General features: G+C 41.3%; 46 protein-coding genes, 1 tRNA gene, 3 rRNA genes and 1 other annotated feature (2 of these 51 cut by a window edge). Of the genes, 19 read left to right on the top strand and 31 right to left on the bottom strand.

What is annotated here, in order from left to right:
- The 7 genes from ffh to tyrA all read left to right on the top strand — a co-directional run.
- Nucleotides 1-1,234 carry the 3' portion of a signal recognition particle protein gene (ffh, locus tag MNY66_RS03435; protein WP_241501443.1) on the top strand. 128 nt of this gene lie to the left of the window's left edge, so 1,234 of the gene's 1,362 nt are visible here — the last part of the coding sequence; its start codon lies beyond the left edge, outside the window; the stop codon is at nt 1,232-1,234.
- 136 nt (nt 1,235-1,370) lie between these two features.
- A complete protein-coding gene (rpsP, locus tag MNY66_RS03440) occupies nt 1,371-1,619 on the top strand; it encodes a 30S ribosomal protein S16 (RefSeq protein WP_047255021.1) in 249 nt (82 codons plus the stop codon).
- An 18-nt stretch (nt 1,620-1,637) separates the two neighbouring features.
- Nucleotides 1,638-2,183, top strand: coding sequence for a ribosome maturation factor RimM (gene rimM, locus MNY66_RS03445; RefSeq protein ID WP_047255022.1), 546 nt, complete (start codon nt 1,638-1,640; stop codon nt 2,181-2,183).
- 36 nt (nt 2,184-2,219) lie between these two features.
- On the top strand, nt 2,220-2,981 hold the full coding sequence (trmD, locus tag MNY66_RS03450) for a tRNA (guanosine(37)-N1)-methyltransferase TrmD (protein WP_047255023.1): 762 nt from the start codon (nt 2,220-2,222) through the stop codon (nt 2,979-2,981).
- 54 nt (nt 2,982-3,035) lie between these two features.
- Nucleotides 3,036-3,395: a 50S ribosomal protein L19 gene (gene rplS / locus MNY66_RS03455; protein ID WP_047255024.1), complete on the top strand. Its 360-nt coding sequence runs from the start codon at nt 3,036-3,038 to the stop codon at nt 3,393-3,395.
- Nucleotides 3,396-3,859: 464 nt separating this feature from the next.
- On the top strand, nt 3,860-4,954 hold the full coding sequence (locus tag MNY66_RS03460; RefSeq protein ID WP_047255025.1) for a 3-deoxy-7-phosphoheptulonate synthase: 1,095 nt from the start codon (nt 3,860-3,862) through the stop codon (nt 4,952-4,954).
- A gap of 14 nt (nt 4,955-4,968) precedes the next feature.
- A complete protein-coding gene (gene tyrA / locus MNY66_RS03465; RefSeq protein WP_047255026.1) occupies nt 4,969-6,090 on the top strand; it encodes a bifunctional chorismate mutase/prephenate dehydrogenase in 1,122 nt (373 codons plus the stop codon).
- Nucleotides 6,091-6,178: 88 nt separating this feature from the next.
- Here the strand turns inward: tyrA and pheA are convergent, their stop codons facing one another.
- From pheA to bamD, 3 genes are all read right to left on the bottom strand, one after another.
- Nucleotides 6,179-7,348: a bifunctional chorismate mutase/prephenate dehydratase gene (gene pheA, locus MNY66_RS03470; RefSeq protein ID WP_241501444.1), complete on the bottom strand. Its 1,170-nt coding sequence runs from the start codon at nt 7,346-7,348 to the stop codon at nt 6,179-6,181.
- A 27-nt stretch (nt 7,349-7,375) separates the two neighbouring features.
- Nucleotides 7,376-7,497, bottom strand: a sequence feature (Phe leader region).
- Nucleotides 7,498-7,721: 224 nt separating this feature from the next.
- Entirely contained in the window at nt 7,722-8,063 is a 342-nt protein-coding gene (raiA, locus tag MNY66_RS03475) for a ribosome-associated translation inhibitor RaiA (RefSeq protein WP_047255028.1), read from the bottom strand.
- 359 nt (nt 8,064-8,422) lie between these two features.
- Nucleotides 8,423-9,154 carry an outer membrane protein assembly factor BamD gene (gene bamD, locus MNY66_RS03480; protein WP_047255033.1) on the bottom strand — a complete coding sequence of 244 codons (732 nt, stop codon included), beginning with the start codon at nt 9,152-9,154 and terminating at the stop codon, nt 8,423-8,425.
- Nucleotides 9,155-9,291: 137 nt separating this feature from the next.
- Between bamD and rluD the strand changes: the two genes are divergently transcribed.
- The 8 genes from rluD (at nt 9,292) to MNY66_RS03525 (ending at nt 20,901) form a co-directional block, all read left to right on the top strand.
- Entirely contained in the window at nt 9,292-10,269 is a 978-nt protein-coding gene (gene rluD / locus MNY66_RS03485) for a 23S rRNA pseudouridine(1911/1915/1917) synthase RluD (RefSeq protein WP_047255029.1), read from the top strand.
- The gene (yfiH, locus tag MNY66_RS03490) at nt 10,269-11,000 is read left to right on the top strand and encodes a purine nucleoside phosphorylase YfiH (protein WP_241501445.1); all 732 of its coding nucleotides are present in this window, start codon (nt 10,269-10,271) and stop codon (nt 10,998-11,000) included. The genes rluD and yfiH overlap by 1 nt, the downstream gene beginning before the upstream one ends.
- Nucleotides 11,001-11,125: 125 nt before the next feature.
- The gene (gene clpB, locus MNY66_RS03495; protein ID WP_047255031.1) at nt 11,126-13,699 is read left to right on the top strand and encodes an ATP-dependent chaperone ClpB; all 2,574 of its coding nucleotides are present in this window, start codon (nt 11,126-11,128) and stop codon (nt 13,697-13,699) included.
- 653 nt (nt 13,700-14,352) lie between these two features.
- Nucleotides 14,353-15,895, top strand: a 16S ribosomal RNA gene (locus MNY66_RS03500).
- Between the two features lie 88 nt (nt 15,896-15,983).
- Nucleotides 15,984-16,059 (top strand) — tRNA-Glu (locus tag MNY66_RS03505).
- A 330-nt stretch (nt 16,060-16,389) separates the two neighbouring features.
- Nucleotides 16,390-19,297, top strand: a 23S ribosomal RNA gene (locus MNY66_RS03510).
- 175 nt (nt 19,298-19,472) lie between these two features.
- A 5S ribosomal RNA gene (rrf, locus tag MNY66_RS03515) occupies nt 19,473-19,588 on the top strand.
- The 16S, 23S and 5S rRNA genes sit together here with 1 tRNA gene alongside, the layout of an rRNA operon.
- 782 nt (nt 19,589-20,370) lie before the next feature.
- Nucleotides 20,371-20,901, top strand: a complete 531-nt coding sequence (locus MNY66_RS03525; protein WP_241501446.1) for a GNAT family N-acetyltransferase — start codon at nt 20,371-20,373, stop codon at nt 20,899-20,901.
- A gap of 117 nt (nt 20,902-21,018) precedes the next feature.
- Here the strand turns inward: MNY66_RS03525 and MNY66_RS03530 are convergent, their stop codons facing one another.
- The 4 genes from MNY66_RS03530 to MNY66_RS03545 all read right to left on the bottom strand — a co-directional run bounded on the left by MNY66_RS03530 (nt 21,019) and on the right by MNY66_RS03545 (nt 26,416).
- Complete coding sequence (locus MNY66_RS03530; protein WP_047255790.1) at nt 21,019-21,369, bottom strand: YfiM family lipoprotein; 351 nt, start codon at nt 21,367-21,369, stop codon at nt 21,019-21,021.
- Between the two features lie 111 nt (nt 21,370-21,480).
- The gene (gene pssA, locus MNY66_RS03535) at nt 21,481-22,839 is read right to left on the bottom strand and encodes a CDP-diacylglycerol--serine O-phosphatidyltransferase (RefSeq protein ID WP_047255789.1); all 1,359 of its coding nucleotides are present in this window, start codon (nt 22,837-22,839) and stop codon (nt 21,481-21,483) included.
- 175 nt (nt 22,840-23,014) lie between these two features.
- The gene (locus MNY66_RS03540) at nt 23,015-25,675 is read right to left on the bottom strand and encodes a bifunctional acetate--CoA ligase family protein/GNAT family N-acetyltransferase (RefSeq protein WP_241501447.1); all 2,661 of its coding nucleotides are present in this window, start codon (nt 25,673-25,675) and stop codon (nt 23,015-23,017) included.
- Nucleotides 25,676-25,711: 36 nt separating this feature from the next.
- A complete protein-coding gene (locus tag MNY66_RS03545; RefSeq protein WP_047255787.1) occupies nt 25,712-26,416 on the bottom strand; it encodes a tRNA-uridine aminocarboxypropyltransferase in 705 nt (234 codons plus the stop codon).
- A 311-nt stretch (nt 26,417-26,727) separates the two neighbouring features.
- Between MNY66_RS03545 and MNY66_RS03550 the strand changes: the two genes are divergently transcribed.
- On the top strand, nt 26,728-27,786 hold the full coding sequence (locus MNY66_RS03550) for a tRNA/rRNA methyltransferase (RefSeq protein ID WP_241501448.1): 1,059 nt from the start codon (nt 26,728-26,730) through the stop codon (nt 27,784-27,786).
- Nucleotides 27,787-28,025: 239 nt separating this feature from the next.
- On the opposite strand, the gene emrB is transcribed toward MNY66_RS03550, so the two are convergent.
- The 11 genes from emrB to nrdH form a co-directional block, all read right to left on the bottom strand.
- Entirely contained in the window at nt 28,026-29,528 is a 1,503-nt protein-coding gene (gene emrB / locus MNY66_RS03555; RefSeq protein ID WP_414738779.1) for a multidrug efflux MFS transporter permease subunit EmrB, read from the bottom strand.
- A 54-nt stretch (nt 29,529-29,582) separates the two neighbouring features.
- Nucleotides 29,583-30,758 carry a multidrug efflux MFS transporter periplasmic adaptor subunit EmrA gene (emrA, locus tag MNY66_RS03560; protein WP_241501449.1) on the bottom strand — a complete coding sequence of 392 codons (1,176 nt, stop codon included), beginning with the start codon at nt 30,756-30,758 and terminating at the stop codon, nt 29,583-29,585.
- Nucleotides 30,759-31,001: 243 nt separating this feature from the next.
- Nucleotides 31,002-31,529 carry a transcriptional repressor MprA gene (gene mprA / locus MNY66_RS03565; protein ID WP_047255783.1) on the bottom strand — a complete coding sequence of 176 codons (528 nt, stop codon included), beginning with the start codon at nt 31,527-31,529 and terminating at the stop codon, nt 31,002-31,004.
- 945 nt (nt 31,530-32,474) lie between these two features.
- Entirely contained in the window at nt 32,475-33,674 is a 1,200-nt protein-coding gene (locus MNY66_RS03570) for an MFS transporter (protein ID WP_047255782.1), read from the bottom strand.
- Nucleotides 33,675-33,900: 226 nt separating this feature from the next.
- Entirely contained in the window at nt 33,901-34,896 is a 996-nt protein-coding gene (proX, locus tag MNY66_RS03575) for a glycine betaine/L-proline ABC transporter substrate-binding protein ProX (protein ID WP_047255781.1), read from the bottom strand.
- Between the two features lie 120 nt (nt 34,897-35,016).
- Nucleotides 35,017-36,180 carry a glycine betaine/L-proline ABC transporter permease ProW gene (gene proW, locus MNY66_RS03580; RefSeq protein ID WP_241501450.1) on the bottom strand — a complete coding sequence of 388 codons (1,164 nt, stop codon included), beginning with the start codon at nt 36,178-36,180 and terminating at the stop codon, nt 35,017-35,019.
- Entirely contained in the window at nt 36,173-37,372 is a 1,200-nt protein-coding gene (gene proV / locus MNY66_RS03585; protein WP_047255779.1) for a glycine betaine/L-proline ABC transporter ATP-binding protein ProV, read from the bottom strand. The genes proW and proV overlap by 8 nt, the downstream gene beginning before the upstream one ends.
- Before the next feature lie 784 nt (nt 37,373-38,156).
- Complete coding sequence (gene nrdF, locus MNY66_RS03590) at nt 38,157-39,128, bottom strand: class 1b ribonucleoside-diphosphate reductase subunit beta (protein WP_241501451.1); 972 nt, start codon at nt 39,126-39,128, stop codon at nt 38,157-38,159.
- Nucleotides 39,129-39,142: 14 nt separating this feature from the next.
- Entirely contained in the window at nt 39,143-41,275 is a 2,133-nt protein-coding gene (gene nrdE / locus MNY66_RS03595) for a class 1b ribonucleoside-diphosphate reductase subunit alpha (RefSeq protein ID WP_072057346.1), read from the bottom strand.
- Between the two features lie 23 nt (nt 41,276-41,298).
- Nucleotides 41,299-41,733 (bottom strand): class Ib ribonucleoside-diphosphate reductase assembly flavoprotein NrdI, encoded by a 435-nt coding sequence (gene nrdI, locus MNY66_RS03600; protein WP_047255778.1) that lies wholly within the window; start codon nt 41,731-41,733, stop codon nt 41,299-41,301.
- Between the two features lie 92 nt (nt 41,734-41,825).
- The gene (gene nrdH, locus MNY66_RS03605) at nt 41,826-42,047 is read right to left on the bottom strand and encodes a glutaredoxin-like protein NrdH (protein ID WP_047255777.1); all 222 of its coding nucleotides are present in this window, start codon (nt 42,045-42,047) and stop codon (nt 41,826-41,828) included.
- A gap of 307 nt (nt 42,048-42,354) precedes the next feature.
- Here nrdH and MNY66_RS03610 point away from each other — a divergent pair, with 307 nt between their 5' ends.
- Both MNY66_RS03610 and cspE read left to right on the top strand, forming a co-directional pair.
- The gene (locus MNY66_RS03610; protein WP_047255776.1) at nt 42,355-42,828 is read left to right on the top strand and encodes a methylated-DNA--[protein]-cysteine S-methyltransferase; all 474 of its coding nucleotides are present in this window, start codon (nt 42,355-42,357) and stop codon (nt 42,826-42,828) included.
- 241 nt (nt 42,829-43,069) lie between these two features.
- Nucleotides 43,070-43,279 (top strand): transcription antiterminator/RNA stability regulator CspE, encoded by a 210-nt coding sequence (gene cspE, locus MNY66_RS03615; RefSeq protein ID WP_047255775.1) that lies wholly within the window; start codon nt 43,070-43,072, stop codon nt 43,277-43,279.
- 317 nt (nt 43,280-43,596) lie between these two features.
- Here cspE and lipA read toward each other — a convergent pair whose 3' ends face one another.
- The 9 genes from lipA to rsfS all read right to left on the bottom strand — a co-directional run bounded on the left by lipA (nt 43,597) and on the right by rsfS (nt 52,436).
- On the bottom strand, nt 43,597-44,562 hold the full coding sequence (gene lipA, locus MNY66_RS03620; protein WP_047255774.1) for a lipoyl synthase: 966 nt from the start codon (nt 44,560-44,562) through the stop codon (nt 43,597-43,599).
- Between the two features lie 222 nt (nt 44,563-44,784).
- Entirely contained in the window at nt 44,785-45,414 is a 630-nt protein-coding gene (gene lipB, locus MNY66_RS03625) for a lipoyl(octanoyl) transferase LipB (RefSeq protein ID WP_134473808.1), read from the bottom strand.
- 222 nt (nt 45,415-45,636) lie between these two features.
- Nucleotides 45,637-45,900, bottom strand: a complete 264-nt coding sequence (ybeD, locus tag MNY66_RS03630) for a DUF493 family protein YbeD (RefSeq protein ID WP_047255773.1) — start codon at nt 45,898-45,900, stop codon at nt 45,637-45,639.
- Nucleotides 45,901-46,123: 223 nt separating this feature from the next.
- Nucleotides 46,124-47,335 carry a D-alanyl-D-alanine carboxypeptidase DacA gene (gene dacA / locus MNY66_RS03635; protein WP_047255772.1) on the bottom strand — a complete coding sequence of 404 codons (1,212 nt, stop codon included), beginning with the start codon at nt 47,333-47,335 and terminating at the stop codon, nt 46,124-46,126.
- 252 nt (nt 47,336-47,587) lie between these two features.
- Entirely contained in the window at nt 47,588-48,577 is a 990-nt protein-coding gene (rlpA, locus tag MNY66_RS03640; protein WP_241501452.1) for an endolytic peptidoglycan transglycosylase RlpA, read from the bottom strand.
- Between the two features lie 13 nt (nt 48,578-48,590).
- Nucleotides 48,591-49,703, bottom strand: coding sequence for a peptidoglycan glycosyltransferase MrdB (gene mrdB, locus MNY66_RS03645; protein WP_047255770.1), 1,113 nt, complete (start codon nt 49,701-49,703; stop codon nt 48,591-48,593).
- Between the two features lie 4 nt (nt 49,704-49,707).
- On the bottom strand, nt 49,708-51,600 hold the full coding sequence (mrdA, locus tag MNY66_RS03650; RefSeq protein WP_241501453.1) for a peptidoglycan DD-transpeptidase MrdA: 1,893 nt from the start codon (nt 51,598-51,600) through the stop codon (nt 49,708-49,710).
- Nucleotides 51,601-51,636: 36 nt separating this feature from the next.
- A complete protein-coding gene (gene rlmH, locus MNY66_RS03655) occupies nt 51,637-52,107 on the bottom strand; it encodes a 23S rRNA (pseudouridine(1915)-N(3))-methyltransferase RlmH (RefSeq protein ID WP_047255768.1) in 471 nt (156 codons plus the stop codon).
- Nucleotides 52,108-52,109: 2 nt separating this feature from the next.
- Nucleotides 52,110-52,436, bottom strand: coding sequence for a ribosome silencing factor (gene rsfS, locus MNY66_RS03660; RefSeq protein ID WP_072165968.1), 327 nt, complete (start codon nt 52,434-52,436; stop codon nt 52,110-52,112).
- A 750-nt stretch (nt 52,437-53,186) separates the two neighbouring features.
- Here rsfS and MNY66_RS03665 point away from each other — a divergent pair.
- Nucleotides 53,187-53,909 carry a YbgA family protein gene (locus tag MNY66_RS03665; RefSeq protein WP_241501454.1) on the top strand — a complete coding sequence of 241 codons (723 nt, stop codon included), beginning with the start codon at nt 53,187-53,189 and terminating at the stop codon, nt 53,907-53,909.
- 45 nt (nt 53,910-53,954) lie between these two features.
- Here MNY66_RS03665 and nadD read toward each other — a convergent pair whose 3' ends face one another.
- The 4 genes in view from nadD to leuS are tightly spaced (at most 43 nt apart) and all read right to left on the bottom strand, a layout consistent with a single transcriptional unit that may run on beyond the window.
- On the bottom strand, nt 53,955-54,626 hold the full coding sequence (nadD, locus tag MNY66_RS03670) for a nicotinate-nucleotide adenylyltransferase (protein WP_047255766.1): 672 nt from the start codon (nt 54,624-54,626) through the stop codon (nt 53,955-53,957).
- Nucleotides 54,613-55,650 carry a DNA polymerase III subunit delta gene (holA, locus tag MNY66_RS03675; protein ID WP_241501455.1) on the bottom strand — a complete coding sequence of 346 codons (1,038 nt, stop codon included), beginning with the start codon at nt 55,648-55,650 and terminating at the stop codon, nt 54,613-54,615. The genes nadD and holA overlap by 14 nt, the downstream gene beginning before the upstream one ends.
- On the bottom strand, nt 55,647-56,168 hold the full coding sequence (gene lptE, locus MNY66_RS03680; protein WP_420915520.1) for an LPS assembly lipoprotein LptE: 522 nt from the start codon (nt 56,166-56,168) through the stop codon (nt 55,647-55,649). The genes holA and lptE overlap by 4 nt, the downstream gene beginning before the upstream one ends.
- Nucleotides 56,169-56,211: 43 nt before the next feature.
- Nucleotides 56,212-57,671, bottom strand: the 3' portion of a protein-coding gene (leuS, locus tag MNY66_RS03685) for a leucine--tRNA ligase (RefSeq protein ID WP_241501456.1). 1,123 nt of this gene lie beyond the right edge of the window; only the last 1,460 of its 2,583 coding nucleotides appear in the window; its start codon lies beyond the right edge, outside the window; the stop codon is at nt 56,212-56,214.

A 57,671-nucleotide genomic window follows, 5' to 3' on the forward strand; every position in this document is an offset into this window, starting at 1 on the left:
TGCACTTCCTGTTGTACGCGATTTTATTCAACGCGTTAAAGAAAGTGCGGTCGGTCAGGATGTGAATAAAAGCCTGACGCCAGGGCAAGAATTTGTCAAAATTGTTCAGAATGAACTCGTCAATGCGATGGGTGAAGAGAACAATCAACTCAACCTTTCTGCTCAACCGCCAGCCGTGGTGTTAATGGCGGGTCTACAAGGTGCGGGTAAAACAACCAGCGTTGCAAAACTTGGTAAGCATCTAAAAGAAAAGCAGAAAAAGAAAGTATTAGTCGTATCAGCTGACGTTTATCGCCCCGCGGCGATTAAACAATTAGAAACGCTAGCTGAAACAGTAGGGATTGACTTCTTCCCGTCAACAGCCAATGAAAAACCTGTTGATATCGTCAATCAAGCATTAAAACATGCCAAACTGAAGTTTTATGACGTCTTGCTGGTTGATACCGCAGGTCGTTTGCATGTTGATGAAGCGATGATGGATGAGATTAAAGCCGTCCACAAAGCTATCAACCCAGTTGAAACGCTGTTTGTTGTGGATGCGATGACTGGGCAAGATGCTGCCAATACGGCAAAAGCCTTTAACGAAGCATTACCGTTGACGGGGGTAGTACTGACCAAAGTTGATGGTGATGCGCGTGGTGGTGCAGCGCTCTCTATTCGCCATATCACGGGTAAACCGATTAAATTCTTAGGGGTCGGTGAAAAAACTGATGCTCTAGAGCCGTTCTATCCAGACCGTATCGCTTCGCGTATTTTAGGTATGGGCGATGTGCTGTCATTGATTGAAGAAATCGAGCACAAAGTTGATAGAGATCAAGCCGAAAAATTAGCTAAAAAGCTCAAAACTGGTGATGGTTTTGATTTAAATGACTTTTTAGAGCAGTTAAAACAGATGCGTAACATGGGTGGTATGGCCAGCATGTTAAGCAAAATGCCCGGTATGTCTCAGGTGCCTGATGCAGTAAAATCGCAGATGGATGATAAAGTCACGGTGAAAATGGAAGCGATTATTTGCTCTATGACCCGTAAAGAGCGTCAAAAACCAGAGATTATTAAAGGCTCACGTAAGCGTCGTATTGCCGCAGGTTCAGGGACTCAGGTTCAAGACGTCAACCGTTTATTGAAGCAGTTTGATGAAATGCAGCGTATGATGAAGAAAATGAAAAAAGGTGGTCTCGCGAAGATGATGCGAGGCATGAAAGGTATGATGCCACCGGGGTTTCCGGGGCGTTAAACAATAAAGACTCAAAGATTATTCGGTTTTGATTGCTTTTTGCGTCAAACTGAGTAAAATTTCGGGGCTTTTTATACAACAACCGGACTCTATCCCTCGATGGAGTCTGGTTGTTTTGTTAACTAATGAGGATGTTATGGTAACAATTCGTTTAGCTCGTGGCGGCGCAAAAAAGCGTCCGTTCTACCAAGTCGTTGTAACAGATAGCCGTAATGCACGTGACGGTCGTTTCATCGAACGTATTGGTTTCTTCAACCCGATCGCTTCTGGTCAGGCTGAATCTCTGCGTTTAGACTTAGACCGTGTTGAGCATTGGGTCGGTCTTGGCGCAACTATCTCTGATCGTGTTGCTGCACTGATCAAAGAAGCAAAAAAAGCAGCTTAATCTGTCACGGTGGTAGCGATGAGCAAGCAAACAAATCCGCAGCCTTCTAATCCTATTGTTGTAGGCAAATTAGGCTCTGCATATGGTATTCGTGGTTGGCTCAGAGTTTTTTCGTCCACCGAATATGCCGAAAACATTTTTGAGTATCAGCCTTGGTTTATTAACCGCTCAGGTCAATGGCAACACATTGAAATTGAAGCGTGGAAAAATCATAACCAAGATGTCATTGTAAAATTGATTGGTTTCGATGATCGGGATGCAGCTAATGTGCTGACAAACTGTGAAATTTATGTCGATACAACTCAATTACCAGTTCTTGATGGTGATGAATTCTATTGGAAAGACCTTATTGGTTGCCATGTTATCACCGTTGAAGGATATGATCTTGGCATCGTCGACGATATGATGGAAACCGGTTCTAATGATGTGCTGGTTATCAAGGCGAATTTAAAAGATGCATTTGGCATCAAAGAGCGGTTAGTTCCGTATCTTGATGGGCAGGTTATCAAGAAAGTCGATCTCAACACTAAAATTATTGAAGTGGATTGGGATCCTGGTTTTTAAATCTCCGGTTGACGGTTTTTATGAGTGGGACAAAGTATGTGGATTGGGGTAATTAGCCTGTTTCCTGATATGTTCCGCGCAATAACCGAGTACGGGGTGACTGGTCGGGCAGTTAAAAATGGCCTGCTTTCTGTAGAGTGTTGGAATCCAAGGGATTTTACCTATGACCGACACCATACAGTTGATGACCGTCCTTATGGCGGTGGTCCGGGCATGTTGATGATGGTGCAACCGTTAAAGGATGCTATTCACGCAGCAAAAACTGAGGCAGGTGAAGGTGCAAAGGTGATTTATCTTTCACCTCAGGGGCGCAAACTTAGCCAACAAGGGGTTTGCGAACTGGCAACAAATGAGAAGTTGATTCTAGTTTGTGGTCGGTATGAAGGCATTGATGAACGCATCATTCAAGCCGAAATTGATGAAGAATGGTCAATCGGTGATTATGTTCTCAGTGGTGGGGAGCTCCCCGCAATGGTGATGATAGATTCAGTATCTCGGTTTATACCAGGGGTACTTGGGCATCAAGCGTCAGCTAAAGAAGATTCTTTTGCCGACGGATTGTTAGATTGTCCTCACTATACCCGACCTGAAGTGCTAGATGATATGCAGGTTCCGGCAGTTTTACTTTCGGGTAACCATGCACATATCAATCGCTGGCGTATGAAACAGTCACTTGGCCGTACCTGGCTTAGAAGACCTGAGCTTCTGGAAAACCTAGCTCTGACTGACGAGCAAAGGATGTTGCTAGCTGAATTCCAACAGGAATATCAGGCTGAAGCAGCAAGTGAGTCCAGATAATATGACTAGCATATTGTCTTAATATATCAGTTTACCTAGGGTAAGAGAGTTATTATGAGCAACATTATTAAACAACTTGAACAAGAGCAGATGAAGCAAGACGTACCTTCATTCCGTCCAGGTGATAACGTGGAAGTGAAGGTATGGGTCGTTGAAGGTTCTAAAAAACGTCTGCAGGCATTTGAGGGCGTGGTTATTGCTATCCGTAACCGCGGTCTGCACTCTGCATTCACTGTTCGTAAAATCTCTAACGGCGAAGGTGTTGAGCGTGTATTCCAAACTCACTCCCCAGTCATCGACAGCATTGCTGTCAAACGTCGCGGTGCTGTACGTAGATCTAAACTGTACTACCTGCGTGAGCGTTCTGGTAAGGCTGCTCGTATCAAAGAGCGTCTGGGCGCCAAAGCCAAGTAATACGCTTTCGCTACATCCGAAAGTTATCGCAGAAAAGACCCGCATTAGCGGGTCTTTTTATTTGATCAATACACTCTAATTAATGCATATATAATTCACAGTAATTAACATTTCACGCCATAGAATAATTATCATTTTTGCCTCTCCTAGCATAAGCATATTTCCTGTATTATTGTTTTTATTTTCTTGCTGTAAACTTTTATTTACTAAAATAATATCAAACTAAGTTATTTCATTGTTTGATTGAGTCTTTGATTTTCTTATTCCATTGATTTATAAGTATTTGTTTATTTTTCGTTAGCATGTAATTAAATTATTACAAAAATGGACTTATTTTACATTTAGTGGATTGCAATCTTTACATCTCATGGTATGGTTATAAACAGACACCGACAAAGCAATGTCCAGAAAAATAAAGTACATAACAGCAATGTACAGACAATTAATATAAGCAGGTAAACACCATGATTATGCAAAAAGACGCGCTCAATAATATTAATATACGTGATGAACAGGTTTTGATTACGCCGGAAGATCTGAAAAATAAATATCCGTTGAGTGATGAAAATCTGCAGGCGATTGCGGCATCTCGACAGACTATTGCAAATATTATTCATCATCGTGATCCCCGTCTATTAGTAGTATGCGGGCCATGTTCTATTCATGATGTTGATGCCGCTATCGAGTATGCTCAACGTTTGAAGCAACTGGCTGATGAACTGAGCGACAGTCTGTATATTGTTATGCGTGTCTACTTTGAAAAGCCAAGAACTACGGTAGGTTGGAAAGGATTAATTAGCGATCCATTTATGGACGGTTCTTTTGCCATGGAAAAAGGGCTGCATATTGCTCGTGATTTATTAACTCGTTTAATTGAAATCGGTTTGCCATTAGCTACAGAAGCACTCGATCCCAATAATCCACAATACTTGGGGGATTTATTTAGTTGGTCGGCTATTGGTGCTAGAACGACAGAGTCACAAACTCACCGTGAAATGGCGTCAGGGCTTTCGATGCCGGTTGGATTTAAAAATGGAACCGATGGTAGTTTGTCTACCGCGATTAATGCGATGAAAGCGGCATCAATGCCACATCGTTTCATGGGGATCAATCAATCGGGACAAGTGTGTTTATTGCATACTCAAGGAAACCCGAATGGGCATATTATTTTACGTGGTGGGAAAACACCTAATTACAGCGCACAGCATGTTGCCGAGTGTGATGCTGAGATGGAAAAAGCAGGTTTACAACCTTCATTAATGATTGATTGTAGCCACGGAAATTCCAATAAAGATTTCCGTCGTCAGCCGCTGGTGATTAATTCAGTGATTGAACAAATTAATAGTGGCAATAAATCTATTACCGGTATTATGCTTGAGAGTAATATAAATGAAGGTAATCAGACATCCGAGCAACCACGTTCGGCAATGAAATACGGCGTATCTGTCACTGATGCGTGTATTGATTGGGAGACGACAGAATCTGTATTGCGTGATTTACACCAGTCTCTTCAATCGACACTGCCACAACGTATGGAAAAAATGCATAAAGCTAGCTGAGATAAGGTGAAAAAATGTCTTCCGAGTTATTACAACTAAGAAATCAAATTGATGAGGTTGATAAATCACTGCTCGATTTATTAGCTAAGCGATTGCAGCTGGTCGCTGAAGTCGGAGAAGTCAAAAGCCAACATGGGCTACCTATTTATGTGCCCGAGCGGGAAACCGCGATGCTGGCTGCTCGGCGTCAGGAAGCCGAAAAAATGGATGTACCGGCTGATTTGATTGAAGATATTTTGCGCCGTATTATGCGAGAATCGTATACTAAAGAGAACGATAAAGGCTTTAAAATGCTTAATCCACAGGCCGGTCCTATCGTAATTATCGGTGGGAAAGGTCGAATGGGACAATTATTTGGTCGCTTACTTTCTTTGTCTGGCTATCACATTATTGATTTTACAGAATCAGATTGGGAACAAGCAGAACAGAAAATGGCCGGCGCCAGCGTGGTGATTATAAGTGTTCCAATTCATTTAACTGAACAAGTAATTAAACAGCTGCCAAAATTAGATAAAAATACGCTATTAATTGATATCGCATCTATTAAATATAAGCCATTAACTGCAATGTTAGCCGCGCATGACGGGCCTGTATTGGGATTGCATCCCATGTTTGGGCCAGATGTAGGGAGTGTGGCTAAACAGGTTGTGGCTTATTGTGATGGCCGAGAGCCAGAAGCATATCAATGGTTTTTAGAGCAGTTAATGGTCTGGGGGGCAAGATTACATAAAATCACTCCCGAAGAACATGATAGAAATATGAGCTTTATTCAGGCGTTACGGCATTTTACCACTTTTACTTACGGGCAAAATTTGGCCCAAGAAGATGTTGAATTAGAGCAGTTATTAGCATTATCGTCACCTATTTACCGTTTAGAGTTGGCGATGGTTGGTCGATTATTTGCCCAAGATCCTCAATTATATGCCGATATTATTATGTCGTCAGATGAGAATATTGCGTTAATCAAACGCTACTATAATAGTTTTGGCCGTGCATTAGAGATGTTAGAAAGAAAAGATAAAGCAGAATTTGTCGCTCAATTTAAGCAGGTTAGTCAATGGTTTGGCGATGATGCGAAACATTTTATGCGAGAAAGCCAATCGCTATTACAGCAAGCCAATGATAGCCGCCAATAACGGTTGTTTTTAATACTAATTGTTTGTTATGCAGCACCCTAAAAGTGAATATTCACTGATTAAGGTGCTGTTATTATTTGTCGGTCAATTAAGCTTCTTTTTGTGGTTCAACAGGAACTACATTTTCAGACGGATAGCTACCTAATATTTTTATTGAACGGGTAATCGCCGCGAGTTCTTTTAATGCATGTTGCATATTTACTGAACGAATATTCGCTTGGACGTCGATATAAAACATCTCTTCCCACGGCTTGCCATTGATCGGGCGAGACTCTAATTTACTCATAATAATTTGATTTTGTTTTAGAATGATCAGAGCATCAACCAATGCTCCCGCTTGTTGACCGGTGGTAATTAATAGTGTGGTTTTTGCCGGAACTTGCTCAGAGACTTCAATTGGCTGACGAGCGACGACAATAAAGCGAGTCATATTGATTTGTTGATTAGCTAAATTATGTTCCACAACATGTAGTCCATATAGTGCGCCGCCTGCTTCACTGCCTAATGCGGCAATATGCGGAGAATTAAGATTGGCTACATTTTGCATTGCTGTCGAGGTACTATCACAATATTCAATTTTCCAATGCGGATATTGAGCTAAATATTGGCTGCATTGTTGGAATGGTTGAGGATGGCTATAAACCGTTTGAATATCATTAAGACTAGTTACGCCGGCGGTTAATAAACAATGATTTATCGGTAAGCGGATCTCGCCAACGACAGAAAGAGGGGTATCTTGCAGCAGATCATAAACATCATTTATTGCCCCTGAACTGGTATTTTCTAGCGGTAAAATACCATAATCAGCTTGGCCACTTTCGACCAGCGAAAAAATATCTTGGAATTTATGACAACTGCATTCAATCATTTGATCAAAATGACGAGCAGAATATTGACGTGCCGCAACATGAGAATAAGAGCCTCTAGGGCCTAAAAAGGCAAAACGAGCAGAGTCATTGGGTGTGAGATTAAGATGTTGCTGTAAAATAGCTTGCTGGGTTAATACTGAATCTTCAATAATCATTTGAAATAGGCGGGTGACATAAAACCCATCTAAACCAAGAGGTTTTGCTTTATTAATCAAGACATCAAGTAACTGGCGTTCGCGTTCTTTATCACGAATAGGGCGGTTATCGTGCAATTTAGATTGTGCAACATCAACAGCATATCCACGACGTTTCGCTAATAATACTAGTAGCTCACTGTCCAATTGACTGATTTTATCTCTGATTTTTAATAAATTATTTTTGTCGTCCATCCTGTCAAATCCCATTGATTATTAGTGAATAAAAAAGCCTCCCTGTGAGAGGAGGCTTTTAAACTTTGTCTTTTTTTTCTTCTGAAATGACAAACGCCCCCTAATAGAAGGTGCTAAAAAAGAAACAGAAGACAAGGCTTGGTAACATTAGGATCAGATCCCATCGAAGTAAAACAGTATGTTGTAATAAACCTTATGAGCGGATTAATGTCAACCTAAAATAAGCTTAGCTATTGTAACGGTTGATTGCCGATAATTAATGGCAGATTAACATGATATTAATGTGAGCTTTTCGGCTGATATAAAAATAAAACGCGCTCAATAAGCCATGAGCGCGTTATTTAGTAAAGACAATTAAATCAAACAAACTAGATTATAATGTAACTTCATCAGTATCTAAATTAGCATCTTTTACACTATAGCTCGAACGTCTTGATTCTCCTTTGTGTTGTACTTTATTAAGTTGTCTTTCTAGTTTTGCAAGTAGCTCATTTATTGCAGCATACATATCTTCATGTTTTGCACTGGCGATTAATTTACCGTTGTCGGTTTTTATCGTTGCATCAACCATGAATCCTTGGGGTTCTTTTGACAGAACTATATGAGGGTTAATCAGTGTTACCTGCCATTTATTCAATTTGCTCAAACGGTCCTCTATGTGTTCACGAATAGCAGGGGTAATATCCATTTGTTTGCTGGCAATATTCACTATCATATAGTACCTCTCTTGTGCTCTGTCTTTCGATGTATCCAGAATACTGTGAACTACTAATAAAATATTGAGATAGATCACAGATTGATAGGCTAAGATATTTATGGATCTTTAAATGTGAGGCAGGATAAAAAAAGTAATTAAAGATATTGATAAACAGAATGTTATCATCCATGATTAATAGGTTGGCTAAATAAACAAGGGCAATAGCCGGCCTTGCTTTGGCTTAATATTTTGGTTCTTTCCATTAAATTAATCAATCATCTAATCCAATCATGCGTTTTAATAACGCAAAAAAAACAGCGGGTTTAGCCGCTATTTTTTATTTGATATTGGGTAACAATAAATATTGCAGCAATAAATTATGCCGGGTTGGCTGCAATTAAATTAGTTACTTTATCTGCTTCTTGGTCTAATCCCATCTGATTATAAGCAATTTTCATATATGTTAGTGCTTGGCGTGTTGCATCGGTGTCAGGATAATCGCGTAACATTTGTTGTGCACGATTAACAACAGCGACATAGGCCCCACGTTTGTTGTAGAATTCAACCACAGCCAAATCAAATTTTGCTAAGCGATCTTTTAAATAAACTAAACGCTTGCTGGCATCATTAGCATAGAGGCTGTTAGGATAGTAACGAACTAGCTGATTGAAATCGCGAAAAGCAACACGTGCATGCTGGGGATCACGATCCGAACGGTCGATACCGAAGAATCCTTGTAACGCACTATCATCCAATGCCATTGCCGTTAAACCACGCATATACAGAACATAATCAATGTTCGGATGTGTTGGGTTTAAGCGCATAAAGCGGTCGATAGCAGCGATAGCCATCGGTAACTCAGCTGATTTATAATAAGCATAGATCAGGTCTAGCTGGACTTGCTGTGCGTATGGGCCAAACGGATAACGATTATCAAGAGCTTCTAACTGTGTGATGGCGGCTCTATAGTTACCATCTTGTAGTTTTTGTTGGCTTACAGCATACATTTCAGCCGGAGAGCTGTCAGGACTGACTTCTTTATTACTGGAGCATCCGGTCAGAACCAGACTCAATGTGGCAGCTGCCACCAGATATTTAATGCGTATCATCACGTGTTGGTTATCCTCTGAGTGTTTCATGGGGGAGTCTCTCCATAAGGCCCCCGGCATAATTTCGAATTACAATAGCATATTTTAAATGAAACGGCTTCGCCGTCAAAATACAAACATTAAAAGCAGATTATTTTATGGCTCAACAATTAGAACTCAGTGCAACGGTTGCAGAATCACAGCTCGGTCAACGTTTAGATCAGGCTTTGGCGGAATTGTTCCCTGATTATTCACGTTCTCGTATAAAAGAGTGGATTTTAGATAATAGAGTGCAGGTTAATAGCAAAGTTATCAATAAACCAAAAGAAAAAGTTTTAGGCGGTGAAAAAGTTTTTATTGATGCAATAATCGAGGAAGATAGTCGTTGGGAGCCTCAGGACATCCCGTTAGATGTGGTGTATGAAGATGAAGATATTTTGGTGATTAATAAACCGCGCGGTTTAGTTGTTCATCCAGGCGCTGGTAATCCCGATGGTACGATATTAAATGCCTTACTGTATCGTTTTCCTGAAATTGTCGATGTACCACGCGCGGGTATTGTCCATCGTTTAGATAAAGATACGACGGGATTAATGGTAGTTGCTAAAACTGTGCCAGCCCAAACACGTTTGGTTGAGGCATTACAGTTACGTGAAATTACTCGTGAATATGAAGCGGTTGCGGTAGGGCGTATGACTGCGGGTGGACGTGTGGAAGAGCCGATTTCACGCCATCCAACCAAACGAACTCATATGGCGGTTCATCCCATGGGAAAACCTGCGGTGACTCGCTATCGTGTTATGGAACATTTTCGTTCACATACCCGCTTGCGTTTAAGACTGGAAACTGGCCGTACCCATCAGATCCGTGTACATATGGCACATATCAATCATCCATTGATTGGTGATCAGTTATATGGCGGCCGTCCACGTCCATTGAAAGGCGCTACGGATGAGTTTTTACAGGTGATGCGAAAATTTGATCGCCAGGCGCTGCATGCGACTATGCTCAGGCTGTATCATCCTATCTCTGGGATCCAAATGGAATGGCATGCGGAGTTACCCGCTGATATGGTTGAACTTATCAATGCGTTGAAAGCAGACGCTGAGTTACATAAAGATAATATGGACTGGTAATGACATCGCTTATTTATCCACACTGGCCACAACCTGAAAATATTGGCGCTTGCAGCTCAACACGTGCTGGGGGTGTCAGTTTGACGCCGTTTGATAGCTTGAATTTAGGTGACCATGTGGGTGATGATTTATCGGCGGTTATCAACAATCGGCGGCTGCTTGAAGAGTACGCCGGCTTACCGACATCACCTATTTGGTTACAGCAAGTGCATGGAACGCGAGTATTACGGTTAGATGGTAATCCAGTCGAGGATAAAAAAGCCGATGCAGTTTATACTTCTCAACGTGGGCAAGTGTGTGCTGTGATGACCGCAGATTGCTTGCCTGTGTTGTTTTGTAACCGCCAAGGTACTGAAGTTGCGGCGGCGCACGCGGGATGGCGGGGATTATGTCAGGGGGTTCTAGAGCATACTGTGACCCATTTTGATGCCGGACCCAATGAGATTTTAGCATGGCTAGGACCCGCTATCGGTCCACAACAGTTTGAGGTTGGAGCTGAAGTCCGTGACTCCTTCGTGAGTCAATCAGCTGAACTTGCTCAGGGTTTTCGTGCATCAGGAGATAAATATTTGGCGGATATTTATTTGCTGGCACAACTAAAATTGCGTCAAATTGGTGTCACCGCTATCTATGGCGGAACATATTGTACTGTTTCGGATAAAAAAACATTTTTTTCTTATCGGCGAGATGTCGAAACAGGACGTATGGCATCACTAATTTGGATAAAATAGGCTTTTTCTAGATTATTATTCCGATTTAATTAATATTTCTAATGTTTTAACGTTTTGGCCTTGAATTTATAAAAATAAACCTCATCTAGTCTTCATAATTAGTTTTAACTTATTTTGGAGGTGCTATGCGTTTGGACCGTCTGACTAATAAATTCCAGCAAGCTCTCGCCGATGCCCAATCTTTAGCGCTTGGGCACGACAATCAGTTTATCGAACCTATTCATTTAATGAGCGCACTGTTTAATCAAGATGGTGGCTCAGTACAGCCTTTATTAACGTCTGTTGGCGTTAATGCTGTGCAATTTAAACAAAAAATAGCAGAAGCATTAAAAAGATTGCCACAAGTTCAAGGCGCTGGCGGCGATGTACAGCCATCAAGCGACTTAATTCGTCATTTGAATTTGTGTGATCAATTAGCACAAAAAAATGGAGATGAGTTTATCTCCTCTGAATTATTCCTACTCGCCGCTTTGGAAGCCAACACAACATTAGCTGATTTATTAAAAGCAGCGGGTGCAAATAAAGAAAATCTTAATAAGGCGATAGAACAAATGCGCGGTGGTGAAAGAGTTAATGATCAGGGCGCAGAAGATCAACGTCAAGCCCTGAAAAAATATACCGTTGATCTTACAGAAAGAGCAGAACAAGGTAAATTAGACCCGGTTATTGGCCGTGACGAAGAAATTCGTCGTACTATTCAGGTATTGCAACGTCGTACTAAAAATAACCCAGTATTAATTGGTGAACCCGGTGTAGGTAAAACCGCAATTGTTGAAGGTTTAGCCCAACGAATTGTTAATGGCGAAATCCCTGAAGGATTAAAAAACAAACGTGTTTTATCTTTAGATATGGGCGCGTTGGTCGCAGGGGCAAAATACCGTGGTGAATTTGAAGAGCGTTTAAAAGCGGTGCTGAACGACTTATCCAAACAAGATGGTAATGTCATTCTATTTATCGATGAGTTACATACGATGGTCGGCGCAGGTAAGTCTGATGGTGCCATGGATGCCGGTAATATGTTAAAACCTGCGTTAGCGCGTGGAGAATTACATTGCGTAGGTGCGACAACATTAGATGAGTATCGTCAATATATAGAAAAAGATCCTGCACTGGAACGTCGTTTCCAAAAAGTGTACGTGGCTGAACCAACAGTTGAAGACACAATTGCTATTTTACGTGGGTTAAAAGAACGTTATGAGCTGCATCATCATGTTCAAATTACTGACCCCGCGATTGTTGCAGCGGCTAATTTATCTCATCGATATATTAGTGACCGTATGCTGCCAGACAAAGCGATCGACTTAATTGATGAGGCAGGTTCAAGTTTGCGTATGCAAATGGATTCTAAACCTGAATCTCTCGATAGATTAGAACGACGTATTATCCAATTAAAATTGGAACAGCAAGCATTGAAGAAAGAGTCTGACGATGCGAGTAAAAAACGTCTGGAAATGTTAGAAGAAGAACTGGCTGAGAAAGAAAGAGAATACTCCGCTCTGGAAGAAGAGTGGAAAGCAGAGAAAGCGGCATTAACCGGCACTCAGCATATAAAATCAGAGCTTGAAGATACTCGTATCGAAATGGAAAAAGCACGCCGTATGGGTGATTTGGCTAAAATGTCTGAATTACAATATGGTCGTATTCCAGAATTAGAGAAACAACTCGCTACAGCGACTGCCGCAGAAGGCAAAAATATGAAGCTGCTGCGAAATAAAGTTACTGATGTAGAAATTGCAGAAATTCTGGCTCGTTGGACAGGTATTCCGGTTTCAAGAATGTTGGAAAGCGAGAAAGAAAAATTACTCCGTATGGAGCAACAGCTGCATACTCGAGTTATTGGTCAAGATGAAGCAGTTACGGCAGTATCAAATGCTATTCGTCGTAGCCGTGCAGGATTATCTGATCCTAATCGCCCAATTGGTTCGTTCCTGTTCTTAGGTCCAACCGGGGTTGGTAAAACAGAACTGTGCAAAGCTCTCGCGAATTTCTTGTTTGATAGCGACGATGCGATGGTACGTATCGACATGTCCGAGTTTATGGAGAAACATTCTGTATCTCGTTTGGTTGGTGCGCCTCCAGGATATGTGGGTTATGAAGAAGGCGGATATTTAACGGAAGCGGTTCGTCGTCGTCCATATTCAGTTATTTTGCTGGACGAAGTTGAGAAAGCGCATCCAGATGTCTTTAATATTCTGCTGCAAGTTTTGGACGATGGTCGATTAACTGATGGTCAGGGTCGTACCGTAGATTTCAGAAATACAGTGGTTATTATGACATCTAACTTGGGTTCTGATTTAATCCAAGAACGCTTCGGTACTATTGCCTATCCACAAATGAAAGAGATGGTAATGGGGGTTGTTTCACAAACCTTTAGACCTGAGTTCATTAACCGTATTGATGAAGTTGTTGTGTTCCATCCATTAGGAAAAGATAACATTGCATCAATTGCTAAAATTCAGTTGGCTCGTTTATATAAACGTTTAGAAGAGCACGGCTATGAAGTGACTATGACGCCAGCTGCATTAGAAAAAATTGGCGAAGCTGGTTATGATCCTATATTCGGGGCTCGTCCACTGAAACGTGCTATTCAGCAAGAGATCGAGAATCCATTAGCTCAGCAAATACTGTCCGGTAAATTGCTGCCAGGCAAGTTGGTGACTTTAGATCTTGAAAACGATGAGATTGTTGCAAAACAATAGTTAGCGTGACCTGAAGTGCTATCTATATAGCGAGTTTATAATTAAGTTATTAAAAGAGGCGTTTTATAACGCCTCTTTTTTTATCTGTTATTTATAGATACTTCATTCTGAAGCTAATGAATGTATTTTAAGTACCGAATTTAAGTACCGAATACTAAATAATGCATGTAGTCTTGATGCTAAATTATACATTCTGAGCGTGTTTTACACGCCATTGGTTGTAAAATATGCGAACGGTAAATTATTTCAAAAAAACACTTGTGTAATTTTCTCAGCTCCCTATAATCCGCTCCGTTGTCACGACAAACCGGCCGAACGGTTGAGTTTGAAAGTTCCAAAGCGCAGTAAGCGCCTTGAAAAACAGCGGGATGATTGAGGTGATGGTCGAAGTAGTTCGGAAAGAAAGTTAAAAATAAATGCTTGACTTCCTGAATGAAAAGAGTAATATACGCCACCTCGCAACAAGAACCTTAACGAGTTACCTTAAGCCTTGTTGCAACGCTCTTTAACAATTTATCAGACAATCTGTGTGGGCACTCACAAGACACTATCGAAATAAAAAATATTTTTGATTTTAAGTCTTAAAGAGTGACTAACACGTTAATTCATATATGAATAAATGAAGTCAGTTTAATTCTTTGAGCATCAAACTTTAATTGAAGAGTTTGATCATGGCTCAGATTGAACGCTGGCGGCAGGCCTAACACATGCAAGTCGAGCGGTAACAGGAAGAAGCTTGCTTCTTTGCTGACGAGCGGCGGACGGGTGAGTAATGTATGGGGATCTGCCTGACAGAGGGGGATAACTACTGGAAACGGTAGCTAATACCGCATAATCTCTAAGGAGCAAAGCAGGGGACCTTCGGGCCTTGCGCTGTCGGATGAACCCATATGGGATTAGCTAGTAGGTGAGGTAATGGCTCACCTAGGCGACGATCTCTAGCTGGTCTGAGAGGATGATCAGCCACACTGGGACTGAGACACGGCCCAGACTCCTACGGGAGGCAGCAGTGGGGAATATTGCACAATGGGCGCAAGCCTGATGCAGCCATGCCGCGTGTATGAAGAAGGCCTTAGGGTTGTAAAGTACTTTCAGTCGGGAGGAAGGCGTTGATATTAATACTATCAGCGATTGACGTTACCGACAGAAGAAGCACCGGCTAACTCCGTGCCAGCAGCCGCGGTAATACGGGGGGTGCAAGCGTTAATCGGAATTACTGGGCGTAAAGCGCACGCAGGCGGTTGATTAAGTTAGATGTGAAATCCCCGGGCTTAACCTGGGAATGGCATCTAAAACTGGTCAGCTAGAGTCTTGTAGAGGGGGGTAGAATTCCATGTGTAGCGGTGAAATGCGTAGAGATGTGGAGGAATACCGGTGGCGAAGGCGGCCCCCTGGACAAAGACTGACGCTCAGGTGCGAAAGCGTGGGGAGCAAACAGGATTAGATACCCTGGTAGTCCACGCTGTAAACGATGTCGATTTGGAGGTTGTTCCCTTGAGGAGTGGCTTCCGGAGCTAACGCGTTAAATCGACCGCCTGGGGAGTACGGCCGCAAGGTTAAAACTCAAATGAATTGACGGGGGCCCGCACAAGCGGTGGAGCATGTGGTTTAATTCGATGCAACGCGAAGAACCTTACCTACTCTTGACATCCAGAGAATTTAGCAGAGATGCTTTAGTGCCTTCGGGAACTCTGAGACAGGTGCTGCATGGCTGTCGTCAGCTCGTGTTGTGAAATGTTGGGTTAAGTCCCGCAACGAGCGCAACCCTTATCCTTTGTTGCCAGCACGTAATGGTGGGAACTCAAGGGAGACTGCCGGTGATAAACCGGAGGAAGGTGGGGATGACGTCAAGTCATCATGGCCCTTACGAGTAGGGCTACACACGTGCTACAATGGCGCATACAAAGAGAAGCGAACTCGCGAGAGCCAGCGGAACTCATAAAGTGCGTCGTAGTCCGGATTGGAGTCTGCAACTCGACTCCATGAAGTCGGAATCGCTAGTAATCGTAGATCAGAATGCTACGGTGAATACGTTCCCGGGCCTTGTACACACCGCCCGTCACACCATGGGAGTGGGTTGCAAAAGAAGTAGGTAGCTTAACCTTCGGGGGGGCGCTTACCACTTTGTGATTCATGACTGGGGTGAAGTCGTAACAAGGTAACCGTAGGGGAACCTGCGGTTGGATCACCTCCTTACCTAAATTCGAAGTTGAATGTGAAGTGCTCACACAGATTGTCTGATAGAAAGTAGAGCAAAATGCGCGTCTGCGAAGCAGTGACTGATGTCCCCTTCGTCTAGAGGCCTAGGACACCGCCCTTTCACGGCGGTAACAGGGGTTCGAATCCCCTAGGGGACGCCAATTGCGCGGTTATCGAGTGAAAGGCGGTACCCAAAAATAATGATTAAGCTGACTTATTGAGTCGGCTTAACAATTATGCTCTTTAATAATCTGGAACAAGCTGAAAATTGAAAACAACGGTATTCTTTGTCGAAAGAATACCAGAGTCTCTCAAAATACTCCAATTTGTAGATGTTCTCTGCAATGTCGAGTTGACGAGCGAAATGAGTTCAAGGCAGCCCGCGCACAGCAAGCGCAGCGTACTTAAGGTACGTGAGCATTGCGCGCACGGACTAACAAAGAAATCATGATGCACAGTCACTCGTATTCAGAAACACCTTCGGGTTGTGAGGTTAAGCGAATAAGCGTACACGGTGGATGCCTAGGCAGTCAGAGGCGATGAAGGACGTGCTAATCTGCGAAAAGCGTCGGTGAGCTGATATGAAGCGTTATTAGCCGACGATGTCCGAATGGGGAAACCCGGTGCACTTTGGTGCATCATCATTTAGTGAATACATAGCTAAATGAAGCGAACCGAGGGAACTGAAACATCTCAGTACCTCGAGGAAAAGAAATCAACCGAGATTCCCCTAGTAGCGGCGAGCGAACGGGGAGCAGCCCAGAACCAACATCAACGCTAGCATTAAGAGAACAGTCTGGAAAGTCTGGCAGTAAAGGGTGATAGCCCCGTATCTGAAAATGTTAGTGTTGTGAGTTCGACGAGTAGGGCGGGACACGTGTTATCCTGTCTGAATATGGGGGGACCATCCTCCAAGGCTAAATACTCCTGACTGACCGATAGTGAACCAGTACCGTGAGGGAAAGGCGAAAAGAACCCCGGCGAGGGGAGTGAAATAGAACCTGAAACCGTGTACGTACAAGCAGTGGGAGCCTTGATTTATCAGGGTGACTGCGTACCTTTTGTATAATGGGTCAGCGACTTATATTCTGTAGCAAGGTTAACCGAATAGGGGAGCCGTAGGGAAACCGAGTCTTAACTGGGCGAATGAGTTGCAGGGTATAGACCCGAAACCCGGTGATCTAGCCATGGGCAGGTTGAAGGTTGGGTAACACTAACTGGAGGACCGAACCGACTAATGTTGAAAAATTAGCGGATGACTTGTGGCTGGGGGTGAAAGGCCAATCAAACCGGGAGATAGCTGGTTCTCCCCGAAAGCTATTTAGGTAGCGCCTCGTGAATTCATCTTCGGGGGTAGAGCACTGTTTCGACTAGGGGGTCATCCCGACTTACCAACTCGATGCAAACTACGAATACCGAAGAATGTTATCACGGGAGACACACGGCGGGTGCTAACGTTCGTCGTGAAGAGGGAAACAACCCAGACCGCCAGCTAAGGTCCCAAAGTCATAGTTAAGTGGGAAACGAAGTGGAAAGGCTCAGACAGCCAGGATGTTGGCTTAGAAGCAGCCATCATTTAAAGAAAGCGTAATAGCTCACTGGTCGAGTCGGTCTGCGCGGAAGATGTAACGGGGCTAAACTATGCACCGAAGCTGCGGCAGCGATATTTAAATATTGTTGGGTAGGGGAGCGTTCTGTAAGCCTGCGAAGGTGTGCTGTGAGGCATGCTGGAGGTATCAGAAGTGCGAATGCTGACATAAGTAACGATAATGCGGGTGAAAAACCCGCACGCCGGAAGACCAAGGGTTCCTGTCCAACGTTAATCGGGGCAGGGTGAGTCGACCCCTAAGGCGAGGCTGAAAAGCGTAGTCGATGGGCAACGGGTTAATATTCCCGTACTGGTGATAATTGCGATGGGGGGACGGAGAAGGCTAAGTTAGCTGGGCGACGGTTGTCCCGGTTTAAGGATGTAGGTGGGTGAATTAGGCAAATCCGGTTCACTATACACTGAGGTCTGATGACGAGTCACTACGGTGATGAAGTAACTGATGCCATGCTTCCAGGAAAAGCCTCTAAGCTCTAGATTATCATTAATCGTACCCCAAACCGACACAGGTGGTCAGGTAGAGAATACTAAGGCGCTTGAGAGAACTCGGGTGAAGGAACTAGGCAAAATGGTGCCGTAACTTCGGGAGAAGGCACGCTGGCGCTAGGTGAAGTGATTTACTCACGGAGCTGAAGCCAGTCGCAGATACCAGCTGGCTGCAACTGTTTATTAAAAACACAGCACTGTGCAAACACGAAAGTGGACGTATACGGTGTGACGCCTGCCCGGTGCTGGAAGGTTAATTGATGGGGTTAGCGTAAGCGAAGCTCTTGATCGAAGCCCCAGTAAACGGCGGCCGTAACTATAACGGTCCTAAGGTAGCGAAATTCCTTGTCGGGTAAGTTCCGACCTGCACGAATGGCGTAATGATGGCCAGGCTGTCTCCACCCGAGACTCAGTGAAATTGAACTCGCTGTGAAGATGCAGTGTACCCGCGGCAAGACGGAAAGACCCCGTGAACCTTTACTATAGCTTGACACTGAACATTGAGCCTTGATGTGTAGGATAGGTGGGAGGCTTTGAAGTGTGGACGCCAGTCTGCATGGAGCCAACCTTGAAATACCACCCTTTAATGTTTGATGTTCTAACGTAGACCCATTATCTGGGTTGCGGACAGTGTCTGGTGGGTAGTTTGACTGGGGCGGTCTCCTCCCAAAGAGTAACGGAGGAGCACGAAGGTTAGCTAATCACGGTCGGACATCGTGAGGTTAGTGCAATGGCATAAGCTAGCTTGACTGCGAGAGTGACGGCTCGAGCAGGTACGAAAGTAGGTCATAGTGATCCGGTGGTTCTGAATGGAAGGGCCATCGCTCAACGGATAAAAGGTACTCCGGGGATAACAGGCTGATACCGCCCAAGAGTTCATATCGACGGCGGTGTTTGGCACCTCGATGTCGGCTCATCACATCCTGGGGCTGAAGTAGGTCCCAAGGGTACGGCTGTTCGCCGTTTAAAGTGGTACGCGAGCTGGGTTTAGAACGTCGTGAGACAGTTCGGTCCCTATCTGCCGTGGGCGTTGGAAGATTGAAAGGGGCTGCTCCTAGTACGAGAGGACCGGAGTGGACGCACCACTGGTGTTCGGGTTGTCATGCCAATGGCATTGCCCGGTAGCTAAGTGCGGAAGAGATAACCGCTGAAAGCATCTAAGCGGGAAACTTGCCTTGAGATGAGTCTTCCCTGACTCCTTGAGAGTCCTGAAGGAACGTTTAAGACTAAGACGTTGATAGGCTGGGTGTGTAAGCGGTGCGAGCCGTTGAGCTAACCAGTACTAATGAACCGAGAGGCTTAACCTTACAACACCGAAGGTGTTTTAGAGAGACACTGAATGATTTAGCGATTTATTTTGGTGAATAACGAAATAATGAGATAAATCGGATAAAGAATATTGTTTAAAATGACAGCTTGTTCAAGATTAAAGTTAATGTGATGGAAGCCGGAAGGTGACATCATGTTGACAGACAGAATATGTCTGGCGGCGATAGCGCGGTGGTCCCACCTGACCCCATGCCGAACTCAGAAGTGAAACGCCGTAGCGCCGATGGTAGTGTGGGGTCTCCCCATGTGAGAGTAGGGAACTGCCAGACTTTAATAAAGACGAAGAAGCCACCCAATAGGGTGGCTTTTTTGCGTCGCTAGAAAAAAATAAAAATAAACAACTAGTCAGAGGGTTAAAGTGTATTTTTATTTGCCTATTTGCCTATTTGCCTATTTGCCTATTTGCCTATTTGCCTATTTAGCGTTTAGTAACCCTGTAAATAATTCTGTATATTTGCCTTTCATTAAATGTGACCGTCTAGGCGCCCACCGAACTCAATAATAAAGCGACTCATCGCTTGTTTTCAGTTCTGAATTGGTATACTCCATTTTTTAGAGGCCGATTCAATGGCTAAGTAAATCCTTTTTTCTCCCGATCATTGATAGGAAGATTTTTCCGTTTGTTAATTGCATACTGAGATTACATATCGAGTAATTCGATTTTGCGATCCAATCTCACATTTTTATGTAAATAGCTTGAGGGAGATATTATTGGTATAAGCAAAAATATATTTAAATTCCCCCCATGTGCCTATTAACTTCACTATATACATACTAACTGTTACTGATTTGAGGATATTTTTATCTCATATCAGGGCTAACTTTTCGAGTACTTTTAATTTTTTCCATCTAACTAACGGCTAGAGTAACAGAAAGAGTTATTTTTGTTTTTATATATGGGCTGGTTAAGAATATTTGATCTGTTAGATATTAATCAGATATATTGGTTTCTTCATTGGGTTATTTCATGACTCAATATTTTATGAAGTTAGCCATAAATAGAGTATATAAATTATACTATTTGGTTATTTATTTAGCAGGGGAGAATGAGGTGAAAATAAAACGCGTTCAACGGACTGATATTACAGATTTTAATCAAATTAATGAATTATATGAACATGCATTTCCACTTAATGAGCAACGCACCTATGCAGGTAGAGTCTCAATTTTAGCCGATCCTTCATTTTATTTATTGCATATCTCCGATAAAGAGCAATTTATTGGTTTTATTGGTTGCTGGTCCGTTGGCAATTATTTTTATATTGAACATATTGCGATTCACGCTAAATTACGAGGAAAAGGATATGGTCAAAAAGTATTAAAAAATTTTTGTGGGCAATATAAAAATATAATTTTAGAGATAGATCCTTTGACCACAGATATTGCTCGTCAGCGTTTACGTTTTTATCAACATTGTGGTTTTCAAATTAATAGCTGTCAGCATACTCATCCTAATTATCGGAAGGAATATGAGCCTCATGAGCTGATATTGCTAACTTACCCACATAAGATTACTGAGTCAGAATATCAATATTTTGATCATATTTTAAAAACGATTATTATGGCGAAAGAATATTTGTGATTGTATCTAAAATGGTGGGGTAAAGCAGATTAATAAATTGATTATTTAGTGATATATTTGGGTTCTTTTTGAACTAATTGATTGTTTTATATGAAAATATATCCGGTCACCAGTTTTTTATTTAAACGATTGGTATAAACTATAACCTGCTGCTGCCCCTGCCACATCATAAGCAAAATCATGCCAGCTCCAGCCGGTTCCTGTGGGGCGACTATCATAAAGTTCTTTTGCTGCACCTAAGCTAATAGAGAAAAGCAAACCAAATTGTACCGATTGATGGTGTGACCAATTTTGTCTATCTGCATAAGCATTTCCAGCGGCGGCCGCAGCGGCTGAAAATAAGAAATGTTGGGCTTTGTCTTTGCCTTGCCAATTATCATTAGCCCAGTGGGATCCACTACATCCACTAAGATTTATAATTATCATACCGTTGATTAAGCTCGGGAAAATTTTACGTAGATAATTCATGACTGATAACTCTTTATATATACGTTTAATCGTGGCTAGTATAGATCTTCAATTAAGATAGCCCTTATTATAGGGACTATTTTTTAGGGGCTATCTTAACAGTGATAATAATTACAATATTCTGCTGATTAATCTATCGACACGTATTCTACGTAATCGGCGGATTAATTTTTTTACTTTAATCGGATAGGATTGAATATTATCTAGTTCTCGATAATGATTCACTATTTTAGTATGTGTACGTATACAGTCTAATTCATGTAAGCGTTGTTCTTGTAGCTGTTGTTTAGGATCATGAATTAAAATCGCATTTTCTAAATCAAGTCCCCAAGCTCGGGGGTTTAAATTACTACCAGTGATCAACTGCCAGGAATTATCAACCCACATACCTTTAAGATGATAGGTATTATCCCCATCTTTCCATAAGCGAATAGTTAACTGTTTACTATCAATAAATTTTTGCAAGCGACTGATAAAACGCCGTAAATTTATTTCATATAGATAAGGTAAAGCACCAATGATTTTAAAAGGTTCTTCTGGTGGGATATAAAAGTCATTGGCGGTTTTATCACCAATAATGATCTCGACTTGTTTACCTTCTCGTAATAATCGATGAATTATTCGAACTAAAATTGCGGGTAAATTAAAATAAGGTGTACAAATCGTTAGTTTTTCATTAGTTGAACCCATTAAATGAGTTATGGTTTTATTGAGTAAATTTTTCTTACCCAAACCAACGAGTGGTGTAACCGCTAACTCTTGATTGGTAGCATTATTAGAAAAAAGATATTCGGTACTTTTTAATGAAATACGAAATTGTTTAATTAAACTTTTAATATCAATCGTTCGAGGTCGTTCACTGCTATCTAATCGCTGTGTCGCCTCTGAATCTAACAATGCATTATCAATGAATGACTTCATTGTTCGCACTAATTCAGGGTTTTTTATAATTTGATAGCGGTCATAACGATATTTATCATGTTGATGAAGATAAACATCGTTAATACTGGCTCCGCTGTATAAGACGGTATCGTCAAATAGTAACCCTTTTAAATGCAGCACCCCTAAAGCTTCTCGGGTGTTTACCGCTATTCCGTAAACCTCAATATTAGTTTCTGGGTTTTGTTGCTTTACATCATGATACCAATCCGCATTGGTAGCATTTGCTTTAGCTCCAATTCTTCCGCGTTGTGCTCGATGCCAATCAACCAGAATTTTTATATCTAATTCTGGGCGAATTCTTTTGGCTTGATAAAGAGCCTGCAAAATATCGCGGCCTGCATCATCATGTTCTAAATATAAGGCAGTGATATAGATATAATGTTTCGCTTGAGCGATTTGCTCAAGCAATTCATGACGGAAATTTTCAGTCTTAAAGAGTGTTGTGACATCAGCAACCGACTGAGACAGTTTAGGCAACAGAGCGAGGTGTTGTTGATGTTTAGCTTGTTTCAGTTTAGACAACATCACAGTGTAAATATTCTCTTATTTATTCAGTTACTATACAGCTAACTGTGGGTAATTTGGTTTAATGTTAGATCTGGTAATCATAACATAGTTCCCCTATTAACAGGATTAATTGGTTATCTTGTTGAGGGCTAGTTCAAAATATTCGCCGTTATATTTATCTAAAAATGACGATATTTTAATGAGTTATCTCTGATGATAAGACTAAGGTTAGATTGACGATACTATCTTCAAACTGGACATCAACCTTAAATCCGAGTTTTTTGGCTAAGCTTATCATATTACGATTTTCTGGCATGGTTATGGCGGTCAATTTTTTGATCCCATAGGCGCGTGTATAGTTAATTAGCTTATTCATTAATTGATAGCCAAGAGTAAATCCTTTCATATCCGATCTTACTAAGACTGCAAATTCAGCTTCTTGATTATCAGGATCTGCCATCGCACGCGTTACACCGATAATTTCACTGTCATCGCCTTGATTAAGTACCGCAACAAACGCCATTTCTCGGTCATAATCTATTTGGGTCATATTTGCTAGGTCATCATGACTGAATTCATTGATTTCACTAAAGTAGCGATAATAAAGGTCTTCTTTAGTGACTCGATTGATAAATGATTTAAGCAGTGGTTCATCTTCCGGTAGAATTGGACGCAGTAAGCAGCGGATATTATCTTTTAAAATAATTGATTGCTCTAATTCTACTGGGTAAGGGCGAATTGCCAGTCTTGCCTTTGGATCGCCTTTAACTGGGGCTAAAGTCATTGATACATCGAGTAATGTGAATTCATTACCTGAGACTAATAAAGGATGGATATCTAATTTAGTGATTTGTGGGCAGTCAATAATTAAATTAGATACTCTGACCAATAGATTGCTTAATCCCATTATATCAAGAGGTTCTAACGCACTGCGTGACTTTATCTTATTGCTTTTAATCGCTTGAATGACGAGATAACGGGCTAATGCTAGGTTTAATGGCGGCAAAGCGACCGCGGCTTGGCTTTCTTGTTGCCATTCAATCCCACCTTCACCGAGCATGATTAACGGCCCGAAGACATTATCTTGTTCAACAGCAATTCTAAGCTCTTGCGCTCCAGCCCGATTGGCCATGCTCTGGACTAATAGCCCTTCGACCTTAGCTTGCGGAAAGTTATTGGTAACGCGCTCAAAAATTGCTTGTGCCGCATCTTGTACCTCTTTGGCATTGCGCAGATATAGCATGACACCTTGAACTTCAGATTTATGAGTGATATCTGGTGAGCGTAATTTTAGCGCAACTGGATAGCCAATTTTTTCTGCAATTACGATAGCCTCATCACTAGAATGGGCTATCCAAGTCGGTAATGTATTTAAGCCATAGGCTTGTAGGATAGGTTGAACTTCATGAGTATCTAATTGAAGATTATTTTGAGCTAATGCTTGGCGAATTGATTGATGAGCTTGTTGAGTATTAGCCGTTATTCCTATAGGCAAAGCTGGCGTTTCAGTTAGTTGTTTCTGGTTACGCCGATATTCCACCATGTGCATATACGCGGTGATTGCGCCTTCCGGCGTTCTATAGGTTGGGATCCCAGCTTCGCTGAATAGTTTTCTTGCCTCTTGCGAGGTATATTCACCACACCAGTTGGTTAGGATCGTGAGCCATTTTCCGCGTGGATGCTGCTTGATCGTCTTGATCACTTTTTCGGCCATAATTTTACTATCGGTAATGGCGCTAGGAGTGTGGATTAATAAAAGAGCATCATGATCGTGACTATCGAGCAATTTGAGAAGCACGTTGATGTATCTATCTTGTGTGGCATCATCACCGAGATCTATGGGGTTCTGAGTAGAGAGAGAAAGAGGAAGAAGTGTATTTAATTGATTTTGTGTTTCATCGCCTAGCGCGGCCAGTTTACCATTACGCCGGAACAGTTCATCGAGAGCCATTGCCGCAGGTGCTGCGCCGTTACTAATGATAGATAATCTATCACCACGCAGTGGAGTCATATAACTTAATGTTTCTACAGCAGAGAACATTTCATGAGTGTCTTGTACTCGTAATAATCCGGCACGTTGGATAGCGGCGTCGTAAGCTACATCGAAGCTAGGCTGCTCACCTAATAGTTGCTGAACTTTTTGTGTTCGACCACTTTTGACTACGAGGATCGGTTTATTACGCGAAGCACTCCGCGAAGCTGAGAGAAAACGTCTGGCATCGCTAATATGTTCTAAATAAAGCAAAATTGCACTAGTTTTACTATCTCGCGCTAAATAATCGAGTAAGTCGTCGATATCAATATCGATACTATCACCCAGAGCAATAAAATAAGAAAAACCAATATCTCGATGTCTTGCCCAATCAAGTACGGTATTGGATACCGCTGCAGATTGTGAAATGAATGCTAGCTTACCTTTTAATATAGGAATAGGAGAAAAACTGGCGTTTAATCCTAACCATGGTGCGAGTATCCCCAAGCTATTAGGCCCTAAAACTCTTAATGAATATTGTTGTGCGATAGTTTTAAGTTCTGCAAATTGGGTGGATGGTGAGGAGAGAATGATGACAGTTTTACAGCCTTTTTTACCCAGTTCAATTAGGGCATCGATATTTCGGCTATGATGAGTACAGATAACCGCTAAATCTGGCTTGATAGGTAGGGTGCTAATAGAGGGATAGGCTAGGACACCTGAAACAGAGTGGCGTTTAGGGTTAACCGGTAATATTGGCCCACTAAAGCAACTAGCTAGTAGGTTTTTCATCATGACAGAGCCCGCTCTATTTGGCGCTTCCGATGCGCCAATTACGGCAATTGATTTTGGGCGAAACAGTGACTCTAATCCTCGTTGACTCATAGCCTTTCTCCTTTTCGTCAGTCTGAGGATGTTAATCTAGCTGATTTTCTTCGACTGTGCTGTGATTTGTGCCGCTGGATGAGATGGCTTTCCGGCGAGATATTGGTCGCGAAAATAACTAAAATGAGTAAGCAGCTGTTGTGAAGCCAGAAAATCTCCTGCTAATTCAAGGACTGAGGCAGCAACCTCGGCGGTACAATGTTGCTCTTCTTTTGAAGGTACTCGTAATAAATAATTTAATTTTGCTTTAGTATTAATTGAAAGTATGGGGATCCCGGAAAAATAAGGGCTTTTACGAAACATTTTTCGTGCTTCAGGCCAGGTTCCATCAAGCAAAATAAATAATGGTGGCTTGTCTGAAATATCAGGCACGTTGACTACTGTTTGTTCATTCGATGCATAACTCGCCGGAAAAATAAGGTATGGCTGGCGGCTAGTGTCATTAAGTAGTGCGAGAAGTTCAGGATCGGGTTCAGTACGTGACCATTGATATGCTAAAGTATCAGGCAATATATCTGCGATAAGTTTACCCGTATTACTGGGTTTAAAAACTTCCCCATCAAACATAATTAAGCAAAAACGGCTGCGTGCGGTCATCGGTTGGATTGATTCGCATAAACACTGTTTTACTGGTAATAAGCAAGAGTCGCAACGTTGAGTGCGCCAACCGCGAGCTCGAAATAGTTTGGTCGAAAGTGCTAGACGTTGCTGGCGTAACTGATAAACCGCGTTGTGCTTCATAGTTGTCTTTTAGTTGCTGTAAAAAGTTATTTTACATATTTTACGCAACTATTTTAGGTAAATATAGCTCAGTATCGCAGGGTATAAATAGAGAGGTATTTACCGTTATAATTTAGTGTTCTTTCGAGAGTAATTATTAATTTTACGCTCTCAAATCTGGATCGCCTTGTAAGTTTTGGGCTTCTTATTGAACGAGTTATTTAAGGTATATTTGACATATTTATTTTTAGATGGATTTAATTATTCCTTATTAGTAGCGTCGTGCAACAACATCATGTAATCTTCGCGCCATAGCGTAGTGGGGAAAATTAATGAACGATTCTTTTAGCGGTAAAAATGGCAAAGTCAAAGTAATGTATGTCCGTAGTGAGGGCAGTGATGATAGCCAAAATAGAAACAAGCGTCCGTCAGCTAAAGACGGTAAATTTAATAAAGACAGCAAATTCAATAAAGGCGGCAAGTTCAATGACAGCCGCAGTCGTCAGAGTGATGACAGAAAATCAAGTGCGTCAGCATACAGTAGCGAACGCTCGCCGTGGAAAACAGTTTCTCGTTCCAGTGATGATGAAATAGTTAACGATCATGGCGGTATTTCAGGCAAAAGTTTTATTGATCCTGAGCAACTGCGTAAACAGCGTTTAGAAGAAACCCGTATTTATGGTGAGAACGCTTGTCAGGCAATGTTTAAAAATCGTCCTGATGCTATTGTCCGTGCCTGGTTCTTAAAATCAGTTACACCCCGTTTTCGTGATGCACTTAAATGGATGGCGGCTAATCGTAAAGCCTATCATGTTGTCGATGAAGATGAATTAACTAAAGCTTCGGGTACCGATCATCATGGTGGCGTTTGCTTTATTATCAAAAAACGCGGTGGAATGGATGCAGACACATATCTGCAAACGGCACCTAAGCAAGATTGTGTACTGGCGTTAGAAGATATTGGTAATCCACATAATCTCGGCGGTATTATGCGTAGCTGTGCACACTTCGGCGTGAATGGCGTGATTTTGCAAGATGTGGGCATGCTTGAATCAGGTGCCGCTATCCGAACCGCTGAAGGTGGCGCAGAGCACATTAAAGGCATTGATGCTGATGGCTTCACTGGGGCATTGGATAAATTCCGTCAAGCTGGTTATACCATTGTTACTACATCCAGCCATAAAGGCAGCCAAGATATCGCAAAAGTTCAGTTGCCAGAAAAAATGGTCTTGGTTATTGGTCAAGAAAGCGATGGACTGAGCGACAGTGTTTGGGATCAAGGTGACTTGAGCCTATTTATCGGCGGTACCAATAAGGTTGAAAGCCTGAATGTGTCAGTAGCAACAGGTATTATGTTGGCACAGTGGTGGCAGCAGAATAAAGTTAATTAAGTTTTAACTCATCACTCGCCTGTTTTCTGATTAAGCAGCAAAATAGGCGAGTATATTTTTTATTGATCATAAATTTCATTACTTATTTTTCCTTTCTCCCTTTCTCTTTTTGTGAAATTGCCTCTCAATAATATTTTTTATTCCTGTATTAATTCTTTTTGGTTTAATTTTAGCCAAAAAAAAGAAGCCGTAGCTCCTTTTTATCATGATATATGCTTTTAAATTATTGTGTTAATTCTTTAGTGGGCACCACCACCATCTTCTTTAGAGCCGGGGCTAAAAGGCGGTTTGGCAAACCAAACTAGTACCATCAGCAGGATAAATATTCCGGCTGATATCCAGAAGATTTCATTTGCTGAAATAATTAGCCCTTGGTCGGTAATATTTTTGGCTAAATACCCCAAGCTTTGTTGCTCATCCATACCTACTTCAGATAATTGGGTGTAAATTTCTTGCGCGTTGGGATTATAAGGATCAACGAAAGCTGCAAAATTTTCATGGTGCATTGACTCTCGCTGCGTCCACAATGTAGTCGTAATCGATGTGCCGATAGCGCCTGCCAAGGTGCGCATAAAATTAGATAAACTGGAAGCTGAGGCCATTTTTTCCGGTGGTAATCCCGAAAGTGTAATGGTAGTTAGTGGCATAAAGAAACAGGCAATTGCTAGTCCTTGCACAAATTGTGGCCATGCAACAGCGGCAAAACTCATGCCCGGTTCAAAGGTGTAAGCTCGCCAATAATAGCAAACCGCATAGATAATAAAGCTGAAGGTAACCAAATAGCGCATATCGATACGATTTCCAAATCGCCCAATGATTGGGGTGATCAATAACGGTAATAATCCCACTGGCGCAGACGCTAAACCGGCCCAAGTCGCAGTATAGCCAAACACTTGTTGTAATAGCTGCGGAAGTAGCACGATGGTACCGAAATACAGCATGTAAGCTAGGCTGAGCGATAAACAGCCGATAGTAAAGTTCCGCTGTTTAAACAACGATAAATCAATTACTGGGTGTTCATCAGTCAGTTCCCATACAATCAAGAAGGCGATAGCCACTAAGGCCACAACTGCCAGTACGATAATTTCTGTGGAGTTAAACCAATCTAATTCTTTGCCTTGGTCAAGCATAATTTGTAATGCGCCAATACCCAAGACCAACAGAGCTAATCCAATAGTATCAATAGGTTTAATCGCTATTTTAGTTTCTCGTCCTTTGAGAACTTTGGTAATAATAGCGATAATAATCAGACTAAACGGCACGTTAATAAAGAAAATCCAGCCCCAATGATAGTTATCACTAATATATCCCCCCAAAATGGGTCCACAAATTGGGGCAATAACGATAGTCATCGACCACAATGCCAGTGCCATATTACGTTTTGCTGGGGGGTAATTATTCAGTAATAGACTTTGAGACAGCGGGATTAATGGGCCGGCAACCAGACCTTGAAGTACACGAAATAATATCAGCATACCTAGGCTATCAGAGATGCCACATAGCCAAGAGGTCAGGGCAAATAGCCCTGTTGACCATAAAAATAGTCGAACCTCACCAATACGTTTGGCGAGCCAGCCGGTGATCGGGATAGATATTGCATTGGCTACCCCAAAAGAGGTGATGACCCAAGTACCTTGAGAGTTAGAGGCACCAAGATTTCCCGCAATTGTAGGAATTGCTACATTAGCAATGGTTGAATCGAGCACTTGCATAAAAGTGGCTAATGACAGGGCTATTGTCATCCACGCAAGTTGAGCTCCTTGTAAAGGCGTTTTTATCACGCTATGTTCCTCTGATTACTGGTTACCAGAGTTACTATTAATGATGTCAGTAACTATTTGGTCTGCCGGGGACATATCAATCATCAGAGCAGAAGTATGATACGCGGGAGTGATTCGTGTGCTTTTTGACAACACTTTCCCCTGTTTATTTTGGGTATCAACAGTTACATTGGCAGATAAACCAATACGTAATGGATGTTCTTCTAACTGAAGAGGATCTAAGGCGATTCGGACAGGTAAGCGTTGAACGACTTTTATCCAGTTACCGCTGGCATTTTGTGCGGGTAATAAGGAAAATGCACTGCCTGTTCCCATATCTAGCCCAACAACAGTACCTTTAAACACGAGATCATCACCATAAAAATCGGTAATAACCTTGGCGGGCTGGCCAATTCGCATATCAGCCAGTTGTGTTTCTTTAAAATTTGCATCAATCCACATGCCTTCGGCTGGAATAATGGCCATTAATGGCTTAGCGGGCGTGACTTGCGCACCAATTTGCACGCTTCGACGTGATACATAGCCATCGACAGGACTAACAATTTTAGTACGTTGTAAGGCAAGCCAAGCATTTTTGACTTCAGTCGCCGCTTGCTCGACGGCAGGTTGTTTATCGATTGGCGTATCAAGGATAATTGCTTGATTAGCATTAAATTGTTCGATAGCAACATCTAATGCGGCTTTGGCGCTAATCACGGCTTCGCGCGCATGTTGTAATTCTTCTTTACCGATCAGATTACTATTTCCCAGAACTTCACGACGTTTTAAATCGTTTTGTAACCTATTAAGATCGGAACGGCGTAAAGCAATATTCGCTTGATATTGCTTGCTATTAACTATTTGCTGGTGGGTTTGTCGGACATTATTGGCCAATGTTGTTTTGGCTTTTTCTAATGCTAATAGGGCATCTTTAGGGTCTAATTCAACTAATACTGAGCCACTTTTAACGTAATCAGTATTATCGACATTAACTGTCATTACGCTACCAGAAACCTGAGACATAATTTGTACTTGGTTACCTGCGACGTAGGCGTTATCTGTGGTTTCATAGTGCCTGAGTATGAGGAACCAATAAGCAAACCAGCCAACACCAACAATAATGAAAATAAAAGATAGTAATAACAATGCGTTACGGCGCTGTTTCTTTTTATTATTGCGTGGTGTGTGTTTAATATCCTCACTAACACTCATCGGGTGTTTCTCCGTGTTCTTCTTAATTGGGGTCGAATTGATGTAAATCTAGACACTAAGACGTGACTACTTCCAGTGGTTAATAACCTCACTGGAAGTAGTGCTGACAATAATTGAGATCGTATAACGAAAATATTGCTAGCTTATAGATGAAAGGATAATGAATTATCGTTAACTGAGAAGTTTTTTTTATTCATTTAGTCAAAAAATGGCTCAAATACATTAACCGTATTACTTATATGGCTATTTTGCTGCATCAAAACCTAAATTATCAAGTTTTGTGAGCAGACTACGCATTAGGCTATCTAGTTGTGTTTTCTCTGCGGTATCTAGTACCGACCAAATATCGCGGAGGCAGTCGTACTGAGGCGGTAAAAGACTGTTTAAAAATTCAGTGCCTTTATCGGTCAGATGTAAATGCAAACAGCGGCGATCATTTTGGCTTTCTTTACGTTCTATCCAGCCATTTTTTTCTAATTCATCAGCAATTCGAGTGGCATTAGTCCGTGATGAACCTAATGCTGCACTTAATTCTGACGGTTGAATACTGCGTGACTCTTTGGTATCCAAGATCATTAGAGCCATAAATAATGTCTCATTAATTCCTTGGGATTTAAGCATATGATTACGGCAGTCTAATAATTTACCGTGCACATGCATACATAAGCGAGTTAATAAAATCTCCTGATAAGGGATCGTTTTATTTAATGCATTTTGCTGTGTTACTCGTGTATTTAGTAGTTCTTCTGTTGGTTTAAATGAACTTTCCATTATTTAGATACCTTATTAGTTTCAGCTGGTAAGATAACAACTGTCATCAACCTTCTAAATGGTATATTAAACGCTAAATTTAGCAATTAGAGTTATTTGATCTCATCGAATTTATTTTGATAATGATACCTAATTCATAAATTTTACGAATGTTAATCCAAAAAAAGTGGCAGAGATATTTTTATTAATATTATTATCAATGTAAGTAAGAATAACTAAAATGAGTTAGTTTAGTTAAACTGATACCAATGAAATTATTAATAATTGCCCTATCAATTAAAATTAAAATAACTATAAAAACAAAAACGCGCTTATTTCCAGTTAGTTAGGTTGCTGTTGGGAATTGTTGCTGCTAAGTAATATTATCATGAAAATGAAAGATAACTGATTCAGTTTTATTTTTACTAAATTAATGTTAGCTAATTAATCTAGGTGATAAATTTATTGTATCACTGAAGAAAAAATAAGTTTTTGTTTAATAGTGCCAATTGTTTATTTTCTTTAAAGAAATAATATCGTTAAGGTATTAAATGATTTTTTTTACTAAAGGGTATTTTATTGATGTTATTTTTTGGGGATAAAGTTGGTTTTTTATGGTGATTTTATGGTGACTTTTTAGATTTAAATATCATCTTTTCTGATGATTATAAGTAGAATAGATGAGAATTAATCTCGTTAAGTTGATGATGCAAATTTAATCTATCTATCTGATTTAGAATGATATATTTTAAGCAAACTGGCTAATATATTCTTTCTTTATAAAAGCATATGTGATGGTGCAGATAGTCGATAAGCAACAGCCTATAAAAAAACAGCCTATAAACAGAGAGCTATAAGAAATATTCGATAAAAAAGACCATAAACGTCAATCTATAAAAAGCTGATGGAGATTAATCGCGCATCAGCTTGATGATAGACAATAAATACAGAGTAAAAATAGGCTAATTAGCTTTTATTATCCTCGATGATAGGATCGAAACGAGCACCGAAAGCCCAAACGATTAAGCTTATCAAACAAAGAATGCCCCCGGTGATAGCGATACCGTACCATCCCGCATAGTGATAAGCATATCCCGATGCTAAAGATCCCAGTGCACCACCGATAAAATAACTGGTCATATAGCCCGCCGTGAGTCGGCCTCGAGCTTCAGGCATGATGCGATATAATGTACTTTGATTAGTAATATGGAGCCCTTGCACCGCTAAATCGAGAATTAAAATACCGATAATAAAGCCGATTAAAGACTCTTTGGCGAAACCAATCGGTATCCAAGAGAGTAATAAAAGAATCAGGCTAATCAAGGTGACTTTTTTACCTTTTCCTTTATCCACTAAATGTCCAGCTTGTAAGGCCATTAACGCCCCCGCGGCTCCGGCTAAGCCGAATAGACCTATAACACCCTCTGAAAAATTAAACGGCTCGCCGGCTAATAAAAAAGCCATGGCTGTCCATAATAAGGCGAAATTGGCAAAAGCTAATCCGCCTAAGATCGATCTCACTGCTAATACGGGAGTCGTAAAAAATAGCTGGAAAATAGAGCCTAAGAGTTGGCCATAATTTAATTTTATCGGGGACTGATAACGCGGTAATTTACGCCACATTATAACCACTAACAGCATCAGTATGAAGAAAGCTAGCCAATAGATAGCCCGCCAGCCACCAATCATAGCCATTGCACCAGAAAGTGTTCTAGCTAACAAAATCCCCAGTAATAGACCACTCATAATAAAGCCAACGGCTTTTCCTCGCTGGTGGGGTTTAGCGAGAGTGGCGGCTAATGGTACGAGAATTTGAGCTACTACAGAGAATAATCCAGTTAATCCTGTTCCTAATAAAATTAACCAGATATTGTTGGCTAGGGCGGTAACCAATAGACCACAAGCTGATAATATAGTCATGATTAAAATCAGATTACGCCGTTCAAAAAGATCGCCAAGGGGAACTAAAAGCAGCAATCCTACGGCGTAGCTCAATTGTGCAGTGGTAACGATAAACCCAGCCATATTGGTGGTTAAGTTAAACTGTAAAGCAATGGTGTCTAATAAAGGTTGCGCATAATAATTACTGGCGACCACGAGTCCGGTGGCAATCGCCATCAGTAGAACAAGACCTGGGGTAAGCTCGGCTTGTGGAGTTGATTTCATTAATGTAGCTATCCGAAAAATAAATAAGGTGATTAATATATATAAATATATTTAATTACGTTATTCCATTTAAGCGATTTATGCAGTGTTGTTGGTTATCAATGTCGTGGTGTTGGCTATCAATGTATTGATGTCAGCGGATAAAAAACGGTCATTATAGAGTTAATTCAATAATGACCGTTGTGAACATTAGCTTTTATGGGGATTAAAAACCCCGATTAAATGATTATTTATTGGCGGCTTGGCGTGCTTGCTCAACCCAGCCATCAAAGGTTTTCTGGTGCGCTTTAATCCAACCATTAGCATGGCGTTCGATATTAGCTTCTGACGCTTCGCCATTGTGCATTCTTAGGTTTTGAGCGTTAACATCAGCTACTGGTAAGCTCATGACTTCAAACAATTTAGCAGCAGCAGGGTTCTCTTTAGCCCATTGTTTATTGGCAGCAATATGCATGGTATTTGCTGGGAAGCCATAATTTTTACCGTTTGGTAATTTGGTATCAATTTTTTCGCCGTTAGGCATAGATGAGAAGGGAACTTCTAACCATACAACATCGCGCCCCGGTTTTAATACATCGCTTATCCAGTAAGGTGTCCACGTATAATAGAAGATAGGTTTGCCTTCTTTATAACGTGTTATGGTATCGGCCATCATCGCGGCGTAGTTGCCTTGATTATGATCAACGCTGTTAGTCAAACCATAGGCTTTAAGATGATTATTAATGGCCGCTTCACAACCCCAGCCTGGATTACACCCGGTTAAATCGGCCTTACCATTATTATTGGTATCAAAAAGCTTAGCAATTTTAGGATCTTTAAGCTGCTCAATATTCGTTATATGGTATTTATCGGCAGTTTTTTTGTCGATTAAATAACCTTGAGCGGCATTAGTGACATAATTACCTTGGCGATAGAACGCTTTGTCACCACCTGCGGCTTGATATTGGGTATTGTGTAAAGGTACCCAGCTAACGGCTAGAAAGGTCGCATCGCCAGAAGCTATGGAGGAGTAAGCAACATTATAATCAACTTCTTTTATCGGTTGTACATCATAGCCTAATTGCTCTAGGGCTTTATTGACCAGTAATGTTTGAAATGTTTCTTCGGAAATCGTACTTTGAACGGGTTGAACTTTAATTCCTTTCCCCGGTTTATCATTCGCCAATACCGTGGTGCTCATTAGCGTTGTCAGGGCAGCTGCTAAGATGACTGTCTTTTTCATTATGGCCTCTATCAGTTGTCATATGACTTGCCTTGGCAAGTTATTCGCTGAGTTAAACAGCGTGAGATTGAATGGGCGGAGGATAGGGGGCTATCCTCCGGTTGATAGGTATTATATGCGTTATTTTTTGCCGATTAATTTGCTAACAGCTCCGATTGGACCAGTTTGATACCAACGTTGCGGGCCTTTAGCGCGGCTGTCTCTACCCAATGATTGAGTTAATCTATCCAGAATAATTGCCAGAATAACGATACCTACACCGCCTACTGAGGCGAGACCCATATCGAGTCGACCAATGCCTCGTAGTACCATTTGACCTAAACCGCCAACGGCTATCATCGAAGCAATAACGACCATTGAAAGTGCCAGCATCAGTGTTTGGTTAACTCCGGCCATGATGGTCGGCATAGCTAAAGGGAGCTGAACTTTAAACAGTAATTGTTTCGGGCTGGCGCCAAACGATTCTGCTGCTTCAACTAAATCAGCAGGAACATGTTTAATCCCTAAAATGGTTAAACGAATGATTGGTGGCAGCGCAAATATAATGGTTACCACGACACCGGGCACGTTACCAATACCAAATAGCATGACAATCGGTACTAAATAAACGAAGGCTGGTGTTGTTTGCATGGCATCTAATATCGGCCGGATAATTTTGGCTGCTCTATCACTGCGTGCCAGCCATATCCCTAAGGGAAGGCCGATAATGATACAAAAGAATAACGATGTAAGTACCAGTGCTAGCGTTACCATCGCTTCAGACCATGCACCAATGGCCCCTATTGCTATCATGGCAATAAACGTTGCTACACCCATGACCCGACCTGAAAGCTGCCAAGCAATTAATGCAAATATAATAATTGCTATCGGCGAGGGGAGAGACAGCAACATTTGCTCAAAGCCGCTTAGGATAAAATCGATCGGAACACGTATCCCTTGGAACACCGGTCTAAAATTAATCACGACCCAATCGATAGCATGAGTGACCCAGGAATCGAGAGGGATCAGTGTGTGCTGAAACGGATCCATTAAATTAAAACTGTCGGCAGGAATACTGTCGGCAGGTACATCGAGCCAATCAGTGCCACCTCCGGCGCTAACCTGATCTGCGCCTTCAGTGCTCCCCCCCCAAGGATCAGTACTGTCTGGGGTTGATGACGCTCCCCAAGGATCGGCAGCTGGCTCGGTCGACGTGACATTTTCCTGAGTATCCGTGCTATTTGGCGCACTGCTTGCTGCCCAAGGATCGATAGTATTGGTTTCTTGTGAAGTGGTATTACTCATTCGGTGTCTCCTTATCCAAAGCCTGCAGTAACATTCCTTTCGAAATTACGCCAACATAACGATTATTGTCGTTAACAACGGGCACTGCACAGGGAGCTTGGGCGACGACAGAGATTAGTTCGTTAAGTGGGGTATCCGCATTAATGGTCGGAATATCACTTAATATGGCTGCATCGATACCTTGTTTTTCGCGCAGTGCATGCTCTAAAGAATCAACAGAGACAATACCGGCAAAGGTGTGTCCACGTGAAATTAGGTATCCATGGCTTCTGTCTTCGTCATTCAGCACTTTAAGCGCAGAGCGAGGACCAAAGCCTTGGGCAATATGCAACAGCGCATCAGGGCGTCTACGTGCAACGTCTTTGGCACTAAAAACTTGGCTAACGTCGACACCTCGGAAAAACGTACGAACATAATCATTGGCCGGATTATTCAGAATTTCGTCTGGCGTACCGACTTGAACCACATCGCCGCCTTGCATAATGGCAATTCGGTCACCAATACGCATTGCTTCATCCAAATCATGGGAAATAAATACGATAGTTCGCTGTTTATCGCCTTGTAATGACAAAAGCTCATCTTGCATTTCGGTACGAATTAATGGGTCAAGTGCAGAAAATGCTTCATCCATCAATAAGATATCGGGATCATTCGCTAGTGCTCGAGCAAGCCCAATACGCTGGCGCATCCCGCCTGATAATTCATCAGGGTAAGAGTATGCCCAATTTTCTAAATTAACTTGCTTTAGTGCATCTAATGCTTTTTGATGGCGTTCGTCTTTAGGAATACCCGCTAGCTCCATACCAAATGCCGTATTATCAATTACGTTCATATGTGGCATTAATGCGAACGATTGAAACACCATACTGATTTTGCTGCGTCGAACTTGGCGCAATTCGCTGTCGGAGATATTCGAAATATCTTGACCATCAATCAGAACTTGTCCCCTTGTTGGGTCTATCAGACGATTGAGGAGGCGCACCAGTGTTGATTTGCCGGAGCCCGATAGCCCCATAACAACAAAGATTTCGCCTTCTTCAATTGCCAGATTGGCGTCATGTACACCAATAGTTAGCCCTGTTTTTTCAAAAATCTGATCTTTGGTCATGCCTGATTCAAGCATTTTAAATGCTTGATCTGGATGTTCCCCGAATATTTTATATAAGTTTTTAACTTCAAGTTTTATCGCCATAAATAAATAGTATTCCTATTTTTTGTTTGGTGAATAAATTAGCCTTACTTAGTAATTATTTTTATCTGTATTTATATTATGTATGCTTTTTGCAATATGTCTAAATTTTCGGATCGATTTTTATAAGACCCATGGCGATGATTTTTCAATTAATTTAAAAGTCATCGTGGACTAAATGTTTAAATCTAAAGTTAACTAATTACTCCGTTATGATTTTAGTTATGCAATAAATTTAATAATCCTTAATTTAAGACAGCGTTATACCCTAACATACTGAGTTAGCCTTACAACCCTATGTTCAATCTAATTAATCAAATAATTGACCCATCCTTGTTAGATTAAATTGATGATTCATTTTAAATTTTATTGGATAATAAGTTGTATCATTAAACTATTAATGATTTTTTGTTTGTATCTAAGGTTATGATTTAAAATTGTTAATTAAGGTATTTAATACTATTAATAAAAGAAAAATTGAAATTTAAAATAAATGCGATTTTTTAGCATATATCATGCTATTTAAAGATCTCAAAATAAATGATGATTAACCTCGGATTGATTAGTTTATTTAATGTATTTTGGGCGGAGTTATCATATTAAGGGCTTTTAGCTAATGTTTTTATAATGTTCAGTTCGTAAAAAATGAATTATTTACTTAAAATAAGGTGTAAATTACGAGTCTATTAGTGTGGTTTTTATACTTAAATAACCCATTGAATTAAAGTTGTTTATATTCAATGAGTTATTAATAGCATTAAATAAAGTGATTAATTAGGGTGAGGGATTAGAAATTCCAATCATCATCCTCGGTATTAACTGTTTTACCGATAATATAAGAAGAACCTGATCCAGAGAAGAAATCATGATTTTCATTTGCATCTGGAGATAATGCCGATAATATAGCAGGGCTAACATCAGTCATTTCTGCTGGAAATAATGCCTCATAGCCTAAATTCATTAAGGATTTATTGGCGTTATAATGCAGAAATTTTTTGACGTCTTCAGTCCATCCTACAGTATCATATAATTCTTCTGTGTATTTTATCTCATTGTCATAAAGATCTAATAATAATGAAAAAGTAAAATCTTTAATTTCTTTCTTTATATCGTCATTGCATTTCTCTAAGGATTTTTGAAATTTATAGCCAATATAATAACCATGCACAGCTTCATCACGAATAATTAATCGGATTAAATCGGCTGTATTAGTTAGCTTTCCTCGACTTGACCAATACATAGGTAAATAGAAGCCAGAATAAAATAAAAAGGATTCTAAAAAAACACTGGCGACTTTTTTCTTTAAAGGGTGATCGGCGCAATAATAAGACATTATTATATTGGCTTTATTTTGTAAGAATAGATTTTCTTCACTCCAACGATAGGCTTCATCAACATCGGCTGCTAGACATAAAGTAGAAAACATTGAGCTATAAGAACGAGCATGTACCGCTTCCATGAAGCAGATATTCGACATTACCGCTTCTTCATGGGGGGTAAGCGCATCATCCATTAATTTGGGAGCACCAACGGTATTTTGTAAAGTATCTAATAGTGTTAGCCCAGTAAAGACTCTAATAGTTAATTTCTTTTCAGCATCAGTTAATGTATTCCAAGACGGGAGATCATTTGAAAGTGGTATTTTTTCCGGTAGCCAGAAATTTGTCGTTAATCGATTCCACACTTCTAAATCTTTATCGTCTTCAATTTTATTCCAATTTATCGCCTTAATTAGGCGGAGGGGAGTCGTTTCGCTCATTTTATCGATTCCTATTATAGAGTGCATGAAACACAACCTTGGACTTCGGTACCTTCCAGAGCAATTTGCTTTAATCGAATGTAGTAGAGGCTTTTAATTCCTTTTTTCCACGCATAAATCTGCGCCCGATTAATATCGCGTGTAGTAGCTTCATCTCTGAAAAATAGCGTTAATGATAAGCCTTGATCAACATGCTGAGTTGCTGCTGCATAGGTATCAATTATTTTTTCTGGGCCAATTTGATAAGCGTCTTGATAATATTCTAAATTATCATTATTCATAAATGGCGCAGGATAATAGACTCGACCGAGTTTTCCTTCTTTACGGATCTCTATTCGAGATACGATAGGATGAATGCTCGATGTAGAGTTATTGATATAAGATATTGACCCTGTGGGGGGAACCGCCTGAAGATTTTGATTATAAATCCCATACGTCATAATTGAGCGTTTTAGCTGTACCCAATCGTCTTGGCTAGGCAATATGATCCCCGCTTTATCGAATAAAGCTGCCACAGTTGTAGTTTTTGGTAGCCATGTTTGCTCAATATATTTATTAAAATATTCGCCACTGGCGTAAGTTGAATTCTCAAAGCCGCTAAACGTTTGCCCTCGTTCTATGGCTAATTGATTGGAAGTTTTTAATGCATGATAGGTAACCGCATAAAAATAAATATTTGTAAAATCAATTCCTTCCTCTGAGCCATAATAGATTTTTTCACGAGCAAGATAACCGTGTAAATTCATTTGCCCTAACCCAATAGCATGAGATTGATGATTACCTTGCTCTATCGATGGTACGGAATGAATATGGCTCATGTCAGATACTGATGTTAATGCACGGATTGCGATTTCAATAGATTTGGCAAAATTGGGGGAATCCATGGTTTTAGCAATATTCATCGAGCCAAGATTACAACTGATATCTTTACCTATATGGCGATAGTTTAAATTATCATCGTATTCACTGGCACTATTCACTTGTAAAATTTCAGAGCACAAATTACTCATATTGATTCGGCCATGAATAGGATTGGCTCGATTGGCGGTATCTTCAAATAAAATATAGGGGTAGCCAGATTCAAATTGAATTTCGGCCAGTGTTTGGAAAAACTCTCGGGCTTTTATTTTTCGTTTACGTATATCTTTATTATTAACCAGTTCATGGTATTTATCGCTGATACTGATTTCTGACATCGCTACGCCATATTCTCGTTGAATATCATAAGGCGAGAATAAATACATATCCTGATTATCTTTGGCTAACTGGAAGGTGATATCAGGAATAACCACACCGAGTGATAGCGTTTTAATGCGTATTTTTTCATCGACATTTTCACGTTTAGTATCGAGAAAGCGCATAATATCAGGGTGATGAGCGTGTAAATAAACAGCTCCAGCGCCTTGACGTGCACCTAATTGATTCGCATATGAAAATGCATCTTCCAACATTTTCATTACTGGAATAACTCCAGAAGATTGGTTTTCAATTAATTTAATTGGCGCACCAGCTTCTCGGAGATTAGTTAATAGAAATGCGACACCTCCCCCACGTTTAGACAATTGCAATGCAGAATTAACCGCTCGGCCAATCGACTCCATATTATCTTCTATCCGCAATAAAAAGCAGGAGACTAATTCGCCACGTTGTTTTTTACCGCAGTTAAGAAAGGTCGGCGTTGCGGGTTGAAAGCGTCCAGTGATGATTTCGTCGACCAGCGATGAGGCGACCTCTGGGTTACCTTGTGCCAGTGTTAAAGCAACCAGACATACACGGTCTTCATAGCGTTCTAAATAGCGTTTGCCATCGAAGGTTTTCAAGGTATAGCTGGTGTAATATTTAAAGGCACCCAAAAAAGTCTGGAAGCGAAATTTATGCTGATAGGCTTGCTGAAACAATTGTTTGATAAACGCAAAATCATACTGTTCTAGCACTGATGATTCGTAATAATTTTCATTGACTAGAAAATCGAGTTTCTCTTTTAGGTCATGAAAGAACACTGTATTTTGGTTTACATGCTGGCGGAAGTAGTGATGTGCTGCCAGTTTATCTTGTTCAAATTGAATATTACCTTGGCTATCATAAAGATTGAGCATGGCATTTAATGCATGATAGTCAACGGTCAGATTATTGTGTAATTGGGGCATTTTGGCTCGCTCTATATTGATAGTTACAGTAAGGTACTTGTGTGGTGCTGCCAAAAACGATCGAGTCCTTCGCGTACTAAGCGGACATCTGTTTCTGTGCCCAACAGCTCGAATTTATATAAGTAGGGGACTTGGCATTTTTCAGCAATAATATTGCCAGCTAGTGCGAATGCCGTTCCAAAGTTAGTGTTGCCCGCAGCGATTACGCCTCGAATAAATTGTCTATTCACAGCAATATTTAAGAAATGAATGACGGGTTTAGGCACCGCCCCTTTAATTCCTCCTCCCCCATATGTTGGTAGAAGCAAGATATAGGGCTGAGTCGCTATCAATGTATTATCTTCAGCATTCATGGGTAGCCGAGTCGCGGGTAATCCAAGCTTGGTAACAAAACGATGGCTATTTTCTGAACGACTAGAATAGTAGATAAGTGGCTGTGTTTTTATGGATAGCTTCATGGACAGCTCCTGGATATTTCTAGGCTGATATAATTTGGGAATACAGTTTAGACATGCGGTTTAGACGGTGTAGTCCAATTTACTCTCTAGAGTTAAAGACCAAGCAGCATGTCAGGACGAAATCCAGACCAATGTTTTTGGCCTATTACCACCACAGGAACTTGTTGATAGCCGAGCTGGCGCACAAAATCTAATGCAGTATTATCTTGAGTTAAATCGATAACGCGGTAAGGGATATTTTTTCGTTCAAGCGCTTGATAGGTTGCGTTGCACTGTACACAGTTGGGTTTGCTGTAAATTGTCACGACAGTCATTTTTATCACCTTGTAGAAATTGGATAGAATTGTATGGCTAACGAAGTGACTTAATACTACATATTGTAATTAATTCTTTCAACCGCACTATATATAGTGGTATTTGATTTTTGAATGATAATTATTCTAATTTATTGATAAGCAGTTATTAACACTAAGAATATATTTTTAGCAAAAAATATTTTTTGTTATCCAGTTACGATGACTTTCTCTGTTAGAAGGCTGAGAAAAAATATCATTGCTATAAACATATATTTTACTTTATAACTGGATAAACGATCATGTTAATTATCTATCTGGAGAGGGTATGTATTATCATTATGTGGCGACACCAGAGTTGTTCCCTCGGTCGTGGGTACAAATTACAGCTGATGAATTAGGAATTACTACGATTTATTTTGTCGATGAGCAAACTTATCAAGAGAAAAAAAATATCCATACCAAGCAATGCGCTAAAGAATTGAAAGAATATTTTAGCCACAAGCGTAAAAGTTTTTCTGTGGCGCTTAATCCTCAGGGAACTGAGTTTCAACAGAAAGTTTGGCAACAACTGCGTAAAATTCCATTTGGGGGGCGTTGGAGCTATAAAGACTTAGCGCTGACATTAGGCTCTGCTAATTATTGTCGAGCTGTAGGAATGGCCAACTCACGTAATCCGATTTCATTAATTGTCCCTTGCCATCGCGTTATAGGACATGATGGAAAATTAGTCGGTTATACGGGAGGTTTGAATATAAAAGACTGGCTTTTAGCCCATGAAGCAGGTAGAAAATTGGTCTAATCAGCTCAAAATGATGATGATATCTATGAATTAATAAATTTTTAGCATAAAAATAATAAAGTGAGTTAATTAATATAATTGATAATAATTAACGTTTATTGTCTTTTTATCGAGCGATTAATCGTTTTTTTGCGATTTTAATCAATTTTCGTGATCTAAGTTGTAGACAACAGGCTTAACAATCTGCTGTACTGTAGGGGACACTTATGGTGTGTCTATTTTTTATTAAAGGTAATATTTGATGTCAAAAGTTAAAGGTAGCGTTAAGTGGTTCAACGAATCTAAAGGTTTCGGTTTTATCACTCCAGAAGATGGTAGCAAAGATGTATTCGTTCATTTCTCTGCAATTCAAGGCGATGGCTTCAAAACATTAGCTGAAGGCCAAAGAGTTGAATTTGAAATCACTGACGGTGCTAAAGGCCCTTCAGCTGTAAACGTTTTCGCGATCTAATTATTTCGCATTAAACGATACAAACAGCTTTATAAACTCGTCTTTTCTATAAAATGAAAGACGAGTTTTTATTTGCCTATAATTTGGTAAAACAAGCCTAAAGCAGGTTAATTGCTTTGATAGTTAAGGAATGGTTGAGGCATAATTAAGAGATGATTAAGAAATAGTTGTGGAATAAAGCTATGAGGGAGAATTAAGGATGATTGGATGGCAGGATAATCTCGATTATCTGAATAAAATATATTAGCCGTTTCTCTAAAAATGATTATTTAGAAAAACGGCTAAATGAACCGGTTAATCTTCGTATTTAATTTCTTTTATTTAACTTCTTCGCCTTTCGCTTGCATATCCGCATGATAAGAAGAACGTACAAACGGGCCACAGGCTGCGTGGGTAAAGCCCATTGCAATGGCTTCGGCCTTCATTTCTTCGAACTCTGCAGGGCTAACATAGCGTTTTACTGGCAAATGGTGACGGCTTGGCTGCAAGTATTGACCTAGGGTTAACATGGTTACGCCGTGTCGGCGTAAATCCCGCATTACTTCAATGATTTCTTGATTAGTTTCGCCTAAACCGACCATCAAACCTGATTTAGTTGGAATATCAGGATGTGCTTGTTTAAATTTCTCAAGCAATTTTAGCGACCATTCATAGTTTGCGCCTGGGCGTACTTGGCGATAAATACGTGGAACGTTTTCAAGATTATGATTGAAGACATCTGGTGGTGTTGCGGTTAAAATTTCTAACGCTTTATCCATACGTCCACGGAAATCGGGAACTAATGTTTCAATTTTTATATTGGGGCTTTTTTCACGAATAGCGGTAATACAGTCCGCAAAATGTTGAGCACCACCGTCACGTAGATCATCACGATCAACCGAAGTGATAACGACATAGCGCAGTGCCATATCGTGAATGGTTTGGCCTAATTTGTGTGGCTCATTGGCATCTGGTGTAGTTGGGCGACCATGCGCAACGTCACAGAAAGGGCAGCGGCGGGTACAAATTGCGCCTAAAATCATAAAGGTCGCAGTACCATGGTTGAAACATTCAGACAGATTAGGGCAAGAGGCTTCCTCACACACTGAATGCAGGCCATTTTTACGCATAGCTGCTTTGATACCCTGAATACGACTGGAATCTGCGGGAAGTCTAATTTTCATCCACTCAGGTTTACGTAAAATCTCTTCACGTTCGGTCACAACTGTTTTGACCGGAATTAGCGCCATTTTATCTGCGTCACGATACTTAACGCCACGCTCCATCTGAATTGGTTTACTCATAATTATGCCGGTTCCAGTTAGATTCTAGGATGGTGATTCAAGGTCTCGACAAATATAGCAGATTAACCTTCGCCGATTAATGCCAGATCTCTTCGATCTTAGGATTAACTGTGCAGCGAGCTAATACGCGATGACTAATCTAGATCCGCGGTCATTACCGATGATCACCTTAAAATCACACATTAAAAAATAGTTTAAAAATGTTAAAAAATTATAGCATTATTATTGAACAAGATGAAATCCTAGCACGTCACAGAATTGTTTAATTAGCACGGGCTGAACATCATTTAGACTAATTTCAGGCACAAATGCTTGCATTTGGGTCATTTGCAACCCTTGATAGCCACACGGATTAATTCGCCTAAATGGTTCAAGATCCATCGCGATATTTAATGCCAGACCATGAAATGAACGGCCATTGCGAATACGTAATCCGAGTGAGCAAATTTTACATCCCTCGACATAAACTCCGGGCGCATCAGGACGTGCATTGGCAGAAATATTAAAGGCTGCTAATGTCCGGATGACTGTATTTTCAATTGCCGTTACCAGTTCTCTTACGCCAATTTTATTTCGCTTGAGATCCAGTAGCACATACATCACTTGTTGGCCGGGACCATGGTAGGTGACTTGCCCACCTCTATCACTTTGAATGACCGGGATATCCCCAGGTGCTAGAACATGTTCAGCTTTACCTGCTTGCCCTTGAGTAAATACTTTCGGGTGTTCAACTAGCCATAATTCATCCACAGTATCTACAGTGCGAGATTCTGTAAATTGATGCATTGCATCGCTGACAGATTGATAGGATTGTAAGCCCAATTGACGAACAATCAGTGTTCTAGCAGGCAGTGTTTCTGCAGATAGTTTATCGAAGGGTAATATTTTAGCAGGCAATTTTTTAACATCCACATTATAAAATGTACTGGCAGTATAACGTCCAACCGGATTTACTGCTAGTTTTCAAATGTTAAATATCGGTGAATATACGTTAGTTTTAAGTCAGTTAATTCGAGATGCATAAAAAACCCGAGCACTTCACAGTGATCGGGTTTAATCAAACTAGGCAAGTAATTACAGTACAACCTTGACCAGTTCTAATGCGCCTAGTTCTTCATACAGCGTTTCAACTTGATCAATATGCGTCGCATTGATGGTAATAGAAACGGAGTGATAATTGCCTTTACTGCTCGGTTTAACTTCTGGAGAGTAATCACCCGGTGCATGGCGTTGGACAACTTCTACTACTTGATCAACTAATTCTGGCTCAGCCATACCCATTACACGGTAGGTAAAAGAACATGGGAATTCAAGCAGTTCATCTAATTTGGTTTTCATGGGCGCTCCTAATAGCGAAATAATGATGATCTTATTAATTGTTAGTTTAAGTTTGCTCGGCCTATATAATGGCTACACGGGCATCTTCAATTCGTGAGTTAGCCAATAACTCGCCCATAAAGACAGGCAAATAAACAGTGATTACGGCTTATTTGCCTGAAAATAACAATTATAGTCATTCAGATGTTAACTATGTTGGGGTAGTTTATCCGATTTTCAAGGGTTAGCTGAACCAGCGATGGAACAGTAATTTGATGTAGTCAATTAGGCGGCTAAAGAAGCCTCCTTCATCAATATTTTGTAACACCACCAATGGGCGCTGTTCGATGGTTTTACCGTCGAGTTGGAAATTAATGGTGCCGACCACGGCGCCTTTCGCTAAAGGTGCATTGAGTTCGGTAGTATTCAACTCGTAGCTGGCTTTTAAGTCTTTTAAGCGCCCACGAGGGATCGTCAAATATAGATCCTCAGCGACGCCTAATTTGGCTTTATCTGCGTCACCAAACCATACTGGTTCAGCTGCAAATTCAGTACCTGCTTGTAGGGGTTTAACCGTTTCAAAGAAACGAAAACCGTAGGTCAGCAATTTTTTGCTTTCCGCATCGCGACCTTTACCGCTTTTTCCACCCATAACGGCAGAAATCAATCGCATATCGCCTTCAGTTGCAGAGGCTACTAAGTTAAAGCCCGCAGCATTGGTATGCCCGGTCTTGATTCCATCGACATTGAGGCTTTTATCCCATAACAGACCATTTCTATTGGTTTGGCGAATGTTGTTAAAGGTAAATTCTTTTTCTTTATAGATTTCGTACTCTTCAGGCACATCGCGGATTAGTGCTTGCCCGATCAGCGCCATATCGCGGGCTGAGCTATACTGCCCCTCGGCATCTAGACCGTGAACTGTCTGAAAATAGGTATTTTGTAAGCCTAATTGTTTAACATAGGTATTCATTAACTGAACGAAGTTCGCTTGGTCACCCGCAACGTAATCTGCCATAGCGACACAGGCATCATTACCAGATTGTAAATTAATTCCGCGGGTTAATTGAGATACGCTAACTCTATCACCGGGTTTAAGAAACATTAATGATGAGCCTTTGAACACTGGGTTACCGGTTGCCCAAGCGTCTTCATTAACGGTAACCATATCATTGACACCGATTTTTCCTGAGCGTATAGCTTGACCGATAACGTAGCTAGTCATCATTTTAGTCAAGCTTGCAGGGTCACGTCGCTGGTCGGCATTTTTTTCCGCAAGGACTTTACCTGAATTATAATCAATCAGGATATAAGCTTCTGCGTCAATATCTGGTGCGGCAGGGATCATGGTTTTAAGATTGATATCATCAGCTTGTACGTAGCTGATCGCAGAAAAAGCAAAGGCAATACCCAGTGTAGTATTGCGAATTAGACGTGAAGTGACAGCATATTTCATGGTTGTTGAATTAACATCCGTGGCTTTAGTTAATAAAAGAGGCACAGTCTAGTCAGAAATTGAAAATTAATTATTCTTTTCTAGCTACTGTGCCGATTGTAGTATATTTGCGATAATTCAGCTTATTAGTCTCGCGGTATTATTTTAATCAATTAAAGACTATCTAAGAGAGTGCTTATTAATAGAAATAATTTTCGCCTATGAGCATATTGAATTATCACTTAAATAACTATTGTTACGCAATCAATCTAATTAAGGATTAATAACCATCGATGATTGATTAAGCTCTGATTGCAAACGGCTTTGGAGCGTCACCGCTTGGTTACGGTCATTAAATGGCCCTAATTGTACCCGATAAATATTATTATATGGTTGGACTCGTCCCGGTGCATTGAATTGCCCTTTGAGTTTATTTAGCCATTCGCGAGCATTAGCTTGGTTACTGATAGCACCAACTTGCACCATATAACCTCTTTCAGGGACCACCGGCTCCGCACTTTCTGAGGTTTCAGCAGAGACTGGCGCAGGAGTATTCACGTTGAGCGGGGCTTCATCCACCAGCGGCTGCATTGGCTCGCTCGGCTGAGCAGCTGGTAGAGCTGTCGCAGGAACAGGTAGATCTTCCATTACTGGATTACCCATCGGTCCAGCCCCTAATTGGGGGCGCCCTGGTAAAGCATAGCTCTGTTTTACAAAGTTAGAGCCTTGGGTGCCAGGCCCTGAAAGCGTCCCATTTTGATCGACTTTGATAGCATCAATTTTGATCCGTGAGGTAGGCATCAGATTTAAACGATCGGCTACTGCGCGGGATAATGCAATATTTTTACCCGGCATATAAGGCCCACGATCGTTAACTCTGACTACCATCATGCGACCATTAATCAGATTGGTGACACGCACATAACTCGGAATAGGTAATGTAGGATGAGCTGCCGTTAATTCAGCAGGATCAACACGTTCACCAATGGCGGTCATATTACCGCTAGATTCCTGCCCAAAAATATGAGCAAAACCTATTTCGCTAAATTGCGAGGTATCGCGAACGATAGAATAAGTTTGGCCATTACGCTGATAATCATTGTTGGCCGAAGGGTGATATGGCTCGTAATGCGGCTCCGCGCCTAAAACATCTTGTGCCGGAACCACAGGTAGATTACTCGGTTGTTTGTTGCTGTTATTATCAGTTACACAGCCACTGAGTAACGCCGCGGTAACGCCAAGCATAATCCATTGAAAACGCATACATAGCCTCATGTTATAAACTTTTCGAAAGGAATTTTCGGTGTGTATGTATCGACATGATAATACCGAATCCAGCCATTAAGACAATCAGTGCAGAGCCGCCATAGCTAACCAGCGGTAGTGGAACGCCGACCACCGGTAAAATTCCACTCACCATACCGATGTTGACGAAGACATAGACGAATAAGATCAACATTAATCCCCCGACCATGACTCTACCAAAGGTATTTTGTGCATTTGCAGCAATATATAAGCCGCGCATGATGAGCAATAAATACAGGGCTAATAAAATAATTACCCCAACCAGTCCTAACTCTTCGGCGACCACGGCAAAAATAAAGTCAGTGTGGCGTTCGGGTAAAAATTCAAGTTGTGATTGGGTTCCATGTAACCAACCTTTACCAAATAAGCCCCCAGAGCCAATAGCTATTTTGGACTGAATAATATGATAACCGGCACCGAGAGGATCACTTTCTGGGTCGAGTAACATCATAACCCGAGCTTGTTGGTAATCATGCATTAAGAAAAACCACAGAATTGGAATAAATGCGGCTAATGCGATACCGGCAATAGCTATCAATCGCCAGCTCATACCGGCTAAAAACAGGACAAATAACCCAGAGGAGGCAACTAAAATTGAGGTGCCTAAATCTGGCTGTGCGGCGACCAACAGCGTTGGAACAAAAATTAATACTAACGCAATGGCGGTATTTCTTAGGGATGGCGGACAAAGATCGCGATTCATAAAGCGCGCAACCATCAGCGGAACCGCTATTTTGGCAATTTCTGAGGGCTGAAACCGAATAATGCCTAAATCAAGCCAGCGTTGAGCTCCTTTACTAATTTGACCAAAGGCATCAACAAAAATCAGCAAAATCACACAAACTATATATAAATGTGGGGCAAAGTTCTCATAAACTCGTGGCGGAATTTGCGCCATGACTAACATCACCACAATACCACTGGTTATCTGGGTAAGTTTGCGTTCCATCATGTCGATGTCTTGTCCGCTAGCACTCCACATTACAAAAGCGCTATAGGCTAAAAGTGCGGCAATAATTAAGAGCATCGGAACGTCAATATGCAGACGCATAGACAGCGATAATTTTCTTTTGTCGTCAGTCATAATATTAACGGTCTTCCTCCAGCCCTAAAGGGGGATTGGTCGGCAATGTGGTGCTTGGTTTTTCGAGTAAAATATGGTCAAAAATTTGGCGAACAATATCACCAACTGCGGGGCCTGCACCGCCATTTTCTAAAATAATAGCGACTGAAACGGTAGGGTTTTCATAGGGAGCAAAGGCAATCATCAATTTATGATCGCGTAAATGCTCGGCCAATTTACTGGCATTATAGGTTTCATAACTAAAGACCTGTGCGGTACCTGATTTGGCGGCTACTTTATATGGCGTACCAATAAAGCTGCGGCGTCCCGTTCCATTCGGCGCATTAGCTACACCGTACATGCCTTGCTTAGCTAATTCCCAATAACCGGAATGAATATCGCCAATATGGATAGTTTCTTTTTGTTCATAAGGCACCATGGCATTACCGAGTTTAGTACCATATAACAAATGAGGCGTTTTAACGATACCGTCATTAATCAAGATCATTAGCGCTTTTGACATCTGAATTGGGGTCGCGGTCCAATATCCTTGACCGATACCTACAGGGATAGTATCTCCTTGATACCATGGTTTTTTATAACGTTTTTGTTTCCATTCACGGGTTGGCATAATACCAGAACGTTCTTCGGAAAGATCGATACCTGTATAATCACCAAAGCCAAATTTAATCATCCAATCCGATAATCTATCGATCCCCATATCATAGGCAACCTGATAGAAAAAAGTATCAGCAGATTCAATAATCGATTTAACTACATTTAATTTACCATGGCCCCAGCGTTTCCAGTCACGATAACGTTTTTCTGAACCGGGTAATTGCCACCAGCCAGGATCAAAAATTGTAGTGTTTGGAGTGATCACATTTTCACTCAGTGCGGCAACTGAAATAAAGGGTTTTACAGTCGAAGCAGGGGGGTATAACCCTTGGGTAGTACGGTTAATTAATGGGCGATCGGGATTATTTAGCAAACCCTGATATTCGGTATTTGAAATGCCATTAACAAATAAATTTGGATCATAACTGGGGTTTGATACGAGCGCTAATATTTCTCCACTGCGCGGATCGGTCACCACCACAGCCGCTCTACTCGTAGTGAGCAATTGTTCGATATAAGATTGTAATTCAAGATCGATAGTCAAATAGATATCACGACCGGCTTGCGGTGGTTGCTCGTGCAGCTGGCGGATAACTCGCCCCCGGCTGTTGACTTCGACTTCTTCATAGCCCGTTTTACCGTGTAAAACGTCTTCATAATAACGTTCGATACCCAGCTTACCGATATCATGACTGGCCGCGTAATTGGCTAACAGACCTTCTTTATCTAAGCGTTCGACATCTTTATCATTAATTTTAGCCACATAGCCAATAACGTGAGTAAGGGCTGAGTTATAAGGATAATAACGACGCTGATAGCCTTTTACTTCTAAGCCGGGAAATTTATATTGATCAACAGCAAAACGCGCAACTTGGATTTCATTTAATGGCGTTTTTAGTGGGATAGACGTAAAACGACGTGAACGCTTGCGTTCTTTTTCAAAATTAGCGATATCTTCATCGGTTAAGCCAATTACATCGCGCAATTGCTCAAACATATCGGCTAAATTGCTGACTTTTTCGGGCACTATCTCAAGTTGATAGATGGTACGATTTAGTGCCAAAGGCACGCCATGGCGATCAAAAATAATCCCGCGGCTAGGTGGGATTGGGACTAATTTTATGCGGTTATCATTGGAGCGCGTTTGATAATCATCATGGCGAACAATCTGTAGGTTGTACAGATTGACCATAAGAATTCCGCTTAATATGACAATAACGCCAAATGCTACGAGAGCCCGGCGAATGAACAGAACAGATTCAGCGGTATGGTCGCGAAAAGGGGTGCGTTTATTTTTCATCCCAATGCCAGATTAAAGCCAGTGATAACAACGTGATTATTCCCGATGATAGGGGTGATTAGTGGTAATGCTCCACGCGCGGTATAAACTTTCAGCCACCAGAACACGTACCAGTGGATGGGGCATAGTTAATGGTGAAAGTGACCAGCTTTGTTCTGCGGCGGCTTTACATGCTGGGGCTAAACCTTCGGGACCACCAATTAACAAACTGACATTCCGTCCATCTAGCTTCCAGCGCTCAAGTTGCCCAGCTAACTGAGGCGTATCCCAGCGCGAGCCTGGGATATCCAACGTCACAATACGGTTACCTTTACCAACAACGGAGAGCATTTGCTCGCCTTCTTTTTCTAAGATACGTTTGATATCAGCATTCTTTCCTCGTTTACCCGCGGGAATTTCTGTTAATTCAAATGGCATATCTTTAGGAAAACGGTGCAGATAATCCATAAAGCCGGTCTGAACCCAGTCCGGCATTTTTGTTCCGACAGCAATGAGTTGTAATTTCAAACTCAGCTCCAGAGTTTTTCCAGTTCATACATGCGACGGCTTTCGTCTTGCATAACATGAACAATAGCTTCACCTAGGTCAACAACAATCCAGTCAGAAACGCCTTGACCTTCGACACCCAGTGGTTGTAATCCATTTTTGCGGCATTCATCAATCAGTTTATCGGCAACTGAAGCTAAGTGACGGCTAGAGGTTCCCGTGCAGATGATCATGCAGTCAGTAACACTAGATTTTCCTCGAACATCGATAGTTACCATATCTTCAGCTTTTGAATCTTCGAGTCTAGCAATGATAAATTGTTGGAGTTCAGTTCCTTGCAAAAGGTTCACCCTCAAAATAAATTAATCTATTAAATGGTTAAAACACGCTTTTAGCGATGATAGTAGTGACGATGTCTCTGGCTCGGTTTCTATTTTAGAATAGCGCCAATGGTGCTTGCTAGCCTGATACCTTATTCCATCGATAAAATTATTATCAATGAGTTTTGATGAGCAGGTAGTGTATTCTAGAATAATAGAAGCTTTTAGTACTGATATCGCGCTGAATATAGAATATAGCGCTGATATTTCAGCCCGGGCATTTTAACAACGACATTTCGGTAATGGCACCGAGTTAATAAACTCAGATAACCGTTAAAGACCGCCAATACAGTAAGCGCATGTCTTAAAGCATATGTCTTAAAAACCTCAGCCGAAAGAATAACAGCTGAATTTAGCCTGTCAATTTACAACCGAGAATTTCCTATAATAACACCTTTTTAACCCTAACTCAGTGTTTTTTACGCTAACCTAGTAGGTATTCAGGCCAGATCAATACATGTACAGTTATTAGCGTCATTACCGGCATAGTTGCTTGTATAGCATGCGTATAATAATGCATCAATATATTTTGCCTTTAGCTATTTATACTAAAATAAATTAGCTGGCTTCACTATCAGTTGATGCAAGTATATGTAAAAAATTGTCAGTTGATCCTTGGCGTATCTTATCTGCTGATAAGATGCAGTCGTCATTTTAATAGTTATTTTAATTCGCTGATAAAATAGCAAATAATCGGCTAAGGAATAAACGTAATTTACTATGAAAACAAAACCTAATGTTCGAGTTTATTTATCCGCTGAAGATTGGAATGAATATTTCGGCGCGAGGCAAGATAATAAACTTATTCAATGTCTTTCTTCTGAGCTTAATTTACAGCAGGTTGGTGATCAGTTTGAAGAAGAAATTAAAATAGCGGGAGCTATTTTTGCTGAGAAAATAGCACCTGAGTGTAGCGGATTGCCGACATTGAGCATGACAGACATGACCGATCCGGTAGCATTAGACCATTTTATGCAGCGCGTATTTATGCTGAATGAATTGCAGCAATATAAGGATAATCTGTCAGTGAAATCCTTGATTGAATTTCATAGCAAATATAAATATTTATTCATGTCATATTCGCAAGCCGGTTATAAAAGATCGGGCAAGATGATCGCTGATGCATATAAAATGCCTAATTTGGCAGCTTTTTTTGTAGAATATTGTGATTATTTATTGGCGATAACCTCGAATCCACCAAAACGAGGCGATCAATCGAACACGTTGTCTCATTTGCAAGGCTATTTTAAAAAGAATATTAGCGCCGATGAAAAAGCTCAACTGACACAATTAATCGACGACTACCGTCATCAGCGAGCTAACTTATCTCAGCCTATCGAGTTTATGCTGGAGTTATTACAGCGACATCCAGATGATTATTTGAGCCAACAACGTTACTTTTTACCTTATCCCTCCGCTAATCAATGGAGAAAATTACTCTAATTTTTCAGCCCTGAATTTGTTTGATCACCTGTCTTTTCTGAAAAACTAGTCTTGATACAGTGAATGTTGGCGAATATAGCGTAATACGGCGGGCGGTAATAAATCAGCGCATGAATCGCCCGCATGTAAGCGGTTTCTAATCTCGGTGGCTGAAATATTAATTAATGGCGTCTCTGCGAGAAAGATTAATCCGTGTGGTTGTACCGATAATTGTGCAGGATCGCGAGTTTGATGAGTCTCTAGCCACTGTTGCATTTCAGGCTGTGCGAAGCGAGTCGCATAACCGGGGCGCGCGCAGACTAAAAGATGGCAATTTTGCAGTAACTCCTCCCATTGATACCAAGTATTAATCGATAACAAAGAATCTTGGCCTATGATAAAGGCGAGCGGCTGCTGGTGGCCTAGTTGATGGCGCAGTTCGCGGAGCGTATCGAGAGTATAAGAGGGCGTTTCTCGGGCTAATTCACGCGTATCCAAACTAAATAACGGATTGTTTTGTATGGCTAATTCTACCATCGCAACCCGCTGCTGGGCGCTAGCTTCGGGTTGTGGTCGATGGGGTGGAACATGGTTAGGCAGTAAAATAACCTGCGCTAAGCCGGTAGTTTTTGCCAATATTTCGACAGGGCGTAAATGACCATAGTGAATAGGATCGAACGTTCCGCCAAATAGAGCTTGTAATCCTAATGGGGCTGGCACTGGGTTAGTTAATCCCATCAATCAAGCTCTCCGGTAAGGTTTTACCACACAGTAGCATCGATAAGGTTTCTAAATCAGGCCATACCGGTTGGCTATAATCTTGTTTAGCTTTTAGTTCGGCTTGCGCGAGTAGCTGAATGGCCGATTGCAATTGCGCTAGGCTTAATCGTTGCAGAGCACTGGAGAGTAATGCGCGTTTATTTTGCCAGACTTTATGCTGATCAAATAAGTTTTTTAATGGGGTATGTGTTGACTGTTTTTTGAGCGTGAGCAATAACATTAAATCACGTTGAATTGAACGCAGTAAAATAACAGCTTCCATATCTTCTTGATGTAATTGATTTAATATATGCCATGCCCGTTGAGGCTTGCCCGCCAGTAGCGCGTCAATCCAATGATACGGGGTAAAATGCGCCGCATCATCGACCGCCGTTTCAACGCGCAGCAGGGTCAATTTACCATCAGGATACAGCAGTGATAAGCGCTCAAGCGCTTGCGATAAAGCCAATAAATTGCCTTCATAGCAGTAACATAGCAGTTGATTGGCTTGCTCTTCTAAACTGAGTCCCAAATGTTTAGCTCGCTGAGCCACCCATTGTGGTAGGCGCTGATACTCAGGGGTTAAGCAACTGATATATAACCCATTGCTACTGATATCTTTAAACCAACGACTGTTTTCTTGAGCTTTGGTGAGTTTGTGTCCACGCAAAATTAACAGCAGATCAGGATGTAGCAGTGTCGATAATTGGGTTAGCTTTTCAGCCATGGCTGCATTGGGTCCATTTTCAGGCAACATCAAGGTTAATATCTGACGGCTTGCAAATAGGCTCATGGATTGACAGAGAGAAAAAATTTCATCCCAATCAGTTTGGGCATCTAATGAAAAGCTAAAATGTTCAGTAAACCCTTGATGCAGGGCGACCTGACGAATTTTATCTTGGCATTCCTGTAACAGCAGAGGCTCGTTGCCCCACAGCAGGTAACTACCTCTCAATGCATCTTGCAATTGAGAGGACAGTTGTTCTGGATAGATACGAGTCATTGCTGAGTTACAGTATCGGTCGATTGAACCGTATTATGCGCTTCAGCTTTTTGTTGCTCTGCGCTATGGATAGTTAATAATTTACGAACCAAAACACGTGCTGCTTGTTCACGCATTTCTTGTTTAACTAAGTCATTTTCAGCATCTTTCGCTAGTGCTTCTAATGGGTTATCGAAGAATGCGCGTTCAACTCGGCTTTGCAATGGATATACTGCACCATCAGGCATAATTACTTGAGCATTCAGATAGAAATTCAGCTGTTTTTCTGCTGCTTTACCATCTTGATAGATTGATACTGTTTCTGTATTTTCAGATGATCCGGTAATTTTCAGTACCGGAATATCTGCGCGTCCATGTTCTACAATTTTAACATTGCTAAGACGCAGCTGCTCGCGCACAGCGCGAGCTAGCGGACCATAAGGGTCCGACGTACTAAGCTGAAGGGTTCTCAGTTCTTCAGGAACCTGAGTGGTTCCTTGTAAACGAAAGCCACAACCGGCGGTGACTAGCACCGCCATACTTAATAATAGAGTGATCAGATATCGCACCTGGCCTCCTTTATTAGCCAACAACCAGGTTCAATAATTTACCTGGTACATAAATCACTTTGCGAATAGTGACACCCTCAAGATATTTAGTCACGCTGTACTCTTGTGATGCCATTTCTTGAACAAACTCTTGCGTGGCATCTGCTGGAACAGTAATTCGACCACGTACTTTTCCGTTAACCTGTACGACAACCAGTTTAGTGTCGTCGACCATGGCTTTTTCATCAGCAACTGGCCATGCGGAGAAATCGATGTCTTCATTATGACCCAACGCTTTCCACATTTCGAAACAGGCGTGAGGAATAATTGGTGACAACATGCGGACGATTGCATCTAATGACTCTTGCATTAACGCACGGTCTTGTTCAGTTTCCTGCGGCGCACGGGTCAGTTTATTCATGAACTCCATTATCGCGGCAATAGCGGTGTTAAAGGCATAACGACGACCAATATCATCGGTTACTTTGGCGATCGTTTTATGCAGATCACGACGTAGATCTTTTTGTTCAGCGGTCAATGTTGTGATATCTAATGCCGCAGCGGTTCCTTTTTGGGAATGCTCATGGACCAGACGCCAAACACGACGGACGAAGCGGTTAGCCCCTTCAACGCTAGATTCTTGCCATTCTAAAGTTAATTCTGGTGGCGCAGCAAACATCATGAATAAACGAACGGTATCAGCACCGTATTTTTCGACCATCAATTGTGGGTCGATACCGTTATTTTTTGATTTAGACATTTTGCTCATGCCAGTATAGACAAGCTCACGTCCTTCACTATCCACCGCTTTAGTGATGCGGCCTTTCTCGTCACGTTCAACAATAGCATCGACTGGCGAGATCCATACACGCTGACCATTTTCACCAATATAATAAAACGCATCGGCGAGTACCATACCTTGGCACAGCAGACGTTTGGCTGGTTCATCAGAGTTCACTAAACCCGCATCGCGCATTAATTTATGGAAGAAACGGAAATACATTAAATGCATGATAGCGTGTTCGATACCGCCAATATATTGATCAACAGGCAGCCAATAGTTTGCCGCTGCGGGATCAAGCATGCCATCATCAAATTGAGGGCAAGTATAACGTGCGTAATACCATGATGATTCCATAAAGGTATCAAAGGTATCGGTTTCACGCAGTGCTGGCAGGCCATTAACGGTAGTTTTTGCCCACTCAGGATCTGCTTTTATTGGGCTAGTAATGCCGTCCATGGTGACATCTTCTGGTAGGATCACCGGCAGTTGGTCTTCAGGAACCGGAACCACAGTGCCATCTTCCAACGTTGCCATTGGAATTGGTGCGCCCCAATAACGTTGACGAGAAACCCCCCAGTCGCGCAGACGATAGTTAACTTTACGCTGACCTACCCCCATCTCAACCAGTTTATCTGCAATCGCATTGAAGCCGGCTTCGTTTGATAAGCCGTCAAACTCACCAGAGTTAATCAGGCTGTTTTTATCCGTCA

It is taken from the genome of Moellerella wisconsensis (assembly GCF_022592395.1).
In the GTDB taxonomy this organism is placed as follows: domain Bacteria; phylum Pseudomonadota; class Gammaproteobacteria; order Enterobacterales; family Enterobacteriaceae; genus Moellerella; species Moellerella wisconsensis.

Coding starts and splice junctions, on each gene's coding strand:
- MNY66_RS03540 (WP_241501447.1), bottom strand. CDS start 25,675: ATGAGTCAACGAGGATTAGAGTCACTGTTTCGCCCAAAATCAATTGCC.
- yfiH (WP_241501445.1), top strand. CDS start 10,269: ATGACATCGCTTATTTATCCACACTGGCCACAACCTGAAAATATTGGC.
- nadD (WP_047255766.1), bottom strand. CDS start 54,626: ATGGGATTAACTAACCCAGTGCCAGCCCCATTAGGATTACAAGCTCTA.
- proV (WP_047255779.1), bottom strand. CDS start 37,372: ATGGCGATAAAACTTGAAGTTAAAAACTTATATAAAATATTCGGGGAA.
- emrB (WP_414738779.1), bottom strand. CDS start 29,528: ATGACAATAGCCCTGTCATTAGCCACTTTTATGCAAGTGCTCGATTCA.
- holA (WP_241501455.1), bottom strand. CDS start 55,650: ATGACTCGTATCTATCCAGAACAACTGTCCTCTCAATTGCAAGATGCA.
- nrdF (WP_241501451.1), bottom strand. CDS start 39,128: ATGAGCGAAACGACTCCCCTCCGCCTAATTAAGGCGATAAATTGGAAT.
- emrA (WP_241501449.1), bottom strand. CDS start 30,758: ATGAGTGTTAGTGAGGATATTAAACACACACCACGCAATAATAAAAAG.
- MNY66_RS03610 (WP_047255776.1), top strand. CDS start 42,355: ATGTATTATCATTATGTGGCGACACCAGAGTTGTTCCCTCGGTCGTGG.
- MNY66_RS03530 (WP_047255790.1), bottom strand. CDS start 21,369: ATGAATTATCTACGTAAAATTTTCCCGAGCTTAATCAACGGTATGATA.
- rimM (WP_047255022.1), top strand. CDS start 1,638: ATGAGCAAGCAAACAAATCCGCAGCCTTCTAATCCTATTGTTGTAGGC.
- tyrA (WP_047255026.1), top strand. CDS start 4,969: ATGTCTTCCGAGTTATTACAACTAAGAAATCAAATTGATGAGGTTGAT.
- lipA (WP_047255774.1), bottom strand. CDS start 44,562: ATGAGTAAACCAATTCAGATGGAGCGTGGCGTTAAGTATCGTGACGCA.
- mrdA (WP_241501453.1), bottom strand. CDS start 51,600: ATGAAAAATAAACGCACCCCTTTTCGCGACCATACCGCTGAATCTGTT.
- MNY66_RS03550 (WP_241501448.1), top strand. CDS start 26,728: ATGAACGATTCTTTTAGCGGTAAAAATGGCAAAGTCAAAGTAATGTAT.
- rluD (WP_047255029.1), top strand. CDS start 9,292: ATGGCTCAACAATTAGAACTCAGTGCAACGGTTGCAGAATCACAGCTC.
- rplS (WP_047255024.1), top strand. CDS start 3,036: ATGAGCAACATTATTAAACAACTTGAACAAGAGCAGATGAAGCAAGAC.
- lptE (WP_420915520.1), bottom strand. CDS start 56,168: ATGGCGGTGCTAGTCACCGCCGGTTGTGGCTTTCGTTTACAAGGAACC.
- proX (WP_047255781.1), bottom strand. CDS start 34,896: ATGAAAAAGACAGTCATCTTAGCAGCTGCCCTGACAACGCTAATGAGC.
- bamD (WP_047255033.1), bottom strand. CDS start 9,154: ATGATACGCATTAAATATCTGGTGGCAGCTGCCACATTGAGTCTGGTT.
- raiA (WP_047255028.1), bottom strand. CDS start 8,063: ATGATAGTGAATATTGCCAGCAAACAAATGGATATTACCCCTGCTATT.
- MNY66_RS03545 (WP_047255787.1), bottom strand. CDS start 26,416: ATGAAGCACAACGCGGTTTATCAGTTACGCCAGCAACGTCTAGCACTT.
- clpB (WP_047255031.1), top strand. CDS start 11,126: ATGCGTTTGGACCGTCTGACTAATAAATTCCAGCAAGCTCTCGCCGAT.
- proW (WP_241501450.1), bottom strand. CDS start 36,180: ATGAGTAATACCACTTCACAAGAAACCAATACTATCGATCCTTGGGCA.
- ybeD (WP_047255773.1), bottom strand. CDS start 45,900: ATGAAAACCAAATTAGATGAACTGCTTGAATTCCCATGTTCTTTTACC.
- trmD (WP_047255023.1), top strand. CDS start 2,220: ATGTGGATTGGGGTAATTAGCCTGTTTCCTGATATGTTCCGCGCAATA.
- MNY66_RS03665 (WP_241501454.1), top strand. CDS start 53,187: ATGAAAACAAAACCTAATGTTCGAGTTTATTTATCCGCTGAAGATTGG.
- cspE (WP_047255775.1), top strand. CDS start 43,070: ATGTCAAAAGTTAAAGGTAGCGTTAAGTGGTTCAACGAATCTAAAGGT.
- mrdB (WP_047255770.1), bottom strand. CDS start 49,703: ATGACTGACGACAAAAGAAAATTATCGCTGTCTATGCGTCTGCATATT.
- rlpA (WP_241501452.1), bottom strand. CDS start 48,577: ATGCGTTTTCAATGGATTATGCTTGGCGTTACCGCGGCGTTACTCAGT.
- pheA (WP_241501444.1), bottom strand. CDS start 7,348: ATGGACGACAAAAATAATTTATTAAAAATCAGAGATAAAATCAGTCAA.
- nrdE (WP_072057346.1), bottom strand. CDS start 41,275: ATGCCCCAATTACACAATAATCTGACCGTTGACTATCATGCATTAAAT.
- MNY66_RS03570 (WP_047255782.1), bottom strand. CDS start 33,674: ATGAAATCAACTCCACAAGCCGAGCTTACCCCAGGTCTTGTTCTACTG.
- MNY66_RS03460 (WP_047255025.1), top strand. CDS start 3,860: ATGATTATGCAAAAAGACGCGCTCAATAATATTAATATACGTGATGAA.
- rpsP (WP_047255021.1), top strand. CDS start 1,371: ATGGTAACAATTCGTTTAGCTCGTGGCGGCGCAAAAAAGCGTCCGTTC.
- nrdH (WP_047255777.1), bottom strand. CDS start 42,047: ATGACTGTCGTGACAATTTACAGCAAACCCAACTGTGTACAGTGCAAC.
- nrdI (WP_047255778.1), bottom strand. CDS start 41,733: ATGAAGCTATCCATAAAAACACAGCCACTTATCTACTATTCTAGTCGT.
- mprA (WP_047255783.1), bottom strand. CDS start 31,529: ATGGAAAGTTCATTTAAACCAACAGAAGAACTACTAAATACACGAGTA.
- dacA (WP_047255772.1), bottom strand. CDS start 47,335: ATGAAATATGCTGTCACTTCACGTCTAATTCGCAATACTACACTGGGT.